This window comes from Arthrobacter sp. ISL-85, assembly GCF_018613675.1.
In the GTDB taxonomy this organism is placed as follows: domain Bacteria; phylum Actinomycetota; class Actinomycetes; order Actinomycetales; family Micrococcaceae; genus Arthrobacter.
This window is the reverse complement of record NZ_JAGGPQ010000019.1, coordinates 1-56,759: the sequence shown is the minus strand read 5'-3', so window position 1 is coordinate 56,759 and position 56,759 is coordinate 1. Positions and strand designations below refer to the sequence as shown.

50 protein-coding genes and 1 tRNA gene (1 of these 51 running past the window's edge) are annotated in these 56,759 nt (G+C 65.7%); 28 read left to right on the top strand and 23 right to left on the bottom strand.

The features are described from left to right. A protein-coding gene (locus tag J7I84_RS14960) for a phosphoribosylaminoimidazolesuccinocarboxamide synthase (RefSeq protein ID WP_214945339.1) crosses the window boundary here: on the top strand, positions 1 to 209 show its final stretch. 730 nt of this gene lie to the left of the window's left edge; 209 of the gene's 939 nt are visible here — the last part of the coding sequence; its start codon lies off the left edge, out of view; the stop codon is at positions 207 to 209. A 54-nt stretch (positions 210 to 263) separates the two neighbouring features. On the opposite strand, the gene J7I84_RS14955 is transcribed toward J7I84_RS14960, so the two are convergent. Further along, positions 264 to 1,529 carry a helix-turn-helix transcriptional regulator gene (locus J7I84_RS14955; RefSeq protein ID WP_214945338.1) on the bottom strand — a complete coding sequence of 422 codons (1,266 nt, stop codon included), beginning with the start codon at positions 1,527 to 1,529 and terminating at the stop codon, positions 264 to 266. Positions 1,530 to 1,659: 130 nt separating this feature from the next. Here J7I84_RS14955 and J7I84_RS14950 point away from each other — a divergent pair, with 130 nt between their 5' ends. Beyond that, a complete protein-coding gene (locus J7I84_RS14950; RefSeq protein ID WP_214945337.1) occupies positions 1,660 to 1,887 on the top strand; it encodes a hypothetical protein in 228 nt (75 codons plus the stop codon). 141 nt (positions 1,888 to 2,028) lie between these two features. Here the strand turns inward: J7I84_RS14950 and J7I84_RS14945 are convergent. The 5 genes from J7I84_RS14945 to J7I84_RS14925 all read right to left on the bottom strand — a co-directional run bounded on the left by J7I84_RS14945 (position 2,029) and on the right by J7I84_RS14925 (position 9,231). Next, positions 2,029 to 2,105: transfer RNA gene (locus J7I84_RS14945), tRNA-Pro, on the bottom strand. 80 nt (positions 2,106 to 2,185) lie between these two features. Beyond that, complete coding sequence (locus J7I84_RS14940) at positions 2,186 to 4,012, bottom strand: ABC transporter ATP-binding protein (protein WP_214945336.1); 1,827 nt, start codon at positions 4,010 to 4,012, stop codon at positions 2,186 to 2,188. After that, complete coding sequence (locus tag J7I84_RS14935; protein ID WP_214945335.1) at positions 4,009 to 5,817, bottom strand: ABC transporter ATP-binding protein; 1,809 nt, start codon at positions 5,815 to 5,817, stop codon at positions 4,009 to 4,011. Before J7I84_RS14935 ends, J7I84_RS14940 begins: the two co-directional genes overlap by 4 nt. A 132-nt stretch (positions 5,818 to 5,949) precedes the next feature. Continuing rightward, entirely contained in the window at positions 5,950 to 6,894 is a 945-nt protein-coding gene (locus tag J7I84_RS14930) for a metallophosphoesterase (RefSeq protein ID WP_214945334.1), read from the bottom strand. Between the two features lie 6 nt (positions 6,895 to 6,900). Next, the gene (locus J7I84_RS14925) at positions 6,901 to 9,231 is read right to left on the bottom strand and encodes a transglycosylase domain-containing protein (RefSeq protein WP_214945333.1); all 2,331 of its coding nucleotides are present in this window, start codon (positions 9,229 to 9,231) and stop codon (positions 6,901 to 6,903) included. A gap of 37 nt (positions 9,232 to 9,268) precedes the next feature. On the opposite strand from J7I84_RS14925, the gene J7I84_RS14920 reads away from it, so the two are divergent. From J7I84_RS14920 to J7I84_RS14885, 8 genes are all read left to right on the top strand, one after another. Continuing rightward, a complete protein-coding gene (locus tag J7I84_RS14920; RefSeq protein WP_009359196.1) occupies positions 9,269 to 9,424 on the top strand; it encodes a DUF4177 domain-containing protein in 156 nt (51 codons plus the stop codon). Between the two features lies 1 nt (position 9,425). After that, positions 9,426 to 9,959, top strand: a complete 534-nt coding sequence (locus tag J7I84_RS14915) for a RidA family protein (RefSeq protein ID WP_214945332.1) — start codon at positions 9,426 to 9,428, stop codon at positions 9,957 to 9,959. 15 nt (positions 9,960 to 9,974) lie between these two features. Continuing rightward, positions 9,975 to 10,886, top strand: a complete 912-nt coding sequence (locus tag J7I84_RS14910; protein ID WP_214945331.1) for an NUDIX hydrolase — start codon at positions 9,975 to 9,977, stop codon at positions 10,884 to 10,886. 61 nt (positions 10,887 to 10,947) lie between these two features. Then, on the top strand, positions 10,948 to 11,949 hold the full coding sequence (locus J7I84_RS14905) for a LacI family DNA-binding transcriptional regulator (protein WP_214945330.1): 1,002 nt from the start codon (positions 10,948 to 10,950) through the stop codon (positions 11,947 to 11,949). Positions 11,950 to 12,166: 217 nt separating this feature from the next. Then, positions 12,167 to 13,501 carry an extracellular solute-binding protein gene (locus J7I84_RS14900; RefSeq protein ID WP_214945329.1) on the top strand — a complete coding sequence of 445 codons (1,335 nt, stop codon included), beginning with the start codon at positions 12,167 to 12,169 and terminating at the stop codon, positions 13,499 to 13,501. Between the two features lie 27 nt (positions 13,502 to 13,528). Then, positions 13,529 to 14,470 (top strand): carbohydrate ABC transporter permease, encoded by a 942-nt coding sequence (locus J7I84_RS14895; protein ID WP_214945328.1) that lies wholly within the window; start codon positions 13,529 to 13,531, stop codon positions 14,468 to 14,470. 2 nt (positions 14,471 to 14,472) lie between these two features. Further along, entirely contained in the window at positions 14,473 to 15,369 is an 897-nt protein-coding gene (locus J7I84_RS14890; protein ID WP_214945327.1) for a carbohydrate ABC transporter permease, read from the top strand. Positions 15,370 to 15,436: 67 nt separating this feature from the next. Then, positions 15,437 to 16,975, top strand: a complete 1,539-nt coding sequence (locus tag J7I84_RS14885; protein ID WP_214945326.1) for an alpha-N-arabinofuranosidase — start codon at positions 15,437 to 15,439, stop codon at positions 16,973 to 16,975. A gap of 69 nt (positions 16,976 to 17,044) precedes the next feature. On the opposite strand, the gene J7I84_RS14880 is transcribed toward J7I84_RS14885, so the two are convergent. Beyond that, positions 17,045 to 17,722, bottom strand: a complete 678-nt coding sequence (locus tag J7I84_RS14880) for a Crp/Fnr family transcriptional regulator (protein WP_011775987.1) — start codon at positions 17,720 to 17,722, stop codon at positions 17,045 to 17,047. 195 nt (positions 17,723 to 17,917) lie between these two features. Here J7I84_RS14880 and J7I84_RS14875 point away from each other — a divergent pair, with 195 nt between their 5' ends. Beyond that, a complete protein-coding gene (locus J7I84_RS14875) occupies positions 17,918 to 19,102 on the top strand; it encodes a MarP family serine protease (protein WP_214945325.1) in 1,185 nt (394 codons plus the stop codon). Positions 19,103 to 19,112: 10 nt separating this feature from the next. Here J7I84_RS14875 and aroQ read toward each other — a convergent pair whose 3' ends face one another. From aroQ to J7I84_RS14850, 5 genes are all read right to left on the bottom strand, one after another. Continuing rightward, on the bottom strand, positions 19,113 to 19,577 hold the full coding sequence (gene aroQ / locus J7I84_RS14870) for a type II 3-dehydroquinate dehydratase (RefSeq protein WP_214945324.1): 465 nt from the start codon (positions 19,575 to 19,577) through the stop codon (positions 19,113 to 19,115). Between the two features lie 117 nt (positions 19,578 to 19,694). Then, complete coding sequence (locus tag J7I84_RS14865; protein WP_214945323.1) at positions 19,695 to 21,905, bottom strand: alpha-galactosidase; 2,211 nt, start codon at positions 21,903 to 21,905, stop codon at positions 19,695 to 19,697. A gap of 172 nt (positions 21,906 to 22,077) precedes the next feature. Further along, entirely contained in the window at positions 22,078 to 23,421 is a 1,344-nt protein-coding gene (locus tag J7I84_RS14860; RefSeq protein ID WP_214945322.1) for a sugar ABC transporter substrate-binding protein, read from the bottom strand. An 80-nt stretch (positions 23,422 to 23,501) separates the two neighbouring features. Further along, positions 23,502 to 24,425 (bottom strand): carbohydrate ABC transporter permease, encoded by a 924-nt coding sequence (locus J7I84_RS14855; protein WP_214945321.1) that lies wholly within the window; start codon positions 24,423 to 24,425, stop codon positions 23,502 to 23,504. Positions 24,426 to 24,435: 10 nt separating this feature from the next. After that, positions 24,436 to 25,368 carry a carbohydrate ABC transporter permease gene (locus J7I84_RS14850; RefSeq protein WP_214945320.1) on the bottom strand — a complete coding sequence of 311 codons (933 nt, stop codon included), beginning with the start codon at positions 25,366 to 25,368 and terminating at the stop codon, positions 24,436 to 24,438. A gap of 180 nt (positions 25,369 to 25,548) precedes the next feature. On the opposite strand from J7I84_RS14850, the gene J7I84_RS14845 reads away from it, so the two are divergent. Then, on the top strand, positions 25,549 to 26,751 hold the full coding sequence (locus J7I84_RS14845; protein ID WP_214945319.1) for a Gfo/Idh/MocA family protein: 1,203 nt from the start codon (positions 25,549 to 25,551) through the stop codon (positions 26,749 to 26,751). A 5-nt stretch (positions 26,752 to 26,756) separates the two neighbouring features. Continuing rightward, complete coding sequence (locus J7I84_RS14840) at positions 26,757 to 27,785, top strand: LacI family DNA-binding transcriptional regulator (protein ID WP_396020073.1); 1,029 nt, start codon at positions 26,757 to 26,759, stop codon at positions 27,783 to 27,785. Positions 27,786 to 27,810: 25 nt separating this feature from the next. On the opposite strand, the gene J7I84_RS14835 is transcribed toward J7I84_RS14840, so the two are convergent. The 5 genes from J7I84_RS14835 to acs form a co-directional block, all read right to left on the bottom strand. Next, positions 27,811 to 28,602: a DeoR/GlpR family DNA-binding transcription regulator gene (locus J7I84_RS14835; RefSeq protein WP_214945317.1), complete on the bottom strand. Its 792-nt coding sequence runs from the start codon at positions 28,600 to 28,602 to the stop codon at positions 27,811 to 27,813. A 58-nt stretch (positions 28,603 to 28,660) separates the two neighbouring features. Beyond that, positions 28,661 to 29,575, bottom strand: coding sequence for a carbohydrate ABC transporter permease (locus J7I84_RS14830; protein ID WP_214945316.1), 915 nt, complete (start codon positions 29,573 to 29,575; stop codon positions 28,661 to 28,663). After that, the gene (locus tag J7I84_RS14825; RefSeq protein ID WP_214945315.1) at positions 29,572 to 30,537 is read right to left on the bottom strand and encodes a carbohydrate ABC transporter permease; all 966 of its coding nucleotides are present in this window, start codon (positions 30,535 to 30,537) and stop codon (positions 29,572 to 29,574) included. The genes J7I84_RS14830 and J7I84_RS14825 overlap by 4 nt, the downstream gene beginning before the upstream one ends. Positions 30,538 to 30,659: 122 nt before the next feature. After that, complete coding sequence (locus J7I84_RS14820; RefSeq protein ID WP_214945314.1) at positions 30,660 to 31,970, bottom strand: ABC transporter substrate-binding protein; 1,311 nt, start codon at positions 31,968 to 31,970, stop codon at positions 30,660 to 30,662. Between the two features lie 201 nt (positions 31,971 to 32,171). Beyond that, the gene (gene acs, locus J7I84_RS14815) at positions 32,172 to 34,193 is read right to left on the bottom strand and encodes an acetate--CoA ligase (RefSeq protein WP_214945313.1); all 2,022 of its coding nucleotides are present in this window, start codon (positions 34,191 to 34,193) and stop codon (positions 32,172 to 32,174) included. A 408-nt stretch (positions 34,194 to 34,601) separates the two neighbouring features. Here acs and J7I84_RS14810 point away from each other — a divergent pair, with 408 nt between their 5' ends. Genes J7I84_RS14810 through J7I84_RS14800 form a run of 3 tightly spaced genes read left to right on the top strand, consistent with a single transcriptional unit; the run spans position 34,602 to position 37,503 of the window. Beyond that, positions 34,602 to 35,990 (top strand): hypothetical protein, encoded by a 1,389-nt coding sequence (locus J7I84_RS14810; RefSeq protein ID WP_214945312.1) that lies wholly within the window; start codon positions 34,602 to 34,604, stop codon positions 35,988 to 35,990. 44 nt (positions 35,991 to 36,034) lie between these two features. Then, on the top strand, positions 36,035 to 36,829 hold the full coding sequence (gene nth, locus J7I84_RS14805; RefSeq protein WP_214945454.1) for an endonuclease III: 795 nt from the start codon (positions 36,035 to 36,037) through the stop codon (positions 36,827 to 36,829). Continuing rightward, the gene (locus tag J7I84_RS14800; protein WP_214945311.1) at positions 36,826 to 37,503 is read left to right on the top strand and encodes a CoA pyrophosphatase; all 678 of its coding nucleotides are present in this window, start codon (positions 36,826 to 36,828) and stop codon (positions 37,501 to 37,503) included. The genes nth and J7I84_RS14800 overlap by 4 nt, the downstream gene beginning before the upstream one ends. Before the next feature lie 3 nt (positions 37,504 to 37,506). On the opposite strand, the gene J7I84_RS14795 is transcribed toward J7I84_RS14800, so the two are convergent. Beyond that, positions 37,507 to 37,695: a DUF1508 domain-containing protein gene (locus J7I84_RS14795; RefSeq protein WP_214945310.1), complete on the bottom strand. Its 189-nt coding sequence runs from the start codon at positions 37,693 to 37,695 to the stop codon at positions 37,507 to 37,509. Positions 37,696 to 37,855: 160 nt separating this feature from the next. Beyond that, complete coding sequence (locus J7I84_RS14790; protein WP_214945309.1) at positions 37,856 to 39,592, bottom strand: bifunctional 3'-5' exonuclease/DNA polymerase; 1,737 nt, start codon at positions 39,590 to 39,592, stop codon at positions 37,856 to 37,858. 96 nt (positions 39,593 to 39,688) lie between these two features. Between J7I84_RS14790 and ssd the strand changes: the two genes are divergently transcribed. From ssd to J7I84_RS14755, 7 genes are all read left to right on the top strand, one after another. Further along, the gene (gene ssd, locus J7I84_RS14785) at positions 39,689 to 40,942 is read left to right on the top strand and encodes a septum site-determining protein Ssd (protein WP_251046665.1); all 1,254 of its coding nucleotides are present in this window, start codon (positions 39,689 to 39,691) and stop codon (positions 40,940 to 40,942) included. Between the two features lie 65 nt (positions 40,943 to 41,007). Further along, the gene (locus J7I84_RS14780; RefSeq protein ID WP_251046664.1) at positions 41,008 to 42,243 is read left to right on the top strand and encodes a TadA family conjugal transfer-associated ATPase; all 1,236 of its coding nucleotides are present in this window, start codon (positions 41,008 to 41,010) and stop codon (positions 42,241 to 42,243) included. Continuing rightward, a complete protein-coding gene (locus J7I84_RS14775) occupies positions 42,240 to 43,040 on the top strand; it encodes a type II secretion system F family protein (protein WP_214945307.1) in 801 nt (266 codons plus the stop codon). The genes J7I84_RS14780 and J7I84_RS14775 overlap by 4 nt, the downstream gene beginning before the upstream one ends. Continuing rightward, the gene (locus J7I84_RS14770) at positions 43,037 to 43,645 is read left to right on the top strand and encodes a type II secretion system F family protein (protein ID WP_214945306.1); all 609 of its coding nucleotides are present in this window, start codon (positions 43,037 to 43,039) and stop codon (positions 43,643 to 43,645) included. Before J7I84_RS14775 ends, J7I84_RS14770 begins: the two co-directional genes overlap by 4 nt. Positions 43,646 to 43,805: 160 nt before the next feature. Next, entirely contained in the window at positions 43,806 to 44,312 is a 507-nt protein-coding gene (locus J7I84_RS22065; RefSeq protein WP_251046663.1) for a DUF4244 domain-containing protein, read from the top strand. An 86-nt stretch (positions 44,313 to 44,398) separates the two neighbouring features. After that, positions 44,399 to 44,803 carry a TadE family type IV pilus minor pilin gene (locus J7I84_RS14760; RefSeq protein WP_311381149.1) on the top strand — a complete coding sequence of 135 codons (405 nt, stop codon included), beginning with the start codon at positions 44,399 to 44,401 and terminating at the stop codon, positions 44,801 to 44,803. Next, a complete protein-coding gene (locus J7I84_RS14755; protein WP_214945305.1) occupies positions 44,803 to 45,174 on the top strand; it encodes an Rv3654c family TadE-like protein in 372 nt (123 codons plus the stop codon). The genes J7I84_RS14760 and J7I84_RS14755 overlap by 1 nt, the downstream gene beginning before the upstream one ends. Before the next feature lie 31 nt (positions 45,175 to 45,205). On the opposite strand, the gene J7I84_RS14750 is transcribed toward J7I84_RS14755, so the two are convergent. Both J7I84_RS14750 and J7I84_RS14745 read right to left on the bottom strand, forming a co-directional pair. Next, entirely contained in the window at positions 45,206 to 47,581 is a 2,376-nt protein-coding gene (locus J7I84_RS14750; RefSeq protein WP_214945304.1) for a DEAD/DEAH box helicase, read from the bottom strand. 86 nt (positions 47,582 to 47,667) lie between these two features. Further along, entirely contained in the window at positions 47,668 to 48,360 is a 693-nt protein-coding gene (locus tag J7I84_RS14745; RefSeq protein ID WP_214945303.1) for a GNAT family N-acetyltransferase, read from the bottom strand. A 149-nt stretch (positions 48,361 to 48,509) separates the two neighbouring features. Here J7I84_RS14745 and J7I84_RS14740 point away from each other — a divergent pair, with 149 nt between their 5' ends. After that, positions 48,510 to 49,406, top strand: coding sequence for a rhodanese-related sulfurtransferase (locus J7I84_RS14740; protein ID WP_214945302.1), 897 nt, complete (start codon positions 48,510 to 48,512; stop codon positions 49,404 to 49,406). Between the two features lie 19 nt (positions 49,407 to 49,425). Here J7I84_RS14740 and J7I84_RS14735 read toward each other — a convergent pair whose 3' ends face one another. Together J7I84_RS14735 and J7I84_RS14730 are read right to left on the bottom strand one after the other, a co-directional pair. Then, positions 49,426 to 49,977, bottom strand: coding sequence for a hypothetical protein (locus tag J7I84_RS14735; RefSeq protein ID WP_251046662.1), 552 nt, complete (start codon positions 49,975 to 49,977; stop codon positions 49,426 to 49,428). A gap of 51 nt (positions 49,978 to 50,028) precedes the next feature. After that, positions 50,029 to 50,505, bottom strand: a complete 477-nt coding sequence (locus J7I84_RS14730; protein ID WP_214945301.1) for a hypothetical protein — start codon at positions 50,503 to 50,505, stop codon at positions 50,029 to 50,031. A gap of 43 nt (positions 50,506 to 50,548) precedes the next feature. On the opposite strand from J7I84_RS14730, the gene J7I84_RS14725 reads away from it, so the two are divergent. The 4 genes from J7I84_RS14725 (at position 50,549) to J7I84_RS14710 (ending at position 56,517) form a co-directional block, all read left to right on the top strand. Further along, entirely contained in the window at positions 50,549 to 52,198 is a 1,650-nt protein-coding gene (locus tag J7I84_RS14725; protein ID WP_214945300.1) for a class I SAM-dependent methyltransferase, read from the top strand. Positions 52,199 to 52,321: 123 nt separating this feature from the next. Beyond that, a complete protein-coding gene (gene topA / locus J7I84_RS14720; protein WP_214945299.1) occupies positions 52,322 to 55,048 on the top strand; it encodes a type I DNA topoisomerase in 2,727 nt (908 codons plus the stop codon). 52 nt (positions 55,049 to 55,100) lie between these two features. Further along, complete coding sequence (locus tag J7I84_RS14715; protein ID WP_214945298.1) at positions 55,101 to 55,520, top strand: SseB family protein; 420 nt, start codon at positions 55,101 to 55,103, stop codon at positions 55,518 to 55,520. 7 nt (positions 55,521 to 55,527) lie between these two features. After that, on the top strand, positions 55,528 to 56,517 hold the full coding sequence (locus J7I84_RS14710; protein ID WP_214945297.1) for a Ppx/GppA phosphatase family protein: 990 nt from the start codon (positions 55,528 to 55,530) through the stop codon (positions 56,515 to 56,517). The last annotated feature ends 242 nt before the right edge of the window (positions 56,518 to 56,759 follow it).

Genomic DNA, 56,759 nt, shown 5'->3' with positions numbered 1-56,759 from the left:
GCTTCTGGGATGCCGCCACTTACAAACCGGGCCAGGCCCAGCCGTCCTACGACAAGCAGTACGTGCGTGACTGGCTGACCTCGGCCGAATCCGGCTGGGACAGGTCCTCCGACACCCCGCCGCCGGCCCTTCCCACAGACGTGGTGGAGCGTACCCGCAGCCGCTACGTCGAGGCGTACGAGAAGATCACGGGAAAGACCTTCTCCTAGGATCTGACCAAAGCCAGGTAAGCCCGCCATCCGCGGGCTTGCCTGGCTTTTGGGTCAGCTGGCCTTGGCTGCCGCAGCGGCGCGCTTCTGCGCCAGCCTGATTTCCAGGATCGCGTCCAGTGCCTGCTGGACTCTGTCCTGGGCGCCGGCAGTAGCGAAGGACTTCTGGGCTTCCTCAAGGTGAACCAGCGCTTCGTCGAGTTCTCCAGAGGCTTTGAGTGACTTGCCCAGGAGGAGGGACACTTCTCCTGCAGTGTGCTTGGCGAGCTCTGCACGTTCAGCGTGGATTTCACGGAGCTTTTGGACGGCGGCGACAATGTCCCCGGTCAAGTACAGCCATCGTGCGCGGATGAACGCAACTTCGAGCTCGTCGCTCTTGGTTCCGCTGACGATGGAGAACGCCAGTTCGGCGCGCTCGATCGCGGACAGCGTCTCGGGCTCAACGATGCCTGACGAAAGCCTGACGGCGGCGGATGCCTTGTTGAAACGTGCCCACAACTCGATGTCGTTCGCGGGGGAGAGCAGCCGCGCTGCCCTCTCGTGGTGCTTGACGCCTTCGGTGTAGTCGTGCCGCATGAACGCCACGTTGCCGACAACCCAGGCGACCTCGCCGGCCAGCTGGGACATGGAGTGTTCGTCGACTTGGGCCACGAGGGTCTGACAGTAAGACCAAGCTTGGTCAAGCCTCCCGCTTTCCGCCAGAGCGCCGATGAGGACCCGGAGGGCACCGGTGATAATTGTCGAACTCTTCGGCAGTTGCTCTGAGAGCTTCATGGCTTCCATCGCATGGTCCACAGCAGCAGAGAGCTGGCCTTGGCGTTGGTACACGGTCGCCAGCATTTGCCTGGCCCGAACTCCCAGTCCCACGGACTCCCTGGCCATCGGGTGTTCGATCAGGCGTTCGATTATCTGTTGGCACTCTTTCAAGTCCCCGTGCTTCAGGAGGCACTCCGCCTGCATGTAGGTCATGTTCCACCAGGCGCTGGTGTTCTTGGCATCCAACGCAATCTGTGCTGCTGATGCCGCATGGCTGGCTGCCAAGGGGTAGTCCCTGAGATCCCAGGCCTGCCGGGCGTAGAGGCCCGCCAGCACATACTCCGCGTCGCCAATGGATATTGGCTGGCTCCAGGCCTCCAACGCTTTAGGCGCGAGCTCCAGACGGCGGGCGAGCTCCTCGATGACCTCTGCCGTCGGTTCCCTGCGTCCTGTTTCAAGCAAGGAGATGTAGCTGGGAGAGTACAGGTCTTTTCCGAGTTCAGCCTGCGTCATCCCGCGTTCGAGACGTTCCGCGCGGAGCTTCTCTCCGAATCCGTTTCCCATTGGACCCTCCCTTCTTGGGCTGTCTTGCGCCAAACGCTTGACAGCCCCTGTGGAAAATATTTTACAATGTGTGTCAACAAGGACAGTGCTGGCTTTGTAACGAATCCGACTCGTATTGAGGAACCTAAATATGTTGAAGAAGATCGCAACTGCGGCCGCCCTAGCAGGCGCGCTGGCATTTTCTGCGGCTGCTCCGGCCGTCCTTTCTGCCGGTTCCCTCGCGGACTCAACTGGTTCATCGGTCGCAACCGGCAACTGGCCGGACCCGATGTCCAAGCCGGTTAAGGGCAAGAAGGCCACGTCCACAACGGACACCACGTACACCACGTACACGGGGAACTGGCCGGACCCGATGTAATAGCTTCCTCATAACAGGAGGCGAAGGAATAGCCCCGGAGCAACCGCTCCGGGGCTATTCCTTTTGGACCCTGGGACGGATCGCCGTGACCACATCGAGATGCAAAAAGAGGGCCTCCGCAAGGAGACCCTCTTTCCGTTATGGTCGGGATGACAGGATTTGAACCTGCGACCTCGTCGTCCCGAACGACGCGCGCTACCAAGCTGCGCCACATCCCGATCCGCTGCAAAAGCAACTTTACAAGGATAGCCGATCCCGGGTCCCGATGCGAAATCGTGAATACAGGCCCCGGCGAAGCTCAGACCAGCGAATCCTTCCACGCCCCATGCAGGTCAGCGAACCGGCCACCGCCGCCAATCAGTTCTTCCGGCGTGCCGTCCTCCACGATCCGCCCGTCGTGGACCACCAGGACGCGGTCCGCCGTCTCCACCGTGGAGAGCCGGTGCGCGATGATCAGCGCCGTCCTCCGCGCCGCTTCCGTCCCAGCCAGCAGCCTGGCCTGCCCGGCCTGCACCAGGCGCTCGGAGGGGATGTCCAGGGACGAGGTGGCCTCATCCAGGATCAGGACGGCCGGCCGCGCCAGGAACGCCCTGGCAAAGCTGATCAGCTGGCGCTGGCCGGAGGAAACCCTGCCGCCGCGCTTGTTGACGTCGGTATCGTAGCCCTCGGGGAGATCAGTGATGAACGCGTGTGCTCCGACAGCTTTGGCAGCTTCTTCGATTTCGGCTCGTGACGCCTCCGGCCGGCCCAGCGCGATATTGTCCGCCACCGAGCCGCTGAATAGGAAGGCTTCCTGGGTGACCATGACGATGTTCCGGCGGAGGTCGGATGTGGCCAGGTCCCGGAGATCAACACCGTCCAGGGTGAGCGTGCCGGAGGTAACGTCATAGAACCGGGCGATGAGTTTGGCCAGGGTTGATTTCCCTGCACCTGTCTGGCCCACCAGAGCCACGGTCTGTCCGGCGGGGATGTGCAAGTCCAGGGTGGGGACTACCACGGGACCGTCGCCGTAGCGGAATTCGACCTCGTTGAAGTCGATACGCCCCGTGGCGCTGGGCAGTGGAACGGGGTTCTTTGGCGGCCGGACCGTGGGCACCTCTTCGAGGAGCCCGGAGACCTTCTCCAGGGCTGCCTGTGCGCTCTGGAACGAGTTGTAGAACATGGCCATCTGGTCCACCGGCTGGAAGAACCGTTTGGTGGAGAGGATGAGGGCCAGGAGCACGCCCACTGCAAGGCTGCCGTCCAGCACGCGGAAACCTCCGAAGAGCAGGACGACGGCCACGCAGACGTTGCCGATCAGCACCAGGCCCGGCTGGAAGATGCCGTTGAGGTTGATGGAGCGGACGGTGACCAGCCGGTAGTCCTCTGCCAGTTGCCCGTAGCGCTCTGAGTTCTCCTTCTCCTTGCGGAAGGCCTTCACGGCGCGGATGCCGGTCATGGTCTCCACGAAATGCACGATCAGCCTCGCAGAGACAACCCGGGATTCGCGGAAGGCGATCTGCGAGTGCTTCTGGTACCAGCGGGACAGGAAGAACATGGGCACGCCGGCGGCCAGCACCAGCAGGCCGCTCCGCCAGTCCAAGGCAAAGATGGTGGCGGCCGTGAAGGCCATGAACAGCATTCCGGAAGCCAGTGAGCTGACCCCCGAGTCCAGGAGTTCCCGCAGCGCCTCAAGGTCCGAGGTCTGCCGCGCGATGATCCGGCCGGACGTGTACTTCTCGTGGAACTCAAGGCTGAGCCGTTGTGTGTGCCGGAACACCCGGACCCGAAGATCCAGCAACATGGCCTGGCTGAGCCGCGCAGTGGAGGTCACGTACAGGGCGGTGAGTCCCGCCGTCGCGATGGCGGCCAGCAGGTAGGCGACCCCGGTGAACACCAGCGGGCGGTTGTCGCCGGCCTGGAGGGCGGGGAGTGCGTGGTCGATGCCGAACGCAATCAGGGCCGGGCCCGCCACGCGCGCAGCCTGGGACAGCACCACCATGGCGATGGTGAGCCAGAACCGCACCCGCACCGGACGGATCAGCGACCCCAGCAAGGCGAGCGACCGCCGTCGTACTGCCCTGCTGTCACTCTTGCTGAGGTGGGCGTTGTCTTCGTTGGCGGTGCCGAAGGTTGCGGTGCTCATCGGATCACTTCCTCAGCCTGGTCCTCAAGCGCCGAGAGTTCGGAGTCCAGGTCGCGCGGCTCCCGGTCCAGGCTGGCGATGACGTAGCGGTAGTGCTGGTTGCCGGCCAGTAGTTCAGTGTGCGTTCCGACCGCGGCAATCCGGCCGTCCTCCAGCAGCGCGACCCGGTCTGCGAGGGCCACGGTTGACGGCCGGTGGGCCACGATCAGCGTGGTGGTGTCCCTCAGGACCTCCCGGAGGCGTGCCTCCACCAGTTCCTCGGTGTGGACGTCCAGGGCGGACAGCGGATCATCCAAGACCAGGACGCGCGGGCGGGCGGCAATGGCGCGTGCCAGGGCAATGCGCTGCCGCTGGCCGCCGGACAGGCTCAGGCCTTCCTCTCCGATCAGCGTGTCCACGCCTTGGGGCAGGGAATACGCGAAGTGGGCCTGCGCCACGTCGAGGGCTTCGTCCAGGACCTCCTCGGTGCGCACAGGGGCCCCGAGCAGGACGTTGTCCCGCACCGAGTTGGAGAAGAGCGTGGTGTCCTCGAAGGCAACCCCCACGGTCCTTCGCAGCTCCTCCACGTCGAACTCCCGGATGTCGACACCGTCGATGCTGATGGCGCCGCTGGTCACGTCGTACAGGCGGGGCACCAGCTGGATCAGCGCACTCTTGCCGCTTCCGGTGATGCCCACCAAGGCCATGGTTTCCCCTGGACGAACGTCAAGGCTGATGTCCTTGAGGATCGGCTTTTCCGGGGCGTCCTCAAAGGCGAAGGTCGCGTTGTTGAAGTGGAGGGCACCGGCCAGTTCACCCGGGCGCCGGGGCTCCGCCGGGCTGGTGATGGTGTTCCGCGTATCCATCACTTCGTAATGGCGGTCGACAGCGGTCTTGGCAGTGAGTGCCATGGCCAGCAGCATGCCGGAGAACTCCACAGGGGAGGCGATGACCGCCGCGGTGGCGAAGAACGCCACCAGCGAGCCGATGCTCAGTTGACCGCTGGCGCACAGCATGACGCCCACCACCAGGCCGGCTCCCAGCGCGAGTTCGGGAAGCAGGGTGACCACCATGGTGAACGTTGCCTGGTGGCGCGCCTTTTCGATCTCCGTCTGGCGCAGTTCCTCTGCCTGCTCGTTGAAGTTTTCCAGCGCTTCGCGGCTGCGGCCGAACGCCTTGAGTACGCGAATGCCGTGGACGGATTCCTCCACTGTGGTTGCAAGGTCGCCGGCCTGGTCCTGGCTCCGGCGCGCCACCTTGCTGAACCGGGTGCGGAACCGGAAGCTGTTGATGGTGATGGGAACGGCAGCGGCAAGGAAGATCAGGGCCAGCTGCCAGCTCATGGCGAACATGGCCACGATGCCAATGATCACCGTAAGGGTGGTTACCACAAGCATGATGGCGCCGAAGGCCATCCACCGCCGCAGGAAGTTCAGGTCCGTCATGGCCCGGGAAAGCAGCTGCCCGGAGCCCCAGCGGTCGTGGAATGAGACTGTCAGTTCCTGGAGGTGGTCATAGAGTGATACCCGCATCCGGGTTTCCACGGTGGTGGCCGGGTTGATAACGAACTGCCGCCGCAGTGCCACCAGACCCGCCTCAGCGATGCCCAGCACCAGGATGACGCCGGCAGCAGTCCAGACTGCTTCCGCTGTACCACCGGGCTGCAGTGCGGTGTTGACCAGGACCCGCAGCACCTGGGGGATGGTTAATGCCACGATGCTGGCCATGAGGGCGCACAGCAGGCCCAGCACGAGCCTTGGGATTATGGGCCGCACATGCGGATAAAGGCGGCTGATGGATCGGAAAAAGGGAGTCTGCTTGGCCATGCCCGCTTCTCAAGCTCTAAAACGAATGTAGTTTCCTCTGGCAACAACCCTATGCCATGTGGTGAGACGATTCACAGGGATGCTGGCGGCCGCTTACAGCTTGCCCAGTTATTGCAGGGTGTAATGCGCGAGTCAGCTGCGGGACGTCAGGGTCAGCAGGACGGCCTCCGGCTTGCAGGCGATCCTTACCGGGGCAAAGCGCGAGGTGCCGATGCCGCCGGAGACGTTGACCGGCGTCGTGCTTCCGTTGCTCGACCAGTCGTTAAGGCCCTTGGCGCGCCACGTGGGGATGTCACAGTTGGCAATGATGGCGCCATACCCGGGGATGCACAGCTGTCCGCCGTGCGTGTGGCCCGCCAACAGGAGGTCCGCCCCGCTCTCCGTAAAGTGGTCCAGCACCCGCTGGTACGGCGCATGGATGACTGCGACCCTCAGGTGGTCGTTCGCATCCTGGCTGACCGTTCCGCGGGGCCAGCCGGCGTACCGTTCCCGTTTCAGGTGCGGGTCATCGACACCGGAGAAGTCGAAGCGCATGCGGTTGAGCACCAGTGACTGGTTACGGTTGGTCAGGTCCACCCAGCCGCTCATGCCGAACCCCGAACGCAGCCGCGGCCAGTCCAAGGCAACCGGCTTGGGCTTCACCTTGGACGGTCCCAGCAGGTAAGACGCGGGATTCTTCGGGCTGGGCGCGAAGTAGTCGTTGGAGCCTGGGACAAAGACGCCGGGGAACTGCAGCAGCGGCTTCAAGGCAGCCAGCAGCGGGTCCACTGCCTTGACGTGGCTGAGGTTGTCTCCAGTGTTGACCACCAGGTCCGGCCGAAGGTCTGCCAGCGACTCAAGCCAATCAGCCTTCTTCTTCTGCCCGGGCACGAAGTGGATATCGCTCAGGTGCAGGATGCGGAACGGTTCCCGGCCGGGAGGAAGGATGGCCAGGGCCTCTTCGCGGAGGACGAACTGGTTCTTCTCCCACAGGCCATACCCGAAAGCCGCCATTCCGGCAGCGGCCCCGGCGCCTGCAGTGACGGCAAAGCCGCGCCCGATCGATCGGGCGCGGCTTGCCAGGCTATCGATGCTCATGCGCGCTTAGCCGTTTCCCTTTCCATTGTTCCCATTTCCATTGCTGCTTGGAGCCGGGGCCGGAGCTGGAGCCGGGGCCGGCGCCTGGGTGGCGGGTGCCTGGGGTGCCGGCGCGAGAGGAGCCCGGGTGGCCTGCGGAGCGGTCTGTGCCGGCGCGGAGCCCGTGGTGCCGTTGATCATGTTGCTCGGCGGCGCGGGGAACGGGTTCGTTCCGTAGGCGGGGGCCACCTGCAGCATGTACTTCGAGAAAATGGGGCCTGCAATCTGGTAACCGTCGATTGATGAGTAGAACTTCCCATTGATGGTCACGTTCTGGCCGGCCCGGTCCTGCGCGCCCAACGGATCGCCGTACCAGGCAGCTGTTGCCAGGCCCGTCGTGTGGCCCACCACCCAGGTGGAGCCGTTGTTGTTGGACGTACCGGTCTTGCCGCCAATGGGGAAGGTGGTTTTGGTGGAAAGGCGTGGCACGATCAGGGCGCCGGATCCCCGGTTCATGACTTCCTGCAGCGCATAGTTCACGCCGCGGGCAACTTCCGGTTTTAGGGCGTCCCGGCAACTGGTGGATTGCGCCGGCAGTTGCTTGCCGCTTGCATCGGTGACCGACGTAATGGCGATGGGTTCGCAGTACTTTCCGTCATTGGCGAACGTGGCGAAGGCGGTGGCCATCGTGAGGGGAGCAGTCTGCGTGGATCCGAGCAGGTTGCCCAAGGTCATCATGTCGATCGGCGGGTTCGGCGTACCGTCCGCGGCGGGCAGGCCGCTGTGCAGCCCCACAGCATCCACGATCTTCTGGATGCCGCAGAAGTCGAGCTGGGCGGCCGAAGCGAACGTCGCCGTATTGATCGACTGATACAGGCCTTCCAGTACGGGCATTGGCCTGTACCACTGGGGCTCGGCGTTCTGCAGGTCGTCAGCCGCGCCCAGCGACTTCTGGGCCGTGTTGTACGCGCCGTTGACCTTGCCGCACGAGTCCCGCCACGGGAAGTTCAGCGGGTAGACGCGCTGGGCGGCATTCACCACGGTGTTCATGCTCTTGCCCTCATTCAGCCATTCAGCGAAGGTGAAGGGCTTCATGGTGGAACCCGGCTGTGCGCCGCCCATGCCGTTGAGGTCGTTCCCGTCCTTGTCCAGCTTGTCCACGTTGAAGTTGACCTGTGAATCGAAACCTCCCGGACCCGGCAGGAACGAGGTGTTCTGGGCCATGGAGACGATCTTGCCCGTGCCTGGCTGAACGGAGACCAACGCGGCGCCCCATTTATCGGGGTTGGCTCCGGCAGCCGCGTTCACCTGCTCCTGCGCTACTGCCTCCGCCTTCGGGTCCAGCGTGGTGGTGATGGTCAGGCCCCCGCCGTAAATCAGGCGCTGGCGGTCCTTGACCTCCGCTCCGTATGCGGGGTTGTTCTCCAGCAGGTGCAGCACGTAGTCACAGAAATACGGGGCAGAGGCGGCATAGGCGCAGCCCTGCTTTGGCTGGGTCACCTTGGGCTCCACGGGGGTGGCTACAGCGGCCTCATAGTCCGCCGCGGTGATCTTGCCCTGGTCCTTCATCAGGCCCAGTACCAGGTCACGGCGCTGCTTGGACTTCTCCGGGTTCGTGATGGGGTCGAAAGCGGAGGGGCTGTTCACCAAGCCCGCAAGGAGGGCTGCCTGAGGCAGGGTCAGATCCTTGGCTGTGGTGCTGAAGAAGTAGTGGGACGCTGCCTCAATGCCATAGGCGTCGCGGTTGAAGAAAACGATATTCAGGTAGCCCTCAAGGATCTGGTCCTTGGTGAAGTCCTTCTCCAGCGCGATGGAGAGCTTCATTTCGCGGAGTTTGTCGCCCACGCCCTTGTTGACGCCATTGAGCTTGATCTGGTCCTCTTCGCCGGCAGCGGCCAAATTCGCGTTGAGCACGTTGTTGACGTACTGCTGCGTGATGGTGGACGCACCCTGCTTGTTGCCGCGGGCCGTGGCGACCAGCGCGCGGAGGATGCCGGTGGTGTCCACACCGCCGTGCTCGTAGAACCTGCTGTCCTCCACCGCGATGATGGCGTTCTTCATGTTCGGTGAGATCTGGTCCAGCGGAACCTTGGTGCGGTTCTCCTTATACACGCTGGCGATCTCGCTGCCGTCCGCAGCCAAAATCCTGGTGGTCTGGCTCGGCGGATCAACCTTCAGTTCCGCTGGAAGGGAATCGAAGAAATCGATCGAACCGCTTGCGGCACTGCCGGAGACGGCTGCGGCAGGGACCAGCAGGCCCGCCACGAGGACGCCGCAAATCGCGCTCACACCAAGGAAAAGAAGGACCTTACCCAGCGTGGTGGCAGTGTCGAATAAGGGGTTGTTGCGAGGGGCCATGTTTTCCACTTTACCGGCAAGGGCTACGCTTTCTCTCATGACCAAATGGGAGTACGCGACGATTCCGCTCATCATCCACGCCACAAAGCAGATCCTGGACCAGTGGGGAGAGGACGGCTGGGAGCTCGTCCAGGTAGTCCCCGGACCGGACGGCAACGGCCTTGTCGCCTACCTTAAAAGGGAGAAGCAGTAGCATGAGCACGCCCGCAGAAGCCCAGTCCAGCGCCGCAACGGCGCCGGTATCCGCCGTCGAGCAGCGCCTCGCGGAACTTGGACTCACCCTCCCGGAGGTTGCCGCCCCGGTAGCCTCCTACGTTCCCGCCGTCGTCTCCGGCAGCCATGTCTACACCTCGGGCCAGCTGCCGTTTATTAACGGCAAACTCGAAGCTACGGGCAAGGTGTCCGCCGGCACGGAAGGGTTCGCCGACGAGCCCACCGTTTCCCCCGAGGACGCCCAGCGCTACGCGGCCGTCTGCGCTGTCAACGCCCTGGCCGCCGTCAAGAGCGTCATCGGGGACCTGGACCGGATCACCCGCATCGTCAAGGTTGTGGGATTCGTTTCCTCAGACCCCTCGTTCACGGGCCAGCCCGCTGTGGTCAATGGCGCCTCGGAACTGCTGGGCCGCGTCCTTGGCGAGGCCGGGCAGCACGCCCGTTCCGCCGTCGGCGTTGCCGTTCTTCCGCTCGACTCTCCCGTAGAGGTCGAGCTGATCGCCGAATTCAGCTAAGACCGGACACTTCCCTTGCCGCACCTCGCACGACGCCTTTTTGCACTGCCCCAGGATCTTGAAGGGGCAGCTCAAAGCTGGCTCGAACACGGCGAGCGGACCCCCAGGGCCGCACGCTATGCATCATCCGTAGTCCTCCTGCGGGATTCCCCGACCGGCCTGGAGACGTGGGTGGGTTACCGCCCCGGCTCCTCGCCGCTGGGGGTCCTCGCCTTCCCGGGCGGCTCCCTTGACCCGTCCGACGACGAGGCCATGGGCTGGCTGGGCCCGTCGCCGCAGCATTGGGCTGAGCAGATGGGAACGAATGACGTCGGGCTGGCGCGGCGCCACGTGGTGGGTGCCGTCCGGGAACTCTTCGAGGAAACAGGCATCCTGCTGGCTGGTCCGGACATGTCCAATACGGTCGAAGCAACCTCCACTTCCGAATGGATGCGCGCACGTGTAGCCGTCGCGGACCAGGAGAAGACGCTTGCCCAGGTCCTGGGCAAGCGCGGGCTTTCCCTGCGCACCGACCTGCTCAAGCCCCTCGTCAACTGGCGCAGCCCTGACTTTGCGCACCGCCGGTTCGACACCCGCTACTTTGCGGCCACCCAGCCGCTTGGCCAGGAACCTTCGCTGCTTGAGGGCAAGGGCGTGTGGGGCAGGTGGGTCAACGCCGCGCAGGTGGTAAAGGAACGCAACACCACCGCGCTCGGTGACGAGGCAGGCCAGGAGAACACCGTGGGCCGTCCCCTGGGCGAACTGCTTGTCCCCGGCTCCGAAATCATGCTCGAGAAGATGGCCACCGCCAACGGCTGCATCGCCTACCTGAGCTACAAGCGGAAGCCCCACGTGTACCAGCCAACCCTGGTCGAAGAGGACGGCAGGCTCATGCTTGAGGTCGAGGCCGCCAAGACCGTGGCGGGGGACCACCAGCGCGAACGCTGACCCTCCCGGAGCCGGAGTATAAACTCGTTAGCAAAGCCACACCGGGAGCAAGGGGGCGCGCTTGCGCGCAACGGTCAAGGACGTCGCGCGCCTCGCGGGAGTTTCGCCGAAGACGGTCTCGAACGTCATGAACGGAATTGTCCCCGTCAGCGGCCCCACCAAGCTCAAGGTGGAGCAGGCCATGGCGGAACTGGATTACGTTCCCAACCTCTCAGCCCGGGGACTGCGCAACGGCAGGTCGGGCGTCATCGCCCTGGCGTTGCCGGACCTGGGCACACCCTATTCAGCCGAAATTGCCCACAGCGTGGTGGAAGTAGCCCACGAACAGGGCTGGAGCGTGCAAATCGAGGAGACGGGTTCCGACCCCGCCCGCGAGTACGAATTGATGTCACGCGCACGGTCCAACCTGATAGACGGGCTCATCCTGAACCCGGTGGTACTGGACGAGAGCGCTGTCAAAGTTGGCGTCACCCTGCCTCCAGTGGTCCTGCTTGGGGAGGTGTCCCAGAAACTGGCGGACCGTGTATGGGTGGACAGCGTCGCCGCCGCCCGCGACATGACACTGGCGCTCGGCAGGACAGGCAGGCGCCGCATTGCGATCCTGGGAGCTGCCGGGGGACGTGGTTCTGCGGCGGCCATCCTTCGCACCCGTGGGTACCAGGCCGCGCTTGAGGAACTCGGCATTGCGTGGGATGAGTCGTTGATCATCCCGTGCGAAAAGTGGAGCCCGGATGCGGCAGCCCGTGCACTGACCGCTTATCTTGAGGTGCGCCCGGTGCCTGAGGCACTTTTCTGTTTCACCGATTCCATGGCCATCGGTGCCCTTAGCGTGTTGTGGAAGCGGGGCCTGCGGGTTCCCGACGACGTTGCTGTCGCCGGCTTCGACGACATTGCCGACGCGAGGTACGCGGTGCCATCCCTGACAACCGTTTCCTTTGACAAGCGCCGGGTGGCCAGTGAGGCCCTGCGCCTGCTCACGGAACGGATGCAGGACCGTGAGGGCCCGCAGCGGGTGGTGGCCATCGATTACGAAGTCGTGGAGCGGGAGAGCACTTCATCCTAGGTCCTGCAGGCGGCGCCGGCTTCTGGATGGACTGCTAAGCGAGACCCCGAGCTCACTTTGCGAACGCTAACAATTATCCATTGCATGAGCCATTACATCGATGTAATGTGAGGCGTGCGTCACACCGGGAGCTGTTGGGCCGCGATGGGGGACATCCGGTCAGCAACGGTTGTGGCAACGGAATGACTTTCAGCGGACCCATCCAAAGGAGTGACGGGTGAAGCAGTTTGATTTTTTCGAAGCCAGGCAGCTGTCAAGGCGCCGGCTACTGTCCGGAACCGCAGCATTGGGAAGCGTGCTCGCTGCGGCCACCTTGTCCGGGTGCGGCGGAAATGCATCCGCCGCGGCTCCCCGGGATATCCAGTTCTGGCATCTCCTGTCCGGCGGTGACGGCATCAAGATGCAGGCCATGATCGACGCCGCCAACAAGGCCAACCCCGACTTCAAGGTGCATCCGACAGTGCTTGCCTGGGGCCCGCCCTACTACACGAAACTCGCCATGGCCTCGGCAGGCGGACGTCCGCCGGAGATGGCGATCATGCATGCCAGCCGGGTTCCGGGCTACGCTCCAGGCGGCCTGATCGACCCCTGGGACCTCTCGCTGCTGGCGGAGCACGGCGTCACCGCTGCTGACTTCGCCCCGCGAATCTGGCAGAAGAGCCAGCAGAACGGCAAAGTGTTCTCCATCGCCCTGGATTCCCATCCGTTCATCATGTTCTACAACACGGACGTGGCCCGCAAAGCCGGTGTCGTGGCCGGCAACGGACAACTGCAGGAAGTGAAGTCCCCGCAGGAGTTCATGGCGATGGCCAAGGAAATGCAGAAGGTTACCCAAGCCCATGGGTTGTCCTTTGGGTACCTGGGCAGTGGATCCCAGATGTGGCGGCTCTTCTACACGCTCTACAAACAGCACGGTGCGGATATGGAACTGACCCCCGGCCAGCCGATGAAGGTCGATCGGGACGCCGCCGTGGAGTCGCTGGAATTCATGGCATCGCTGTTCGATGACACCATCGCCGCCAAGAGCGGCGACATCAGCACCGGCATCGCGGAATTCGCCCGTGGCAGCTCCGGCATGCTGTTCAGCGGGGTCTGGGAACTGCCGACGATGAAGAAGGCAGGCCTCCCGGTGGACGCCGCAACCATCCCCACGCTCTACGGCACACCGGCTGCCTACGCGGACTCCCATTCGTTCGTCCTGCCACGGCAGCTGAACGTGGACGAAGCGAAGCGCCGGGATGTCTACAAGTTCGTCAGCGACATCCTCAAGGGATCACTCTCCTGGGCGGAGGCCGGACACATTCCTGCCTACCAGCCGGTGGTCCAGTCACAGGCCTACAAGGCCCTCATCCCCCAGGCACACTACTCCAATGCCGCGGACGTCATTGCCTATGACCCCGAGGCGTGGTTCAGCGGCTCGGGTTCGGACTGGCAGACCTACTTTGCGGACAACGTACAGAACGTCCTCCTTGGACGCGACAAGGCAGCGGACGGCTGGGCCGCCTTCGAGAAGCGCACCAACACCCTGCTTTCCCGGCCCAACCCGGTCTAACCCCACCGAGCGACAAAGGAGTCCTTCATGAGTTCTTCACTAACTGCCCGGCGGAGCTCCGGGAGCCAGAGTTCTTCACCGGCAACCCGGCGCAGGCCCGGGAGCCTCACCAGGAGCAACATCAGCGGTTGGGGGTTTGCCACGCCCTTCCTGGTCTTCTTCCTCGTGTTCCTTGTGTGGCCCGTTCTCTACGGCGTCTACATGAGCCTCACCGGCAAGTCCCTTACCGGAGCCAATGACAGCATGATCGGCTTCGCGAACTACGCCGAAGCCTTCGCCGACGCCGACATGTGGCGCTCACTCGGCAACACCCTCTACTTCACGGTCATCAGCACGGTCCCGCTGGTGCTCGTCGCCCTGGCGATGGCGGCACTGCTCAACGTCGGACTGCCGGCGCAGTGGCTGTGGCGGCTCTCCTACTTCGCCCCGTACCTACTCGCATCCACCGTGGTTTCCCTGTTCTTCACCTGGATGTACAACCCGCAGCTTGGCCTCATCAACGATTCCCTGTCCAAGATCGGCATCCCCAAGGTCGCCTGGCTCAACGACCCCAACGTGGCCATGTGGGCAATCGTCATTGCCACCCTGTGGTGGACGGTGGGCTTCAACTTCCTGCTTTACCTGGCCGCCATGCAGAACATCCCGCACCAGCACTATGAGGCGGCATCCCTCGACGGCGCCGGGGCCTGGCGCCAGCTCTTCTCCATCACCTTGCCGCAACTGGGCCCCACCACCGTGATGATCGTGCTCCTCCAGGTCCTCGCCTCGCTCAAGATCTTCGATCAGGTGTACCAGATGACCGCCGGCGGCCCCGGAGGATCAACCCGTCCCGTGGTGCAGTACATCTTTGAAACCGGGTTTACCGGCTACCGGCTGGGCTATTCCGCAGCCATCTCCTACATCTTCTTCGGACTGATCGTGCTCGTCTCGGTCATGCAGTTCGTCATCACCCGCCGCAGGAGCGTATAACCATGGCAACCCAGACCCTCAACCGTGCCACGTCGGGCACAGGCACCAGCCCGGCAATCCGCCAACCCCGAAAGAAGATGACCGCCGGCAGGATCGCTGCCGTGGTGGTCGCCGCGGCTATCGCAGCCCTGTGGCTGGTCCCCTTCGCCTGGGCCACCGTCACTGCCTTTAAGACCGAGACGGATGCCGCAGCTCCCAAGGTCAGCTGGATACCGCCGTCGGGCTTTACCGCCGATGCTTTCGCCAAGGTTTTCCAGGACGGCAACATTCCGCTCTGGACCTGGAATTCGCTGTACACCTCGGCAGCCATCACGGCGGTCACGCTGGTGATCTCGTCGCTCGTGGCGTACGCCTTGTCCCGGATCGACTTCAAGGGAAAGAAGGTGCTGATGACGGTGATCATCGCCTCCATCATCGTCCCTCCGCCGGTCCTGATCATTCCGCTCTTCTACCAGATGCTCGCCCTGCACATGATCGATACCTCCTGGGCGATCATCCTTCCCCAGGTCATCCACCCGGCCATGGTGTTCGTGCTCAAGAAGTTCTTTGACCAGATTCCCCGCGAACTTGAAGAAGCCGCGGTGGTGGACGGCGCCAGCCGGATGAGGATCTTCACCCAAATCATCCTGCCGTTGTCCCGGCCCATCCTGGCCGCCGTCGCCATCTTCGTGTTCATTGGTGCCTGGAACAACTTCCTCTGGCCCTTCATCGCCACCAACGACGCATCCCTCCTCACCCTCCCGGTGGGACTGCAGACCATCAAGAGCGCCTACGGCATCCAGTACGCCCAGAACATGGCGTCTGCCTTGCTCGCAGCCCTGCCGCTCATCCTCGTGTTCCTGTTCTTCCAGCGCCAGATCATCAAGGGCGTTGCGACGACCGGCCTCGCCGGAACCTGAACCGGTACATGGCGCCCACCTTCACTTTCAACCACACGCCTGTTGCACAACCAAGGAGATAGTTCTTATGTCCCGCGCCAGAATCACCCTCGACCGCGACTTCACCATCGGCGAAGTACCCCGCCGGCTCTTTGGCTCTTTCGTGGAGCACATGGGCCGCTGCGTCTACACCGGCATTTACGAACCAGGCCACCCGGAGGCCGACGAAAACGGCTTTCGCCAGGACGTCCTCAAGCTCGTCAAGGAACTCGGCGCCACCGTAATCCGCTATCCCGGTGGAAACTTTGTCTCCGGGTATGACTGGGAAGACGGAATCGGCGCCCGCGAAGACCGGCCCCGCCGGCTCGACGGCGCCTGGCACACCGTGGAAACCAACGCTTTCGGCCTCCACGAATTCGTCGATTGGTCCCGCCAGGCCGGCACGGAAATCATGGAAGCCATTAACCTGGGCACCAGGGGAGTGGATGCCGCCCGGGCCATCGTGGAGTATGCCAACCATCCCGGCGGGACGCGACTTTCCGACCTGCGGGCAAGAAACGGCCACAAGGACCCCTTCAACATCAAGCTGTGGTGCCTGGGCAACGAGATGGACGGTCCCTGGCAGATCGGCCACAAGACGGCGGAAGAATACGGCCGGTTGGCCCAGGAGGCGGCCAAGGCGATGCGGCTGGTCGACCCGGACATCGAACTGGTGGCGTGCGGAAGCTCCAACTCCGGAATGCCCACCTTCGGGGCGTGGGAGCAGACCGTCCTGTCCCAGGCGTACGACCAGGTGGACTACGTCTCGCTGCATGCCTACTACCAGGAGCGTGACGGCGATGTGGGCAGCTTCCTTGCCAGCGCCGTCGACACCGATTACTTCATCGAATCGGTCATTGCCACAGCCGACGCCGTCCGCGCCAAGGGCAAGCACAAGAAGCACATCAACCTGTCCTTCGACGAATGGAACGTCTGGTACCAGCGCGGACGGGACACGGAGGACCAGCCGCACAACGTCTCCAAGGCCGGCTGGCGCGAGCACCCAAGGGTCATCGAGGACAAATACAACGTGACGGACGCCGTCGTCGTCGGAACCCTGCTCAACTCGCTGCTCCGCCACGGCGACCGGGTCAAGATCGCCAACCAGGCGCAGCTGGTCAACGTCATCGCCCCGATCTTCAGCGAGGAGAACGGCCCGGCCTGGCGGCAAACCATCTTCCACCCGTTTTCCCGGATGGCAGAACTGGCTAAGGGCCAGATCCTGCGGTTGTCCGTTGACTCGGACAAGTACGAGAATGCGCGCTTCGGGGACTCCGACCTGGTGGATGTCAGTGCCACCTGGAATGAGGAGACGGGGCGGGTGGCCCTGTTCCTTGCCAACCGCGGGCTTGAAGAGGCGGCGGACGTGGAGGTAAGCCTCCGTGGCTTCGACGCGCAGCGGGTGCTCAGGGCGGAAGTCCTGGAAATTCCGGATGGCGGGGACCGCTTCACCATCAACAACCAGGAGAATCCGGACCGGGTGGGCCTCAAACCGCTGGAGGGGGCGAAGGCAACCGGCTCCGAGCTGCGCCTGAGCCTTCCCGCCCTGTCGTGGGCCGTCGTCGAACTGGACGTGGCAAAGAGCTGATTCGAGATCAACCAATGAAAAAGGCCGCCCCTCGGGGCGGCCTTTTTCTGGGTCGAAGCCTTGTTGGCCTTAGCGGGAGCGCTGGCGGAGGCGCTGCATGTCCAGGATGACCACGGCGCGGGCTTCCAGCCTGAGCCAGCCACGCTGGACGAACTCGGCCAGGGCCTTGTTGACGGTTTCGCGGGAGGCGCCCACCAGCTGCGCCAGTTCTTCCTGCGTGAGCTCGTGCGCCACCAGGACGCCGTCGGTGGCAGGCCGGCCGAAGCGGTCTGCGAGGTCCAGCAGGGCCTTGGCCACACGGCCCGGAACGTCAGAGAAGACGAGGTCGGAGAGGGAGTCGTTGGTGCGGCGCAGACGGCGGGCCAGGGCCTGAAGCAGCTGGGCCGATACCTCGGGGCGCGTGCGCAGCAGGGCGTTCAGGCTCTCGTTCTTGAGCCCGGCCAGCCTGGTTTCGGACACCGCGGTGGCGGTGGCGGTGCGGGGGCTGGGATCAAACAGGGCCATCTCGCCAAAGAGCTCGCCCGGGCCGAGGATGGCCAGGAGCGACTCGCGGCCGTCCGGGGACGTGCGGCCCAGCTTCACCTTGCCGGAGACGATGAAGTACAGCTGGTCACCCTGGTCACCTTCGCGGAAGACAGATGCACCGCGGGAAAGGTCCACCTCGGTGAGCTCGTCCGTCAGCAGCCGGAATGCGTCGTCGTCGAGCGTGGCGAAAAGGGGTGCTCGGCGCAGTACCTCGATGTCCATGAAATCTCCTGAGTAAAAGTATCGGCTGTGGCGCTTGTGCCATTGTTTCAGAATTTTCAAGGTTCTGTGACGAACTTGGCAGCCGAAACGCCTGCGGGCAGGCGGGCACCGGTCTTCTGTGGGGTCCCGCACCCCACAGAAGATTGTCAGCGTCCGCCACTAGAATGGGGGTTCAACTGTAAATAAGGAGCCTTTGTGGTCGGCCTGACTGTCCTGGACATAGTCCTGATCCTGGCGTTGCTGTCGTATCTGGTTTACGGCCTGCGGAATGGGTTCCTGGTTACTGTCGGCGGTCTCGCAGGCTTTGCCGCAGGCGCCGTCGCCGCTTTTTTTGCCGTCCCCCTCGTCAGCACCTTCGTTGAGGACTCCGGGTGGCGGCTTACCGCCATCATCGCTGCCGCCGTCGTGCTGATGGCACTCGGGCATGGCCTTGGCACCATGCTGGGGCGCCAGCTCCGCGGCGTGGTGCGGATCCGGCCCCTGCGGGCCGTGGACCGGCTGGTGGGCGGGGCGCTGAACCTTGTGGTCTCCGCCCTGGTGATGTCCATGCTGGCTTTCAGCGTCGGGTCCCTCGGCGTGCCCGTGGTGTCCCAGCAGCTGGCCGAATCCAAGGTGATCCGCTTCATCGATGGACTCACCCCCACACCCGTCAAGGCCACCATGGCGCAGCTGCGTTCCACGGTGATCGGCAACGGCATCCCAACCCTGCTGGAAGGGCTGGACCAGGGCCAGGCCGTCCAAGTACCCAGCACCAGCACCAATACGCCGGCGCTTAACAGGGCCGCGCAGTCGGTTTTGAGGATTGCGGGCACTGCCTACGAATGCGGCCAGAACCAGACCGGCAGCGGCTTCGTGGTTTCCGAGGACCGCGTGGTGACCAACGCGCATGTGGTTGCCGGCGTGTCGCAGCCGGTGGTGGAGATGCCCGACGGCGGTGCGATGCCAGGGCGGGTGGTCTACTTCGACACCCGGCGTGACCTCGCGGTCCTGGCCGTGGACAACCTGCCATCCCAGCCGCTGCAACTGAGCCGGGACCTGCCCGGCGGCAGCCCGGCTGCGTTCGCCGGGTACCCGCACGGCGGACCGTTCCAGTCCAAGCCTGCCACCGTCCAGGACATCGCCACCGTCCTGGTCCCGGATATCTATGGCAACAACCCCTCGCCGGAGGACATCTACCGCCTGGCCGGGGACGTCCAGCCGGGCAACTCCGGTGGCCCGCTGCTGACCACCGACGGCCAGGTGGCCGGGGTGGTTTTCGCCAAGGCAACTTCGGACGCCGAGGTGGGGTTCGCCATCACCATGAATGACCTGGACCCGGTCGCTGGGCAGGCGCCGTCGCTGTCCTCGCCCGTTTCCTCAGGCAAGTGCATCCAGAAGTAGCACCTGCCCGCTACAGGACCTCTGCCAGGTAGTCGATGGCGAGCTTGTAGCCGTACACCCCCGCACCCACGATCACTGCCGCGCAGACCGGGGACAGGTACGAGTGGTGCCGGAATTCCTCGCGCTGGTGCACGTTGGTGATGTGAACCTCGACGGCGGGCAGCTGCACGGCCGCGAGGGCGTCACGAAGTGCCACGGAGGTGTGCGTGAAGGCTCCGGCGTTCAGGACGATTCCGACTGCGGCGCCGCGGGCTGCGTGGATGGCGTCCAGCAGGACCCCTTCGTGGTTGGACTGGACGCACTCAACGGCGAATCCGTGGTCCTTCCCCGCGGCCGCAGCCAGCTGTTCCACATCGGCGAGGGTGGCGGTGCCGTACTTTTCGGGCTCCCGCGTGCCCAGCAGGTTGAGGTTGGGGCCGTTGATCACGAGGATGGTGCCGCGGCCGGCTTCGACAGTGGAGGAGGCTTCAGTCATGCCTGCAAATCTAGCTGGTAGCCCTGCCCGCCGCGCATTCTTACGTTGGCACACCCCATCGATTGCTGAGTACTTGTCGTTGTGAAGCTCGAAAACGACAAGTACTCAGCAATGGATTTAGAGGGCTGTGACCTTCAGCAGCAGTGCGTGCTCGGGGTTGAGGATGGGCATCGGCAGCCCCACCTCCGCCAGGAACCTCCCGCTGGCCGTGGCGCCGCCGGCAAGCCACGCCGGCGGCTGGACCTGTGTGAAGGTGTGGCCGTAGTCGGCGTCGTCCGTGGTGGGGAAGACGGCTTCCACGCGGTAGCTGCGCTCGGCATTGAGTCCCGGGATGCCGATCCTGCCCGGGGCCTCGGCTGCCGAGGTGCGCGTGCTGACCATGGCGAACAGCGCCGCCGTCGTGCCTGCTTGAAGTTCAGCGCCTTCCGCGACTGACCCGCCGGCCACCACTCCGTGCAGCAGCAATGCGTCGTCCGCGAGGTCGGCGTGGACCCGGCGGCCGCTGTGGATCAGGTTCCGGTGCTCCTTGTACAGCCCCACGATGCGTCGGAGCTCCTCGCGGTCCTTGCCCTGGACACTCCGGATGTCCCATTCCATGCCGAAATGTCCGAACAGCGCAGTGATGCCCCGGAAGGACAGGTCGTGGGTGCGGGCCGTGGTGTGCGAGGTGGTGGGGCCGATGTGGCTGCCCACCAGTTCGGGCGGAACAACCGCACCGGTCCAGCGCTGGATGGTCTGCCGCTCCAGCGCGTCGTTGCAGTCCGAGGCCCAGACACGGTCCGTCCGCTCCAGGATGCCAAGGTCAACACGGGCGCCCCCGGAGGAGCAGCTTTCTATTTCAACGCCGGGGTGGGCCCTGCGGAGCTCATCGAACAACCGGTACGCGGCCAGGGTCTGCTCGTGGACGGAGGGCCGCCCGGCGTGGCCGTGTTCCGAGAGGTCCCGGTTCTGGTCCCATTTGAGGTAGCTGATGTTGTTGCCGGCCAGGAGTGCCGAGACCCTGTCGAAGACGTATTGCCAGGCCTCCGGATTGACCAGGTCGATGACGTGCTGGTTGCGCCACTCAAGGGGCAGCCGGCCGCCGTCCTTGTGCGCTGCCGCGGAGGGACCCACGATCCAGTCCGGGTGTGCCCGTGCAACGTCCGAATCCAGGTTGACCATTTCCGGCTCCACCCACAGCCCGAACTCCATACCGCGCGAGGTGACGGCATCGATCAGCGGGGTCAGGCCGTTCGGCCACACGTTCCCGTCGACATACCAGTCGCCCAGGCCTGCGTGGTCGTCGCGGCGGCCGCGAAACCAGCCGTCGTCGAGCACGAAGCGCTCCACGCCGAGGTCGGCAGCTGATTCCGCCAGTTCAATCAGCGTGTCCAGGTTGTGGTCAAAATACACGGCTTCCCACGTGTTCAGCACTACCGGACGCGGTTTTCCGGCGGGCAGGCGGGTGGACGCGGCGGGCAGCACATGGTGCGGACGGGAGCGGAACCAGCTGTAGAAGGCCTGGGTGATACCGTCCAGGCCGTGGTCCGAGTAGGCAGCAAAGAGGGCCGGCGTGGTGTAACTGCCGCCCGGTGCGAGGATGACCTCCGCCGGGCCCAGCAGCTCCGAGCCGCCGATCAGGGTCCGGCCGTCACCGATGGTGTCCGCGAATTGTTCGTGGTTGCCGCTCCAGGCGAGGTGGGTTGCCCAGACCTTGCCATGGCGGTTGCCGAAGCCCTGGGTGCCGGCGGCGAACAGCAGCGAGGAATCGTGGCCGGTGCGGCCGTGCCGGCCGGTCCGGACCCAGGTGCCCTGCTGGATGCTGTGGCGCTGGGGGTGGCGTTCACGGCACCAGCGTCCGGTCAGGTCCAGGAGTTCGACGGCGTCCGGTGCCACCGGGAGGACGGTGGCCAGTTCGTCCACCTGGAAAGGCGTGCTGCCGTCATTGGTGACGGTGTGGCGGAGTTCCAGCAGGCCGCCGTCGTGGAAGGCCAGGTGTGACGAGACACTGACGCCCGTATCGCCGTCGGCCTGGACGATGGTGGCGCTGGAGCCCTCCGCGCGTACGGACGTAACGCAAAGGTGGGAGGAGAAGTCGAAGCCGGCGCCGTCGTCGGTAATCCTGTGCCCGCGCAGGGCGGGACGTCCGCGCCATGCGGAAGAGGCCTGGGGCAGTAGGCCTGCAGGGACGCGGGCGTCGATGGAGGAGGGCCCCACGGGGGCGGCCAGGATCGCGAGGTCCGGCAAGACGCCGCCCAAGTCGGCGCCCCAGTGGATGACCTCAGCCTCCCCGCTGTCGAAGCTGATCACCAGGCTGGTGCCGGCGGAACGGAGGTACAGGGGATCCATGGGTGCGGTCTCTTTCGTTGCGATGGGTGCGCCCGGAGGCACAGGAAAAATCCCTCAATGAGCTGAGGATAGCCGGATACCGCCGCCGCGAGGAGGGGCGGCGGTATCCGATTTTGTGGCTGCGACCACATACGCAGCCACGGCTTGGAGGGCTCTTACGTGATCAGCGCCTCTACTTGAAGAGGGCGTTGACCTGGTCGTTGGCCTGGGTCAGGGAGCTGGCAGGGGCCTTGCCGGAAACCACCGCGTCCATGGCGGGCTTCATGATGCCGTCAACCTTGGCTGCCTTGTCCGCAATGGGGAAGAGGAAGGTGGTGCCGTCCTTGACCTGCTGGCTGAACGGGGTCACGTCCACGCCCTTGGCCTTGAAGGCGTCCACTGCCTTGTCGGCGGAGGACTTGATGGCCGGGAAGACGACGGCCTTGGAGGCCACGACGTCCTGGCAGGCGGCGGAGCCCAGGTATTCGACCCATTTGACGGCGGCCTCGGGCTTCTTGGTGCCGGCGTAGATGGAGTCCGCCAGCCCGTTGTACATGCTGGAGCGCTTGCCGTTCACGCCCGTTGGCGTGGGGGCGATGCCGACCTGGATGTCCTTGTAGCCGGTGTACTGGCCGATCATCCACGAGCCGTGCGCGTTGATCACGGACTTGCCGGCAGCGAAGGTGTCCGCCATGCTGGCGCCCACAGTGGTTTCCAGCTTGGGCATGTAGCCCTTCTGCGCCAGACCGGCGAACCAGTCAATGCTCTGCTGGAATTTGGGGTCGTCGTAGTTGAAGTGCGTGCCCCAGGGGTTCTTGTCGGTGTGCGTCCACCCGGTGGTGCCGGTGAGGTAGCTCCATTCGGTCTGGCCCTGGCCGGAGCCGGAGCCGTTCAGGCCGAGGCCGTACACGGCGACGTTGTCCTTGTCGAAGCCGGGCTCATCGCCGCGCTTGCCGTTTTTGTCCACCGTCAGGTGGGCAATCGTCTTTTCGTACGTGCCGCCATCCTGGGGATTCCAGGTGAGGGAGGCCATCTGCTCCGGGGTGACGCCGGCGTCTGCGGCCAGCTTCTTGTTGTAGAACAGGGCGATGGTGTCCCAGTCCTTGGGGAGCCCGTAGCGCTTGCCGTCCTGGCCCACCCAGAGGTCCGCCAGCCCGGAGTTGTAGGCTCCGGTGTCGATGTTGTCCTTCTTGACGGCGTCGTCAAGGGCCAGTATCTGCTTGTTCTTGACGAACTCGGGGTACTTGGCCAGGTGGTCTGTGAAGACGTCGGGCGCGGTGCCTGCCACGAACCCGTTGGTGAGGGTGCCCCAGTAGTCGTCCCAGCCGCGCTGGGTGACCTTGACGGTGATGTCGGGGTTGGCCTTGTGGAAGTCGTCGGCGCACTGCTTGTAGGCGGGGAGCTGATTGGCATCCCAGAGCCAGTAGTTGATTTCGCCCTTGCCGGCCTCGGCGGATCCGCCGTTTCCGCAGGCGGACAGTGCCAGGACTGCGGCCGCGGCTGCGGCCAGGGATCCGAGTGCTTTCTTCTTGTTCATGGGGGTCCTTTCAGGGGTGCTTCCGGGCGCGCCGCCATGGCGCGTGCGGGGATAGGGCGTTGGGGAGTTGCGGGCGAGGGTTACTTGATGCCGGAGAATCCGATGGAGTTGACGATTTTCTTTCCGAAGGCGGCGAACAGGATCAGGACCGGAAGTGCCGAGACCAGGGTGGCCGCCATCAGGCCGGACCAGTCCGGGGCACCCTGGGGCGACTGGGACTTGAAGACGCCCAGGCCCACGGTGAGGACGCGGACGGATTCGTCCTGGCCCACCAGCAGGGGCCAGAAGTATTCATTCCACTGGCCAATGAAGGTGAGCAGGGCCAGCGTGGCGAGCGGGGCTGCGGCGTTGGGCAGGATGATCTGGAAGAAGATCCTGAGGTGCTTGGCGCCGTCGAGCATTGCCGCCTCCTCAACTTCGCGGGACATGTTCAGGAAGAACTGGCGGAGGAAGAAGATGGCGAACGGTGTCATGAAAATGTAGGGGAGGACCAGGCCGGCCATCGTGTTCAGCAGGCCGAGGTTCTTGATCAGCAGGAAGTTTGGCAGCGCCGTGAAGATCGGCGGCACCATCATGGTGGCCAGGAAGAGGCTGAACACCGCGTTGCGTCCCCGCCAGCGAAGCCGGGCGAAGGCGTAGGCCGCCATCGCACTGAAGAACACTGCCCCGGTGGTGGTGATGGAGGCGAAGAGTACGGAGTTGCGGAGGTAGACCCAGAAGTCGATCTGGGCGCCGGAACCGCCCTGGGCCACGGCTTCTTCCGGCGACTGCAGGCCGAAGACGCGCTGGAAGGCGCCCAGGCTGAAATCCGCCGGGAGCAGGTTGGTGGCGTTGGAGGCCAATGCCCCGTTGGTGGACAGTGCGGTCCGGAGCACCCAGTAGAACGGGAGGACGGACACGGCCACGGCGACGGCGACGAGGACCCAGGCGCCGGCGCGGCGCGAGTTTAACGGACGACGCCGGGTGGCCGGCAGGGCGGGAGCGGAGACTCTTGCGGTGGTCATGGGGGCGTCCTTAGTCCAGGTCCGATTCATTGCCCTTGAGGAACTTCATCTGGATGAAGGCCACCAGGGCGAGGATGACGAAGAGGATGACGGCCAGGGCGGATCCGTAGCCGAAGTCCGATTCCGTGAAGGCCTTTTGGTAGATGTAGAACTGCAGCACGCGGCTGGCGTTGACCGGACCACCCTGGGTGGTGACGGCGACAGTGTCGAAGACCTGGAAGGAACCGATGATGGTGACGATCAGGACCAGTGCCAGGACAGGGCGCAGCAGCGGCATGGTGATCTTCCGGAAGGTCTGCCACGGTGAGGCCCCGTCCAGGTTGGCAACCTCGTAGACGTGGCCCGGAATGGCCTGGAGGCCGGCGAAAATCAGGAGTGCCGTGTAGCCCATGTGCCGCCATGTGTTGATCAGGGCCTGGGTGGGGATGGCCCATTCCTCGCTCCCGAAGAAGGCGACCTTGGGCATGCCCAGGGCATCGATGAAGTAGTTCACGATGCCGATCTGATAGTCCAGCAGCCAGAACCACAGCAGTGCGGCGATTACGTTGGCCATCAGGTAGGGGAGGAGCAGGGTCCCCCGGATGAGTGTTGACTTGGCCACCCGGTGCATCAGGAGGGCCAGGCCCAAGGCCAGCGCGGTCTGCAGGACGATGTTGATCAGGACATACTGCGTGGTGACCGCCAGGGCGTTCCAGAAGAGCGGGTCCTTGCCGATGGCTTCATAGTTGGCCGTTCCGATCCAGGTTGGATCGCCCAGGATGCTGTACTCGGTGAAGCTGAGGTAGATGCCGCGGAGCGTGGGCACCAGGTAGAAAACGATAAATCCGATCATGGCCGGGGCAATGAAGAACAGTGCCACCTTCATGTCGCTCTGCCCGCGCCGCCGGACTGGGCGGCCAAGAGTCCGCTCGGCAGCCGTGGCGTTCCTGGTAAGGGTGGTCATCGTCGACCCTTCCTGAGTGTGTGATGTGGATTACAACCTGACGAGTAATCTACACGAGTAGATACGGAGCTGGCAAGAGCTTTTTTAGAGCTGCTGTTTGGCGTTATTTGTCTACCGCTTTGATATTGACTCGAGTAGATTGCGGTGAAACACTCAGCTAACCCTAATGAATGGCAGACAATGACGTTTTCAATCGGCATCGTGGGTGCAGGCCAGTTCGGCACCCAGTTCGCCCACCTGTTCAACCTGCACCCGGGCGTCAACGGCGTCTTTGTGGTGGATGAAATACCGGAGCGGGCGGCAGAGGCTGTTGACCGGTATCAACTCGCCGGTGTGCACCCGGACTTCGATGCACTCCTGGCCTCGGACGTCGACGCTGTTGCCATCTTCACCCAGCGCTGGACCCACGGGCCGCTGGTGGAACGGGCGCTGCGGGCGGGCAAGCACGTCTATTCGGCAGTCCCCATGGCGGTTTCGGAGGAGGAAATCGAGCGCATCATCGAGGCCGTCCGCGACACCGGGAACGTGTACATGATGGGAGAGACCAGCTACTACAACCCCGCCACCGTCTACGCGCGCAAACAGCACGCGGCGGGCAAGTTTGGGCGCATCTTCTACACCGAGGGTGATTATGTGCACGACATGGACCTGGGTTTCTACGATGCCTACCAGTACAGCGGCGGCGAGCGGTGGAAGGAGACGGCCAGCTACCCGCCCATGCTCTACCCCACGCATGCCATCGGCGGGGTGCTGGGGGCAATCCCGGCGCATGCTGTGAGCGTCAGCTGCGTCGGGGTCAGGGACCAGCGCAATGACGGTGTCTTTGACCGGGACGTCAGCATGTTCGGCAACGATTTTTCCAACGCCACGGCGCTCTTCGAACTGAATGACGGCGGCGTCATGCGCACCAACGAAATGCGCCGGGTCGGCTATCCCTCCCACATCCGCGAATCCCGCTTCCGGTTCTTCGGCACCGAGGCGAGCTTCGAGCAGCTGGCCAAGGTCACCGTGTGGCAGGACAAGCAGAACGTCCACGACATCTCCGAACAGATGGAAACCCGGCCCAGCATGGCCCTGGATGATCCGTCCCTGGCCAACGTCGCCCCTGAACTGCGGGACGCTTTCGTCTCGGGACTCTCCCCAGTGCACGACGCAGAACGGCTGCCCGAGGCGTTCCAGGGCGCACCCAACGGTCATGAAGGCAGTCACCACTTCCTGGTGGACGACTTCGTCACGTCAGTGAACAACCGGTCCCTTCCCCCGATCAACGCCTGGGTGGCCGCACGCTTCACCCTCCCTGGAATCGTGGCCCATGAATCTGCCCGGCAGAAAGGGGCACGGCTTCCCATCCGCGACTTTGGCGACGCCCCCGCCCGCTCGTAGCTAGCATGTACTCCATGACCACTTCGGCTATGCCGGCGCCGCGCGGGCCCATCACGCGAAAGGACGTGGCGCGCTACGCCGGCGTCAGCACCGCCGTCGTCAGCTATGTGGTGAACGGCGGGCCGAAGAAGGTGGCTCCGGCCACCGAAGCCAAAGTGCAGGACGCCATCCGCCGGCTGGGCTACCGCCCCAATGCGGCGGCCCGGGCGCTGAAACTGGGCTCAAGTGAGACTTTGGGGCTTATCATCCCGGACAACACCAACCCCTTCTTTTCGCTTTTTGCCCACGCCGTGGAGGATGCAGCTGAGGACCTGGGCTACGCCCTGGTCCTCAGCAACTCGGACGGCAACCTGGCGACGGAGCGCCGCAACATTAAAAACCTTGCCGCACGGCAGGTGGACGGGGTCTTGCTGGCCAGCGTGCTCTTCGAACCGGACCTGGAGGCCCTTGAAACGGCCGATATCCCTTCGGTCCTGCTCAACCAGGACCGGGATGCGCCCGGTTTCAACAGCATCGGCGTCGACCTCGCTGCGGGAGCCAAAATGGCGGTGCAACACCTGATCAGCCACGGACACACCAATATCGGACTGGCGATGGGTACCAACGTCTCCGGCACGCTCGACGGCCGCGAGGTGGGCTGGCGGGAGGCACTGCGGGACGCCGGCCTGCCGGAGGGGCCCATCATCTACAGCGAATTCACCAGGCCCGGCGGCTACGCTGCGGGGCAGCGGCTGCTGGCCTCCGTCAATCGGCCCACGGCCATCTTCGCCAGCTCCGACATGCAGGGAATCGGACTGCTGCGGGCCTTCCACGAAGCCGGTGTGGCCGTCCCGGGCGGGATGGCCATTGCATCCTTTGACGGCTCCGTCGAGGCCGAATATTCGTGGCCGCCCCTCACCACAGTGGAGCAGCCGGTGGCGGCAATGGCCGAGGCAGCAGTAGCGGCGTTGGTGGGGGCAGGCCGCGGGGAAAAGCCCCGGCACCGGATCTTTCCCACGACATTGCACATCCGGCAGTCCTGCGGCTGCCCCTAACGCCACCGGAACGCCCCTTGACGCTCTAGGACGAACTGGCGATCCGCAACCGGCTGACACTCTCGCCAAGGGCGCGCCGCGCGTCTGCGCTGAGCCCGGCGTCGCTGATCACCTCGTCCGCTTCCTCAAGCGCGGCGATTGTGCTCATGCCCTGGGTGCCCCACTTGGTGTGGTCGGCGACCACCACCAGCTTCCGGGACGCCGCCACGAAGGCCCGGTCTGTTTCCGCCTCCAGCAGGTTTGGTGTCGTGAAGCCCGCGTCCGGGTCCATGCCGTGCACTCCCAGGAACAGCAGGTCAAGATGCAGCTGCTTCAGCGCCGCCGTCGCGATCGGTCCCACCAGGGCGTCCGACGGCGTGCGTTCGCCGCCGATGAGTATCACTGTTGAACCGTGCGGCACCCCGGACGACGACGCGCCGTGGTGGAACAGGTCGGCGATGCGCACGGAGTTGGTCACCACGGTGATTCGCGGGCCCTTCACCAGCTCCTGGGCAAGCGCCCAGGTGGTAGTTCCGGCACTGAGCCCCACCGCCATGCCTTCATGGACCATCCCCGCGGCCTCAACGGCGATGGCCCGCTTCTCCGCCGGAAACTGGGTGGACTTCAGCTCAAATCCGGGCTCATGGGTGGTGGCCCCGCCGGGAAGCTTGGCGCCGCCGTGGATCCGCTCCACCTGGCCGCCCTCTTCAAGGAGCTCGATGTCACGGCGGACGGTCATGAGCGAGACGCCCAACTGTTGGGCGAGGTCTGACACGCGGACCACCCGTTCCCGCTGGACTGTGTCCACGATGGTTTGGTGTCGTGCGGCGGGGAGCATGGAATTCCTTTCAGGGGGCGGCTGGGGAAGCGGTGTCCCCGTCTCGGTCCATCTTTACCTACCCCTTGCTGGAACCCAGAGTCAGCCCTGCCACAAACTGGCGCTGCAGCAGCAGGTAGATGACCAGCGTGGGGATCACGGTGATGACTGCCCCCGCGGCCAGGAGGTTGTAGTTGCTTAGGAACTGTCCCTGAAGGTTGTTGATGGCGGTGGTGATGGGGAGCCGGTTGCCGCTCTGGATGAACAGGAGGGGCCAGAAGTAGTCGTTGTAGATGAAGATGACCTCAAGGGTGCCCAGCGCGGCGAATGCCGGCCGGCACAGCGGCATGATGATTTCCCGGTACTGGCGCCAGATGCCCGCGCCGTCCACCAGGGCCGCCTCCGTGAGGTCCGCCGAGAGCGCCTTCATGTAGTTGGAGAGCACGAACGTGCAGAACCCCATCTGGAACGCAACGTGGATTGCAATGACCACAATGTACGTGTTCAACAGGTTGCCCGAATCGCTGAACGAATACGGCACCTCCAGGTGTTTGGCCATCTCGAACAGGGGCGCGGCCAGGACCTGCGGGGGCAGCAGGTTGCCGGCGGTGAACATGATCAGCAGCGCGATGTTGAATTTCCAGTTCACCCGGCTAACGGCAAAGGCCATCAGGGAGGCAAGGAACAGGGTCAGCAGGACGGCCGGGACGGTGATGATCACGGAGTTCCAAAAGTAGGTGGCGAACCCGCCCTGTGTCCATGCCTGGATGAAGTTGTCGAAGTTGAAGTCGCCGGCCACGCTGAAGTAGCCGTGCTCGTTGGTGGAAGCCACCGGCCGCAGCGCGGTGAACAGGGACCAGCCCAAGGGGACCAGCCACATGACGGCCATGACCACCAGGAAGATGTGTGTTCCGTAATGGCGCTTGGGCCGGCTGCCGGCCCTGGCATGGGTGGAGGCGTCATGCCTGGCGGGGCGGGTGGCGGCGATGCTCATGCTTGGTTCTCCTTGCCGAAGGTGCGGCTGAGGTAGAAGACGATGGGGACAAGCGAGATGACCAGCAGCACCACTGCAAGGGCCGAACCGACGCCGATCACCTGGCCTTCGCCCACCAGGTTCTGGATCACCAGGGCGCTGAGCATTTCCAGGCCGTTGGTGCCGCGGTTGATGACGTACACGACGTCGAAGGCGCGGAGGGATTCGATGATGGTGATCACCACGATGACGATGTTGATGGGGCGCATTGCCGGGAACACAACGCGGAAGAAGGTCTGGGCTGCGTTGGCACCGTCAATGGCCGCGGCCTCCTTCAGGCTCGGGTCGACGCCCTTCAGGCCGGCCAAATAAAGCAGCATGACGTAGCCGGCGTGCCGCCAGGTGGCGGCGACCAGGGCGGCCCAGATGTTGACGGACGAGTCCCCGAACCAGTCCACGGCCTGCGGCGTTCCCGCCGTGCCCAGAAGGAAGTTAAGAAGCCCATTGTCGCGCTGGTAGAAGAGCTGCCAGATGATGCCGATGAGGGCGAGCGACAGCATGACGGGTGCGAAGAAGATGCTTTGGTAGATCTTGCTGCCGCGGATGTTCTGGTCCAGCAGCACCGCCAGCAGCAGGCCCAGCGGTGTGGCGATCAGGGCCAGGAACAACAGCCAGAGCATGTTGTGCTGGACCGCCGGCCAGAACGGAGGGTAGTCCTGGGCAATGAACTGGTAATTATCGGCTCCGGCGGAGCGGATGTCCGCCAGGTCCAGTCCGTTCCAGCGGGTGAAGCTGAGCCCAACCGACATCAGCGTGGGCAGCCAGACCAGGGCCAGCTCGATCAGGGTGGGTATGCCGACCATCAGGGCGAGGACCACCTTGTCCCTTCCGGAGAGGCGGCGGACCCGCCCGCTTTTGGTGGGGCGGGCCCTGGCAGGCTCCCGCGCTTCCGGGGGGATCAGTTCTTGTGCGGTGCTGCTCATGTAAATCTTCCCTTGCTGGGTCTGGTGCAGGAGGGGATCGACGACGGCGGGACCCCACTGCCGCCGTCGTCGTTCCTTCGGTGCAACGACTGCGCTGCGTTCAATTACGGCGCAGCGTTCAATTACTGCGCTGCGTAGAGGTTCTTCGCCTGCGCTTCGAGGTTTTTGACGTCAACGGTTCCGTCCTTGATGAAGCTTTGCAGGGCGGGGATCATCACGTTGTTGGCCATCGCCGGAAGAGCGTCCCGGTCAAAGAACTGGCTGATGTTCTTCGCGCCGGCGATGGTGTCCGCGCATTTCTTGTTCAGGGGCGTGAATTTCGAGGTGTCCGCGCCCTTGGCGGTGGCGATGTTCGAGTTGTCCACCTTGGCGTAGGCGTCCTGGGCCTCGGGGGTCCCAAGGAACGCCAGGAAGTCCCGTGCAGCCTTGTTGTCCCCGCCCTTCTTGGACAGCAGCAGCCCGTCGATGGGGGCTTCTACGGAGTCCTTGCCTTCCATCGCGATCTCCGGAAAAGCAAAGAAGTCGATGTCGTTCAGGACCGCGGGGTCGGTGAACTGCTGGGTGACGAAGGACCCAAGCAGGTACATGCCGGTCTTCTTTGCCTCCAGCGCCTTGGCGGCATCCTGCCAGGTCTGGCCGAGCGCCGCCGGGTCCTGGAACGGCAGGAGAGCCTTCCAGGTATCAAAGACGGCAGTGACTTTCTGCTGGTCCCATGATTCCTTGTGGGCGCAGAGGTCCACATGGAACTGGTAGCCGTTGAGCCGCATATTGATGTAGTCGAACGTGCCCATGGCCGGCCAGCCATCCTTGTCGGCGAAGCCGATGGGGATGATGCCGTCGGCCTTCATTTTCGTGGCCAGTGCCTTCAGCGCATCGAAGGTCTCGGGGACCTGGTAGCCCTTTTCAGCCCACAGGCTCTTCCGGTAGAAGAATCCCCACGGATAGTTGTAGTTGGGAACGAAGTACATCTTGCCGTCGGGGCCAGTGGAAGCCTTCTTCAGGGCGTCCGAGTAATTGCCGCCGATGGTCTGCCAGACGTCGTCTATGGGTGCGAGCAGCCCCTTGCCGGCGTAGTACTGCATCCGGTAGCCGGCAAACCAGGTGAACGCGTCGTCCGGCGAGCCCTGCAGGTAGGAATTGATCTTGTTCTGGAAATCATTGTGGGGAACGACGTTGGTGGTGACGGTCTTGCCGGTCTTGGCAGTGAAGGCATCCGTGAGTGCCTGGTAGGCCCGCTTGGGGACGTCGTCCGAGGAGCCGGAACCGAAGGTGAGGCCCGATGATGCGGAGCCGGCTGCCGACGGGCCGCTGCCGCCCGTACAGGCTGCCAGGAACGGCATGCCGGCCAGGCTAATTGCGCCCACACCGACGGTCTTTAGGATGGTCCGCCTGCTTGGAAATGCGCTGGCGGACGCATCGAACTTTGAAGCCATGTTCTCTCCCTTGAAAAATAGCCGTGTGAGCCACCTCACATACGCCGACTATAACCCAACAAAAGAGAACATGGAAGAACGGCAAATAACATTCCCGCTACGGGAAAGATTGAATCGTCACAAACAAGAATGGCCCCGCTTTCCCGCGGATACTGGGAAAGCGGGGCCAATGGTGCTCCGGCGGTGAATACTAAGCCGATGTTACTTTCTGAGCGACTGGGCGATCTGTTGCATGATCGTGGGGTCCGAAAGGGTGGTGGCGTCACCGGGGTCGCGGCCTTCCGCGACGTCCTTGAGGAGGCGGCGCATGATCTTGCCGGACCGGGTCTTGGGCAGTTCCGGCACCACCAGGATGTTCTTGGGCTTGGCGATGGGGCCGATTTCCTTGCCCACGTGGTTGCGCAGTTCCTGGACGGTGGCGTCGCCGTTGTTCTCGGCGTCGCCGCGGAGGATGACGAACGCGACAACCGCCTGCCCGGTGGTTTCGTCCGTGGCGCCCACCACGGCGGCCTCCGCCACGGCGGGGTGGCTCACCAGGGCGGACTCGATCTCCGTGGTGGAGAGCCGGTGCCCGGAGACGTTCATGACGTCATCCACGCGGCCCAGGAGCCAGATGTCACCGTCTTCGTCCTTCTTGGCACCGTCCCCGGCGAAGTACATGTTCTCGAACCGGGACCAGTAGGTGTCCTTGAAGCGCTCCGGGTCCCCCCAGATGCCGCGCAGCATGGACGGCCATGGCTCGCGGATCACCAGGAACCCGCCGTGTCCGTTCGGAACGGATTCGCCCATCTCGTCCACCACGTCCACGGCAATGCCGGGAAGTGGCACCTGGGCCGAGCCAGGCTTGGTGGCCGTGACTCCGGGGAGCGGGGCGATCATCTGCGCGCCCGTTTCGGTCTGCCACCAGGTGTCCACAATGGGTGCCTTGTCCCCGCCGATGACCTTGCGGTACCACATCCAGGCTTCAGGGTTGATCGGCTCACCCACCGAGCCGAGCACGCGGAGCGAGGAGAGATCGTACTTCGCCGGGATCTCCGAACCCCACTTCATGAACGTGCGGATGGCGGTGGGTGCGGTGTACAGGATGGAGACCTTGTACTTCTCCACGATCTCCCACCAGCGGCCCTGGTGCGGGGAGTCCGGGGTGCCTTCGTACATGATCTGGGTGGCGCCGTTGATGAGCGGCGCGTAAGCGACGTAGGAGTGTCCGGTGACCCAGCCGACGTCGGCCGTGCACCAGTACACGTCCGTTTCCGGATGCAGGTCAAAGACCGCCCTGTGGGTGTAGGCGGTCTGGGTAAGGTAACCGCCCGTGGTGTGCAGGATGCCTTTGGGCTTCCCCGTGGTGCCCGAGGTGTAGAGGATGTACAGCGGGTGCTCCGAATCGTGGCCCACGGCGGTGTGCTCGGTAGACGCCGACTCCACGGTGTCAGCCCACCAGTGGTCCCGGCCCTCCGTCCAGTCCACGTCCTGGCCGTTGCGCTTGACCACTACAACGTTCTGCACCGTGTGGCCGTCCTGCGCCAGGGCGTCGTCGACCGCCGCCTTCAGCGGGCTCGGCTTGCCGCGGCGGTAGGTTCCGTCGGCGGTGACCACGAGCTTTGCCTCGGCGTCGTCGATCCGCGAACGGAGGGCTTCGGCGGAGAATCCGCCGAACACTACGGAGTGGACCGCCCCGATCCGGGCGCAGGCCAGCAGGGTGATGACGGCCTCCGGGATCATGGGCAGGTACACGGCCACGCGGTCACCCTTGACCACGCCCAGGGACTCGAAGGCGTTGGCCGCCTTCTTCACTTCCTCAGTCAGCTGCGCGTACGTGTAGGTCCGGGTGTCGCCGGGTTCGCCCTCAAAGTAGATGGCAACACGGTCCCCGTTGCCGGCCTCGACGTGCCGGTCCAGGGCGTTGTAGGCGGCATTTACTTCGCCGCCCACGAACCACTTGGCGAACGGCGGATTGGACCAGTCCAGGGTTTGCGTAAAGTCCTTGCTCCACGTCAGCAATTCCCGCGCCTTCTTGGCCCAGAACGCCGGCCGGTCCGCATCCGCTTCCCCGTACTCGGCGGCGGTGACAACGGCGTCGGCCGCGAACTCGGGGGAGGGCGGAAAGGCCCGGGTCTCATGCAGCAGGTTCGCAAAGGCATCGCCCTGGTGGCCTTGCTGACCTGCCGGCTGGGCGGAAGCGGAGGGAACGGTGGCCGTGGAGCTGGGAGTGTCCTGGGACATGTGAACCTCATCATTCATCGATCTTTGCCGCGCGGAACGCCGCCGCCGCAAGGCCCGCCGTTCGTACGGCATTGGGCACCAGCCGGGGCGGACATACCGCAAAGAGCTGTTCCGCAACCTAGCCTAATGCTTGCCGCGCATCCTCTGTGCCCGCCGTCACATAAGCACCCGCGAGCGGCATTTTTTAAGCGGTGAATGGTGCCTTCATGACCTGTCCGGGGGCCCTGGGGGCCTGCTCCAGCTAGTGATCAGGCAGGCTGTTGACTAGGCTGAGATGGAATTGTGACTTCACTTCGGACCGCTCCGGCCAGGCGCAAACAGTGCCGTGCCAGGCCCGGACCGCATGTCAAGACGGCACAGTTTTCGGGTCCGGACCGGGCCCGGTGCCGCCACGCTAAGGAGAGCAGAATGAACCAGCAGAGCTTCGGCCAGCGAACGGGCCCGGACACCGGGGCGGGGACCGGAAGCTCCGGATCCACCGCAGGGGGACCAGGGCACCCAACCCCCGCCGGCAACGCAGCCAAGGGACAGGGCGCAGGGCAAAAGGCTGCCGGCGCAAAGATCGACCCCAACGCCAACCAGGCGGTTCTCGGTCCGTTCACCGTGCGGGACCTTGCCGTCTTCGCCGGCACCCTGATCCTGTTTGTCGCGTCCCTGCTGCCCCTTTTCGGCGCCCGGTACAACCTGTGGAACCTGAACAACCTGTTCTTCCTGGGACTGGGCATCATCCTGCCGCTGATTGCCAGTGCCCTGTTCGCTGCACGCCGCCTGGCCCCTGCCACCAGGATCCGCGTGGGGTCGTTCTCGGCCGACCAGTTCGCCTCCGTGGTGGCTTCCTTTGCTGTCGCTTTTTTCTTCCTGTCAGTGGCTTCCGGCTACGGGACCACTCTTTTGGTGGGCCTGATCGGCTCGCTGGTCCTGTTCGCCGCCACGGTGCTGGGCCGCTTCGTGCCCTATCTGTCCGGCGACTTCAAGGACCGGCCAGAGGTGCCGGCGCATGTGGTCGCACGCGAAGCCGCGGTCCCAACGCGGAAGCCGCGGTCCCCCAAAGTGCCCAAACCGGAGTCTGGCGCCAACCAGTCAAAGGGCGGCTTCAAGGGCACTGGAATCTTCGGCGGTGCCGGTGCCGGCTCCTCCGCCGTCCAGCAGGGGCCTGCCAGTCCCGCCCCCTCAAGTCCTGAGCCTGTCCGTTCCGCCGCCCAGGCCCCCGCCACCGCTGCTGTTCCCGTGGCCCCTGCAGGGGCCACGAAGTCGGCAGACGCCGTCGGCGCTGCTCCTGCAGTTGCCGTCGCCGGCGGTGCCGCAGGTCCCGCTGCGGCCGGCCCGGCGGCGTCCGCGCCCGTGTCAACCGCCCCCGAAGCTTCGGACCGCACCCCCGCGGTGGATGCGGGCCCGCCCACCCAGGCAGCCGACGTCGTCCGCCCTTCCGCTGCGCCCGCCGCAGAGGAGACCCAGCTTGGGGATGTTCCCGCAGCCAACGCTCCCCAGGCGGCCTGGGAGCCGCCCGCTGCCACCGCCGTTCACCAGCAGGTCCGTGCCGAGCAGCCCATTGGGGCGACGGTGGACCCGGCCAGCCGCCACGATGAGATGGACGGGCAGCCCATCCACGAGGCCTTTTGGTTTGCCGTTGCCCAGCACCGCACCGCCTTCGACCCCCGTACCGGTGCACCTGCCTTCGTGATCGAACCGGGCGGCTGGGTGCTGGCACTCGAGGACCGCGGCCACGAATTCCTGGTCCAGCACACAGACGGACGGCTGGGCGTGCTGCGCGACCTCACCAACATCGAGCGCGGCTGACGCCGGTGGCCGGGACCCGCACCCAAACCGGCCAGGCCGCGGGGATGCCCGTGGTCTCGGCCGAGTCCGTCCTGGCACTGAAGCGGAGGGCACGGCGCATCCACAAGGCCCTCGCCGAAAAATACCCGTACGCCCATGCGGAACTGGACTTCCGCAACCCGTTCGAACTGCTCGTGGCCACCGTCCTCTCCGCCCAGACCACCGACGTCACGGTCAACCAGGTCAGCAAAGTACTGTTCGCGCGTTGGCCCGATGCGCGGTCCCTGGCCGAGGCGGACCCCACGGAGCTCGAAACCATCCTCAAGCCCACCGGATTCTTCCGCGCCAAGTCGAGGAACGTCCTGGCACTGTGCACCCGCCTGGTGGACGACTTTGACGGCGAGGTTCCCGGACGGATGGAGGAACTGGTCACGTTGCCCGGCGTGGGGCGAAAGACTGCCAATGTGGTGCTCGCGAACGCCTTCGGGGTCCCGGGTATTTCCGTGGATACCCATTTCGCCCGCCTGGCGAAGCGGTTTGGGTGGACCCAGTCAGAAGATCCCGTGCAGATTGAAAAGGACGTCGCGGAGCTGTTCGAACGCAGGGACTGGACCATGCTGTCCCACCGGGTGATTTTCCACGGCCGCCGCGTCTGCCACGCCCGGAAGCCGGCCTGCGGCGCCTGTCCCGTGGCCAACTGGTGCCCCAGCTACGGGCTGGGGGAGACCGACGCCGCTAAGGCAGCAAAGCTCCTCAAATATGAGCTTGCCCCGGGCAGCGAGGCACTCCTGGAGCAGTACCTCGCAGAACAGCACCGGGCCGCAGAGATCCGGATGGCTTCCCAGCAGAGGACACCGTGAGCGCGCGCGAAGACCTTGCCGAGCTGGTCCGGCGGGCTGAGACCGGAACGGCCGGGCCTCCTGATCCCCGCTGGGCCGCCCTGACCGTCGATGCCTCACGCGCGCGGAGGGCGGCAGTCCTGATGCTCTTCGGCATCCTCGACGACGTCCCCGCGGCCTCCGGCAAGCCACTTGCGCCGGCAGACCTCGACGTCCTGCTCCTGGAACGCGCCCACACCCTGGGGTCCCACCCCGGGCAGGTGGCGTTTCCCGGCGGCGGCATCGACAGGGGCGAAACGCCCGTGGCCGCTGCGCTCCGGGAAGCCGAGGAGGAAACCGGCCTGAACGCAGGCGGGGTGGAAGTACTGGGGACGCTGCAGGAGCTGGGCCTGGCACACAGCAACTTCCTGGTGACGCCGGTGCTCGGATGGTGGCAGGCGCCCTCGCCGGTCCGGGTAGTGGACTACGGCGAATCCGCCCAGGTGTTCCGCGTCCCGGTCCGGGACCTGCTGGACCCGGACAACAGGGTAATGGCCACCGTCCACCGGGCAGGCCGCACCTTCGACAGCCCCGCATTCACCGTGAACGGCGTGGTGGTGTGGGGATTCACCGGCATTGTGCTGAGTGGCCTCTTCGACCAGCTCGGCTGGTCGGTTCCCTGGGACCGGAACCGGCTCCATCCCATGGGGGTCTAGGCTTCAGGCCTGCTTGCGCAAATCCACCACGACGCCGGTGGCGGCATTCTCGCGCATGGCCTTGATGCCGTCCCGGAGCATTGTCAGGGACCCGAAGGTTGGCGAAACCGCAACGATGTTGCCCTCGGAATCGGTGAGCCGCAGCCGGTACGACTCGTCGCCTGCGCGGTGTATTTCGAATCTTCCCGCCATGGACGGGGACCTCCCTGGTATGCGTCGTTGCATCAGCGTGTGGACCGGCCTGTTTCAGCCACCGCTCCGACTGTAACCTTCAGGGGCGTACCCGTCGAGCTACTGCCGGGTAGGTTACTTTGAATCTCAAGGCAGGTATCCGACGCGCCCTCCAGGAGCGCTATTTGGCGAGGTTGTAGGAGTCGACGACGGCGAGGCTCACCGGGAACTCCACCGGGACGGGCCCGAACAACAGCTCCTTCGCTGCCGCGGCCGATTCCTCGATAGCCGCAATGCAGGCGTCCACCCCGTCAGAGGGCGCATGCACCATCACCTCGTCGTGCAGGAAGAAAACCAGCTCCGCCCGGACAGCCCCGCCGCCGCCCCCGGTGCCCGCTGTCCGAAGGGTGCGCAGCCGCCGTCGTAATTCCGCCAGCCAGCAGGCCGCCCAGTCCGCCGCCGAACCCTGGACCACGAAGTTCCGGGTGAAACGGCCCCGGGACCTGGCGATGGACTCTGCCCGGCGCTGCTCTTCGGCCGTGGTGGAGCGCTGGCTCAGGAACCATCGCTCGGACGGCGGAGGGCTGCTGCGTCCCAGCCGGGTGGTCACCGTCCCGCCGGCTTCGCCCGCCCGCGCCGCCTGCTCCACAAAGTCGACGGCGCGCGGATAGGTGCGGGCCAGCTGCGGCATCAGGCGGCCTGCCTCACCGGACGTGGCCCCGTACATGGCGCCCAGCAGGGCCATCTTCGCTTTGGCGCGGTCCCCGCCGAAGCCCTTGGCGGCGATGCCGGCATAAAGGTCCTGGTCCCGTGCGGCCTCAGCCATGGAGGAGTCCTGCGCAAGGGCCACGAGGACTCGCGGTTCCAGCTGTGAGGCATCAGCGACGATCAACTTGTGGCCCGGGTCGGCGTGCACCGCGCCCCGGACGTGGCGCGGGATCTGCAGTGCGCCGCCGCCGCGGGACGCCCAGCGCCCCGAAACAACGCCGCCCACCACGTACTCGGGGCGGAACCTGCCGCCGTCCACCCAGGCGTCCAGCCAGGACCAGCCGTTGGCCGTATGGAGGCGGGAAAGCTTCTTGTATTCCAGCAGCGGCTCGATGACAGGATGGCTGGACTCCCGAAGCTCCCATTTCCGGGTGCTCTTGACCTCGATTCCGTTGCGGTGCAGGGCCCGCATCAGGTCCTGCGGTGAATCCGGGTTGAGCCCTGGGGAGTTGAGCAGGGTGCGCAGCTCCGCGGCCAAAGCCTCCAGTCTTTGCGGACGCTGTCCGGCGGGCGGCCGGGGACCCAGATGGTCAACCAGGATCTGCTCGTGCAGGTCCTCCCGCCACGGGACGCCGGTGTGCTGCATTTCCGCAGCCACCATGGCGGCCGCAGACTCCGCCGCCAGCAGCAGCTGCAGGCGGTTCCGGCGGTTTCCTTCCGTCCCCACGGCAGCCAGGGCGCCCTGCTGGGCCGCGTACTCGGCGCGGAGTTCATCAAGGCCCCATCCCGGCGCCGGCCCGGCGCCCGGATCGTCGAACAGCGCGCCCTGGTCTGCTGGGGGACGCGGCGGCTGCAGCGCTTTCGGCGGAAGTAAGGGATCCTCCACCGGGACCCTGTCGGTGTTCCTGGCGTACTCCGTATGGGCGCTGAACTGTGAAAAGGCCAGGATGTTGCCGCAGAGAGTGACGTCATAGCAGCGCTCCACCTCCACGCCTGATGCGAGCAGTGCGGGGTACCAGTCCTGCGTCCGGTGCCAGATCCAGCGGGGTGGCTGGCCGCCGGCGCGCCGGGCTTCCAGCTCACGGACGACGGCGGCAAGCTCGCCCGGTGCCACCACCCGGGGCTCCGCGTTGGCTGGCTGGGCGGGGCCGGACTGGGTCAGCTCCTGCAGGGCCGCACCGCGGGGGTGGGCGGCGAGCAGCAGGTACATGCTCCCATTGTGCCCTGTCGGGAGCGGTGGCTCTGTTTGTCCACATAGGGGGTGTGCTCCCTTAACTGCGGCTTGCGGCCACGGCAGAGTGGCTCCATGAGCAGGCACCAGCTGAACGCACCGCATTCCGGACCGGGGCAGGCCGCAGTTTCCTCCCGGCGGCCACCGGACCCGGCCCCACCATCCCTCGTTTCCCTGCCGGCGCCGGCGGAGGCCGCCTCCTGGTTGCCGGACGGTTCCCTGCCGGGACGTTCAGCACCGGGTGGCTCGGGGCCGGAGGGTTTGGGCCCGGACGGTTCGGGTGAGGTGCTTCTCGTTACCTCCTCCGGAGTCCTCCGGGCCGAAGTGGAGCGCATAGTGGCAGCCGCCGGCGCCCGGCTGCGCGTTGTTCCGGATGCCGTGGAGGCCGGACGCTACTGGGACGCTGCGTCGGCCGTCCTGGTGGGCAGCGATGTGCGGGAGCTGCCACCGCGGCGGCGCACGCCCGCGGTCATGGTGGGCCTTGACGGTGAGGGAGACAGCCTCTGGCATCTGGCCGCCGCCTTGGGTGCCGAACGTGTTGCCGTGCTGCCCGATGCCGCTGCCTGGCTGGCGGACCATCTCAGCCGGTCGCGCTCGCCGGGGCCCGGCGGGCTGGTCCTGGGCATCACGGGCGGTTGCGGCGGGGCCGGTGCAACCACCGCCGCCATTTGGATAGCCCAGGCCGCGGCAGGGCTGGGGGTACGCGTCCTGCTCGTTGACGGCGACCCCTGGGGTGGAGGCTTGGAGTTGGCGCTCGCCGCCGAGGACAACCCCGGGCTGCGTTGGCCGGACCTCGCGGAGGCGCGGGGCAGCATCGACCCCCTGCAGCTCTCAGATTCCCTGCCCGTGGCAGGAGGCTTTTCGTTCCTGTCCTGGCCCGCAACCCGGGAGCAGCCGGCCCCCGTCGCTGCTGCTGCCACGGCGGGCGTGCTTGACGCTGCCCGCCGTGGTTATGAGCTGGTGGTTGTCGATGTGGGCCGGGGTGCGGAACCGCTCCATACGGTGGCCTGGGACTGCGACCGGATCATGGTGGTGGTTCCGGCGCAGCTGAAGGCAGCGGTGGCGGCGGTACGCCTGCTGCAGGAACTTCCGCCGGTGGAGGCTGCCCTGCTGGTGCGGGCGCGGCCCGGTTCGGCGCTGGACGGTTCCCTGATCGCTGACGCCGTAGGGCTGCCTGTCCAGGGCCGGATACCCGAACTGCGGGCCGTCCCGGGAGCCATGGAATCGGGCCGCCTGCTGGACTTCGGGAAGCGGCGGACCATCCGGCATTTCGGCGGCACGGTACTCGATTGGCTTGGAGAGGACCTGAAGGCGGGTGATATCGCATGAGACGGCTGCCCACCACGCTTTCAGTTCCTGCCGGCGAAACGGGCAGCACAGCTGGGTCAGGAGGCTTGGGCGCACGGCGCAGTGCCCGGATCCTCGAGGCGAACCAGGCGGGCCGCCCCGCGCGGAGCAGTGCGGCAGCCGGTACTGGCCGCACCGTTGATTCGGGGCTGCTGGAATCGGTACGTGAGTCGATGATGGCGGAGGCCGGAGCAGTAACACCCTCGCGGGTTGCCGCAGCCGTACAGGCCACCGGCAAGATGTTGGGCACCGCCGGAGCGCTTGCCGCGGTGGAAAGGATCAGCGCTGAGCTCAGTGGACTGGGCCCGCTGCAGCAGCTCACCCGGGATCCTGCCGTAACGGACATTTTCGTCAATGCCCCGGATTCCGTGTGGGTGGACCGCGGCCGGGGTATCGAGCGTGTACCTGTCTTGTTCGATGGCGAGGCACAGCTGCGTGCCCTGGCCTGCCGGCTTGTGGCCGCCGGCGGTCGCCGCCTGGATGACGGTTCCCCATGTGTCGATGTCAGGCTTGCCGGCGGCTACCGTGTCCACGCCGTGTTGCCGCCGGTTTCCACGTCCGGGACGCTGCTGAGCGTCCGGATCCGCAGGGAGCGGGTCTTCAGCATGGCGGAGCTGCGCGCGGGCGGCATGTTTGGCCAGCGGGTGCAGACGGTGCTGGAGAGGATTGTGGACAGGAAGTTGAGCTTCCTGGTCAGCGGGGCGACTGGGTCCGGAAAGACCACACTGCTGTCTACCCTGCTGGGCCTGTGTTCCGGCGAGGAACGGCTGGTCCTGATCGAGGACGCGTCCGAACTCAACCCCGTCCATCCCCATGTAGTGGCCCTCGAGTCACGTCACGGAAACCTTGAAGGCGGCGGCGCCGTGGACTTGGGGGAGCTGGTCCGCCAGGCGTTGCGCATGCGCCCGGACAGGTTGGTGGTGGGGGAATGCCGGGGCGCTGAAGTCCGCGAGCTTCTGACCGCGATGAATACCGGGCACAGCGGCGGCGGAGGAACCATCCATGCGAACACGGCAGCCGCAGTCCCGGCCAGGCTCAACGCCCTCGGGGCACTCGCCGGGCTCGGGCCGGAGGCTGTGCGGCTTCAGGCCGCCAGCGCGCTTGATGTTGTCATCCATGTGGGCAGGACTCCGAAGGGCAGGGAAATTCTGTGCATTGGGCTCATCGCCGATGGCCCGCAAGGACTGACCGTGATGCCCGCCGTTGAGGAATCCGGGGTCCCGGGTCCCGCATGGCCGGCGCTGGCAGCCCGGTTGGATATCGGTCCCGGGGCCATCCTGTGACGCTTCTTCTCACCATGCTCCTGTGCAGCGCGGTGCTGCTGCTCCTCAAGCCTCCCTTGGATGCTGCTTCCAGGTTGCGCGCACTAACCGGCAACAGGACGAAAGCGCCCGGTGCCGGAAACGGCCGGGTATTGCCGTGGGTCAGGGCGGCCGGAGGGTTCGCGGCAACGACGCAGGGACCGGGCCTGACTCTGGTGGTGCAGCAGTTGGCGGCATTGCTCAGGGGTGGACGGACTCCCGGGCGGCTGTGGGACGAGCTGTGGGCGGTTTACGGCAAGGGTGAAAACGGGCAGCGGCTTCAAGGGGACGCGCCGCTGTCCGGGGCAGTGCTGCCAGAGCATTCAGCTGCAGTCCTGGCAGCCGCGCGTGCCGCAGCCGCCACCGGAGCTCCAGTTTCCGAAACCATCCGCCGGGCGGTCTCCTCTGCGTTCCCGCCACGGGACAGGGAGGCCAGGACCTGGTTGGAGCTGGCTGCCTGTTTTGACATCGCCGAGGCCAGCGGGTGTCCGCTCGCCGACGTACTGACCCGGTTCGCGGCCCAGTTGGAAGCGGAAGATGACGCAGATGCGGCACGGCAGACGGCTCTCGCCGGGCCCAAAGCCACCGTCCGGCTCCTGACCTGGCTGCCCTTGATGGGTCTTGGGCTCGGGGCTGCCTTGGGCGTGGATCCGCTGGCCACCCTGCTGGGAACGCCCCTTGGACTGGCCGCGCTGGTGGGCGGGGTGGTCCTCACCGCGGCGGGAAGGGCCTGGTCTGCCCGGCTGGTTTCGGCGGCTGCAGGAGCAGGAACGCCATGACCCCCGTTTGGGCCCCCGGCTTGGCCTTGTTCCTGCTGCTCGCGGCCGGCGCCTGGCTTGCCTGTTCCAGCCGCGACAGGCCGCGCCAACGGCTGCGCCGCCTGTTTCCTGCCGCTGCAAGGCTGCAGCAGGCTGCAGCGACCAAGTCGTCGGCAGAAAGTTGCGGTGGCGGCCTGAAGGATACGGCCATGATGCTTGAGCTTGTGGCGGCGATGCTGGATGCCGGAGCCGGAATTGGCCGCTCCCTCGACCTGGTGGCTGGGTCGGCTGCGCCACAGTACCGGGACTCCCTGCGGCCGGTGGTCTCGGCGCTGGCTATTGGCGCTGACTGGGAAACAGCCTGGCGGAGCTCCGCCGTCCGGTTGCCCGAAATCCTGGAGCTCCGGGACGCCCTCGGTTTCGCTGCAGTTACGGGCGCGCCGTCATCCGCGATCCTGTACGCCCAGGCTGCAAGGCTTCGCCGCGAACGGTTTCGGGCGGCGGAGAAGCGGGCCGCGTCGCTTGGCGTGAAGCTGGTGGTTCCCCTGGGCCTGTGCTCGCTCCCGGCGTTCATCTGTCTTGGGGTTGTCCCTGTGCTGCTGGCACTGGTGCCCTCCGGCTCCTAGCCGTCCCGGTCGCTCCCGGCCCCGCCGCCCGTCCCTTCCTCCACAGGGCTGGAGCAGGACAGCTTTTCCACTTAGCGCACTCCCTCCCTTACCGGCAACAACTCCGCCGGGAAGAGTCAAGAAAGCCGGGAAGCCACCGGCAACAACGGAAGGAAACCAGATGTCCATCAACTACTACCGCCGCAATTACTCCACCGGAATGTCGTCGTCCGCCGCCTCCAGGCCGATACCTGCCGCCCCCAGGCGGATTCCCGGGGGACCAACCGACAACCCTTGCAACACCGGCAGCACGGCGTACACTTTTGCCCCTGTCCCTCTCCGGACAACTGTCCCTGCCCCCGTCCGGGCAACTGTCCCTGCCCTCGGCCGGAACGGGACGGTTCCCCGCGCACTCTTCCCGAAAGCATCCTTTGGTGCACCCGTCCCGAGGGCATCGTTCCCGCCGTGCAGCAACATGGTGGAGCCGAACCCCGGTGCGGGCTTTACCCGTAAGACCCGGCGCGGCGTCAGGCTGCTGGGTTCGGAAGCCGGGATGGCTACGGCCGAATACGCTATTGCTACCCTGGCTGCGGTGGGATTTGCCGGGCTGCTCGTGTTCATCCTCCGCAGCGACGAAGTGCGCGGTTTCCTCCTGAACCTCATCCGCACCGCCCTGGCGCTGCCGTGACGCGTTGGGCGGGAGTGCTTCCGTCATGGAAGCCCCTGGAAGCAGCGACGCGCAGTGTGGGCTGCCACAACAGGGGCCCGGAAGCAGTGGATGAAACGGCGAACGCCCGGGGCACCGTGACAGCCGAGTTCGCCGTGGCGCTGCCGGCCGTGCTGGCGTTGCTGGCCATGCTGCTTGCGGGAGCCGCAGCGGGCATGACGCAGCTGCGCATCGAAGAGGGAGCCCGGGCCGGTGCCAGGGCCATGGCCCGGGGTGACGACCCGGCTGCGGTGGAACGGACCGTCAGGACGCTCGTCGGCGGCTCCGCAACCGCGTCAGTTGCCGCCGACGGCGGATGGTTCAACGTCACCGTCACCGACCGGGTGTCCGGACTCCTGGGTTCCTCCATTCCGTGGACCCTCACCGCACGCGCTTCCACGCTCAGCGAGACGGCGGGAACCGGCGGCACCAGCGGCAGCGCTGGTTTGCCGGCCAGCAAGGGCCGTGGGTGATGGCAGAGGCGGGGCAGCAGGGCGCCCCCGATGGCCGTGAGCGCGGTTCGGGGACAGTCCTTGCTGCCGTGCTGGCACTGGTGGTTATGACGGCCATGGCCGTCATGTTGCTGCTGGCCCAGTCCGCCGTGCTCGCAAGCAGGGCGGCAGCGGCCGCGGACCTGGCGGCTCTTGCCGGGGCCGACGCCCTCCGCGGCATCACGGTAGGGGAGCCTTGCACTGTCGCCGCCGAGGTGGCAGGCCGCCACGCTGCCACGGTCCTTAGTTGCTCTGAGGGTGCGGGCCAGACAATCGAGGTGCGCACTGAGCTCGGCGGGCATCCGCTGCTGGGCGCCGCGACCGGACGTGCCCGGGCAGGTCCTCCGCCATAGGGATGACCCTGGGGATGACCGTGGCCCGGCGTCAGCTGCTGGCTCCCAGGTCAGCCGGCAAGGCCTCCGTGGCGTCCTTGAGGAGCACCTCCAGCAGGGTGACGGCGGCGGCCTTGTCCAGCGGATTGTTCTTGTTTCCGCATTTGGGGGACTGGACGCAGGACGGACAGCCGGAGTCGCACTCACAGGCCTTGATGGCGTCGCGGGTTGCTGCCAGCCACACCATGGCTTTATCGAATCCCCGCTCAGCAAAACCGGCTCCGCCGGGGTGCCCGTCATACACGAAGATGGTGGGCACCCCGGTGTCGGCATGCAAGGCAGTGGAGACCCCGCCGATGTCCCACCGGTCGCTGGATGCCACCAAGGGCAAGAGTCCTATCGCGGCGTGCTCCGCGGCATGCAGGGCTCCCGGGAACTGCGCTTCGATGAGGCCGGCGCCGGTCAGCGAGCGGTTGTCCACCACGAACCAGACCGCTTTGGTGAAGAGTTCACGTGCACCGAGTTCCAGCGGCTCCTCGCCGAGGACCTCATTGGAAATCAGGGCCTTGCGCTGGAAGGAAACAACCTGGGTGGTCACCTTCACGTCGCCGAAGTGCACGGTAACGTCGCCCCACTGCATCGTCCGAAGGGTGTCCAGGACCTCGATCTGGGTGATATCGCGCGCTGTCGTGTAGTAGTCGGGGTTGGCCCGGCGGACCATGACGCAATGGTCGTCTTCGTTCAGGTCCTCCACCACATAGGTATCGCCCTGGTGTACATACACCGCCCCGGTGTGTGCCTGGTAGTGGGTCTGCGGCGAGTCCATGGTTCCCAGCAGGGAACCGGTCCCGGCGTCGACGATGCTGACCGGGCCGCCACCGTCTGACCGGAGGTTGACCATTGCCGCCGCGCTTTGCGAATGGGTCCAGAACCAGCCCGCGGGGCGGCGGCGGAGGTAGCCCTGCGTCACCAGCCGGTCCAGGAGCATTTCGGCGGTTGGCCCGAAGAGGTCCAGCTCGGCCGGCCCCAACGGAAGTTCAGCTGCCGCCGCGCATAGGTGCGGTCCCAGCACGTAGGGGTTGGAGGGGTCAAAGACCGTTGCCTCGACGGACACGTCGAAGATCGCTTCAGGGTGGTTTACAAGGAAGGTGTCCAGCGGATCATCACTGGCCACAAATGCGGCAATGGCATCCTGGCCCGCCCGGCCGGCCCTGCCGATCTGCTGGAACAGGGATGCCCGCGTGCCGGGCCAGCCGGCCACCAGCACTGCATCCAGCCCAGAGATATCGATGCCCAGTTCCAGGGCAGAAGTGCTGGAAACGCCCAGCAGCTGGCCGGAGCGCAGGGATTTCTCCACCGCCCGGCGTTCCTCCGGCAGGTATCCAGAGCGGTAGGCGGCCACCCGCTGCGGGAGGCTCGGGTCCACCTCGTCAAGGAGGCGCTTGGTGATTGCGGAGATGGTCTCCGCGCCGCGGCGGGATTTGATGAAGGCGATGGTACGGACCCGTGCGGATACCAGGTTGGCCAACAGGTCGGAGGTCTCGGCCACGGCCGTCCGCCGCTCCTTGGCTCCGTTTTCGCCCCGGATGTCGGTCAGGGCCGGCTCCCACAGTGCAACAGTTGTGGCCCCATGCGGCGAGCAGTCGCGGGACACCGCCCTCACGGGGGCGCCGATAAGGCGGGAGAAGGAAACGTCGGGGTCGGACGCGGTGGCGGAGGCAGCAATGAACACGGGCTCGGGGAACGCGGTTCCTGCCCCGTAATAGGAGCAAATCCGGCGGAGCCGCCGCATCAGGTTGGCCACGTGTGATCCGAACACACCCCGGTAGCTGTGCGCTTCGTCCACGATGACGTAGCGCAGCCGGCGGAAGAAACCGGCCCACCACGCATGGTTGGGAAGGATGCCGAAGTGCAGCATGTCCGGGTTGGCCAGGATGAAGTTGGCGTGGTCCCGGATCCATCTGCGGGCGGAGGGATCGGTGTCGCCGTCGTAGGTTTCCGCCCGCACCGTGGGCAGCTTCAACGCGCGGATGGCGTTCAGCTGGTCCGCCGCCAGCGCCTTAGTGGGGGAGAGGTAAAGGGTGACGGCGCCGTCGTCGTGGATCTTTCCCGGGTCCGCGAGCACACGCAGCTCGGACCGGTGGATCGCATCCAGCGCCGGCAACTGGTACGCCAGCGACTTCCCGGACGCAGTTCCGGTAGCCACCACAACATGCTCCCCTGAGTGAGCTGCATTGGCCGCGTCCACCTGGTGCCGGTATGGCTCGCGGATTCCCAGCGCCCCGTATGCCTCAGTAACGTCAGGATGAACCCATTCCGGCCAGGGCGCGTGGACTGCCTCCCGCGCCGGGATGGTGCGGACATGACGGAGCTGTTCCGGTTCCGGGCCGCGGCCCAGCAAAGGAATCAGGGAGTCATGGGGGTTCACCCCACCATTCTTTCATCCGGGGCCGGACCGCAAGCCCACGGTTCGCCCACGGGAAAACCGCAGGGCGGCACTCCGGATGAGTTGGCTCAGCTCAGCGAAAGGTCCGCTCCGTCATGGGACGCCGACAGCATCAGGACCCGGGCCACCGTGGTCCAGCCAAGATGCGAGTAGAGCTTCTGCCCGTCCAGGGACGCCAGCAGCAGGCCGGTGCGGACATCGTGCCCGAAGGCCTGGGCCGCGAGCGCACGCATGATGAAACTGCCCAGGCCCCTGCGCTGGAACGCCGGCTCGGTGATGATCTTGTCGAACACAGCGGTATCACCCACCACGAACACCCTGCCGCTGGCCGCGAGGGTGTCCCCGGAGCGGACCTCCGCGTAGTGGACGCCATCCTGCTCGAACGTGGACAGGCTCAGGTCGTCGTCGGAAAGCCAAGGGTCCTCCGCGTCCTGCGTCTCCATGTCCACAATCATCATCTTCTGTGAATCGGAGGTGACATTCAGCCCCTGCCGGGCTGCCAGGGCGGCGTACCGGGAGGGGTCGTTGGTGAGGATGGTCAATACCCGGGCGGGGGACCCGGCCGTCCCGGCGGCGAGGGCGGCAAACTCGTCATCCGTCGGTTCGGACGCGAACACTTCCCACTCGCCACTGGTGTCAGCGCGCAGCGCGGCGGGAAAACGGCCCTCCGTGGAGGTCCGGTAGCCGCGACATCCGGCCCAGCCGGCAACCCACACTTCGAGCAGGCCAGTGATGTCTTCAACCAGGGTTTCCGGGCTCATGGCTAGAACACTATTCCAGCCGGATCGCAAGCAACAGGGGGTGCGCCAGTGCTTATGCAATTGTGATACGGCCCCGCACGCCGGTGCCTCAAGCCAGGATCTGCACGGGCCAGGACCGGGCCGGCAGCGCAGCCGGTACCCTTAAATACGTGGCTTTGAACAAGATCGTGCTCTTTTACGGCTTTACCCCCCTTGCCGACCCGGACGCCGTCCGCCTCTGGCAGCGTGCCCTGTGCGAAAAGCTCGGCCTGACCGGGCGCATCATCATTTCCAGGGACGGGATCAATGCCACAGTGGGCGGGGAAATCGGCGCCGTCAAACAGTACGTTAAGACCACACGCGAGTACGCGGGGTTCCGCGGCATTGACGTTAAATGGTCCGACGGCGGCGCGGAGGATTTCCCGCGGCTCAGCGTGAAAGTGCGGGACGAGATTGTCTCCTTCGGCGCGCCCGGAGAACTCAAGGTTGACGCCGGCGGCGTGGTGGGCGGCGGAAAGCACCTCAAGCCGGAGCAACTCCACGAACTCGTGGACGCCCGGAAGCGGGCCGGCGAGGACGTGGTCTTTTTCGACGGCCGCAACGCGTTCGAAGCGCAGATTGGCCGGTTCAAGGACGCGGTGGTGCCCGATGTCGCCACCACCCACGACTTCATCAAGGAGCTGGAGTCCGGCAAGTACGACGCCCTGAAGGACAAGCCCGTGGTGACCTACTGCACCGGAGGAATCCGTTGCGAGGTGCTCTCCAGCCTGATGGTAAACCGCGGCTTCAAGGAGGTGTACCAGCTGGACGGTGGCATCGTCCGGTACGGGGAAACGTTCAAGGACCAGGGGCTCTGGGAAGGCTCGCTGTACGTCTTTGACAAGCGCATGCATTTGGAGTTCAGCGAGGACGCCAAGACCATTGGCGAGTGCACCCGCTGCTCGGCGCCCACCAGCAAATTCGAGAACTGCTCCAATCCCAGCTGCCGCACCTTGACCCTGTACTGCGCCGAGTGTGCCGCGAGCCCGGAAACACTCCGCTGCCCGGAAGGCTGCGCGGCGGCCTGAGTCCGGAGACCAGGGAGCATCAGAGCCGGTGCACGCGGAACGCGTAGTTCGCCGCGGTCCTGGCCTCCACCCTGACCGTGAGGACGCTGTCCGTTGACAGATAAATGACGTTCTCGCGGTTGATGCCGCAGCGAAGGCCCAGGTCCACCAAGGTGAGGGTCTCGGTACGGACTGTGAATGTGACCCGGCGCTGGCTGCGGCAGGCGATGGCCAGAACGTAGGTCCCGCTTGCCAGCACCGGCGACGAGGCTGTCCGGTCCTGCCCGGCAGCCAGCAGCCCGGCGTCGGCCTGGACCACCGGGCCGGTGGTGGCCGGAAGTGCGCGGGATACCCAGTCACCCAGCTCCGCCTCGCTCACCGGATCCTGTTGCAGCGGGTCGCGGGTGAAGTCCGGCGCCGGGGCGACTGTCGCGCTGCCGGCCCGGCCGTCGTCGTACGTATATTCACAGCCCGCCAGCGCACCTGCCGCAAGCACAAGTCCAAGGGCGACGGCGGCCGCCGGCTTCGGTGCCTGCGGCGCCCGTGCTGTCCCCTTGGGAAGAGGCGCGGAGGTTCCCCGCACGCTGGGCATAGTCCGACTTTAAGCCCGCAGCGGGCGGCGGGCCAGAGCCGGAACGGGGCGTTATTGCGCCGGTGCCAGCTGGTAGGCGTAGAGCAGCGGAGCGTCCACGCTGGAGCTGCTGATTTCGACCCGTCCAGCGGTGGGCAGGCTGATTTTGGTGGTTTCCGGCCGTCCGTTGCAGGCTGCCCCGGCTTCCGTCACGGCCTTGCCGTCCAGCGACACGGCGAAGAACGCCTTGCCGGTGCCGTCGCAGACCGCCGTGAGCGTATAGCTGCCGGCGGGCACCCTGGCAGCCTCCTGCACAATGCGGTCCCGGTTGAGGATCTTTCCTGAATCCTGGAGCACAACACCCGCAGGAGCAGACGGCAGTGCGGTGGCCCGCCACTTGGGAACATCTGCGTTCTCCACGGAGGTCACGGGTGAACACCCCGCCACGGCAAGGCAGAGGGCCGCGGCCGCTACTGTCCCCGGCAGCGAACGGCGGACCGCAACAGCTGCCGGCCGGGCGCGCGGAAGGAGGGAAGGGCGGAACGGCATGGGACCACCGTACCCCGCAGGCACGCCGGACTAAACTTGGGCGGTGCCTAGATCCCCACACGAGTTCACCGCCGGCAACACCCCCGACGCTCCCCGCAGCGACCTCCCCGCGCTGCTGTCCGCCCTTGCCGCGGACCTGCGCGGGGTGGACTACACGCTGGACGGCGTGGCACGGCTGGTGGGCCCGACGGCCTCGGCCGCGCTGAACCGGGACCAGATCATCCCCGCGCTGCTCGCTGTTGAACAGGCAGTGCGGGCGGACAACCGGGACGCGCCGCTTGCCGCCGTCGTCCGCCTGTGGCTCCTCGCCGAGCCGCAGGAACGCCGAACGCTCGACGCCGCACTGCCGGGCACCGGCGCCGACGGCCTCCTTGACCTGGGGCTGGTCCAGTCCGTCCCCGGCTCGGGGCTGCTCACGGCGAAGGCCGACCTGCGCCCATACGGCTGGGATAAGAATGACGACGGCAGCGGCGGCGCGGAACTATGGGTGGCCAGCGACCTGGCAGCCCACCAGCAGGCGGGGGTGCTCCGGCACGACCATGTCCTGGGCATCGGGCAGGCATCCACCACCCTGGTGCAGACCACAATCCGCCGCCACACCGAGCGCGCCCTTGACCTGGGAACAGGGTGCGGCGTCCAGGCCTTCCACCTGCTGCACCACTGCCAGCACGTGACCGCCACCGACATCTCCGTTCGTGCGCTGGCCTACGCGCGGTTCAACATCCTGCTCAATGCAGAGGCGCTTTCCGTCGACCCTGACCGCCTCGAAGACAGGGTCAGCCTGCGCCAAGGTTCACTCCTGGAACCGGTGGCCGGCGAGGAATTCGGCCTGGTGGTTTCCAACCCGCCGTTCGTCATCACCCCGCGCAGTACCGGCGAGGACGCGTCGGACCAGTTCACCTACCGCGACGGCGGACTGCCGGGCGATGAAATCGTGGCCTCCCTGGTGGCGGACCTGCCCGGTGTCCTGGCGCCCGGCGGTTGGGCCCAGATGCTCGGTAACTGGGAAGTCGCCGCCGGCAGCAGCTGGGATGAACGGCCAAAGTCATGGCTCAGGCCGGGCACGGACGCCTGGTTCATCCAGCGAGAACAGGTCAGCCCAGAACAATACGCCGAAACCTGGCTGCAGGATGCCTCGGAGTCCCGGGACCGGCAGCACTACCGGGAAGCGTACGCCGCCTACCTTGCCGACTTCGGGTCCCGGAACGTGGCCGGAATCGGCTTCGGCATGGTGTGGCTGCGGCGCCCCGCAGACGATGCGCCGGCCGCCATCAGCCGTTTCGAGGAAATCACCTACCCCATTGAGCAGCCCATCGGCCCGCACCTGGGCGCCGCCGTCGAACGCAGCGACTGGCTCGCTGCCCATGACCTTGCCGGCACGCACCTGCTCGTGGCGGACGACGTCACCGAGGAACGCCACCAGCGCCCGGGCGCCGAGCACCCCGGCGTCATCCTGCTCCGGCAGGGTGCCGGGCTGCGGCGCACCAACCTGATGGGCACCGAGCTGGCCGGCTTTGTGTCAGCGTGCGACGGCGACCTTACCGCCGGGCAGATCGCCGGGGCTTTGGAGGCCCTCCTGGGCGGCGGGGAGGGGTTCGACGCCGGGACTTTCCAAGGTGCGCTGCTCGCCGATGTGGCCAACCTGGTCCGTGACGGCTTCCTCGTTCCAGCCGGAATTGAAGCCCAGCCGTAGGCCCCCTCAAGCCCTCAACAGAGCCCCGTCATTTCCACATGAATGCGCACGATTCCCCAAAATATGGTGAACTAGGCGGACATGGGCTCATCTGCCCCAGCAACCTTTTTCTGTAGGAGCACCGTGCCAAGCAAGGCCAAAACCGGCAAGAAACTCGTGATTGTGGAGTCTCCGGCCAAGAGCAAGACCATCGCCAAGTACCTCGGCGAGGGCTTCATCGTAGAGGCCTCCATCGGTCACATCCGCGACCTGCCGCAGCCGTCCGAACTGCCTGCCGAGCTGAAGAAAACCTCTGTCGGCAAGTTCGCCGTCGACATTGACCACGACTTCAAGCCCTACTACGTGGTGTCCCCGGACAAGAAGAAGAAGGTCACTGAGCTCAAGGCCGCGCTCAAGGACGCCGACGAACTTTATCTCGCAACAGATGGGGACCGCGAGGGCGAGGCCATCGCGTGGCACCTGCTGGAAGTGCTCAAGCCCAAGGTCCCGGTGTACCGGATGACGTTCGGCGAAATCACCAAGGAAGCCATCCAGCGCGCGATGGGCAACCTGCGCGACGTGGACCAGGACCTGGTGGACGCCCAGGAGACCCGCCGCGTCCTGGACCGCCTCTATGGCTACGAGATCTCACCGGTGCTGTGGCGCAAGGTGGCCCGCGGCCTGTCGGCCGGACGTGTGCAGTCGGTGGTCACCCGCATGGTGGTGGACCGCGAACGCGAGCGCATGGCCTTCAAGGCTGCCTCCTACTGGGACCTGACGGGCCAGTTCGGCGCTGAGTCCGGCTCATTCAAGGCCAAGCTCGCCGCTGTCGACGGCGCCAAGGTTGCCACGGGCCGTGACTTCAACGACGACGGCGAGCTCACCTCCCGGAACGTGGCCCACCTCAATGAGGAACTGGCAACGTCACTGGCGGCCGGGCTGCAGAGCGCTGACTTCCGCGTCCGCTCGGTGGACACCAAGCCGTACACGCGCCGCCCGGCCGCGCCGTTCACCACCTCCACGCTGCAGCAGGAGGCCGGCCGCAAGCTGCGCTTCTCCTCGAAGAGCACCATGCAGGTGGCCCAGCGGCTGTATGAAAACGGCTACATCACCTATATGCGTACGGACTCGTCGGCCCTGAGTGACGAAGCCGTCACGGCGGCCCGCCGCCAGGCCGCCGAGCTGTACGGCCCCGAATATGTTCCGCAGTCGCCCCGCGTGTACTCCAACAAGGCCGCAAACGCGCAGGAAGCGCACGAGGCCATCCGCCCCGCGGGTGACTCCTTCCGCACGCCCGCCCAGGTTGCCAAGCAGCTCTCCGGGGATGAGTTCCGCCTCTACGAGCTCATCTGGAAGCGTACTGTCGCGTCCCAAATGGGCGACGCCAAGGGCTCGACGGCCACCATCCGCCTCGGTGCAGTGTCCACCGACGGGCGGGACGCCGAGTTCTCCGCCTCGGGGACCGTCATCACCTTCCCCGGCTTCCTCGCCGCATACGAGGAAGGCAAGGACGAGACCCGCGGCGACGACGACTCGGACGAAGCACGCCGGCTGCCCAACGTAGCCAAGGACGATTCCCTCACGGCCTCGGACATCCAGGCCGTAGGCCACGAAACCTCCCCGCCGCCGCGCTTCACGGAAGCATCCCTCACCGCGGAACTGGAGAAAAAGGGCATCGGCCGCCCGTCCACCTACGCCTCCACCATCTCCACCATCCAGGACCGCGGCTACGTCCGGAAGCAGGGCTCGGCCCTTGTGCCCAGCTGGATCGCTTTCTCCGTCATCCGGCTCCTGGAGCAGCATTTCTCCGATTACGTGGATTACGAGTTCACCGCGGACATGGAAGGCGACCTGGACAAGATCGCCAACGGCCAGGAAGCCGGCGCCTCCTGGCTGCGGCACTTCTACTTTGGCGAGGATTCCGATCCCGGCCTGTTGAGCATCGTCAACAACCTGGGCGAGATCGACGCCCGGGAAATCAATTCGATCCCCATCACCGACGACATCACCCTCAGGGTGGGCAAGTTCGGCCCCTACCTCGAAAGCTCCGCCGCCGTGGTGGACCCGAAGACGGGCGAGATCGTGGAATCGGCGCGCGCCAACGTGCCCGAGGACCTGGCCCCGGACGAGCTGACCGCCGCCAAGGCCATCGAACTGATGGAGACGGCGGCGCCGGAGGAGCGCGTCCTCGGCACCGATCCGCATACGGGACACACCGTGGTGGCCAAGAACGGCCGCTACGGCGCCTACGTCACCGAGGTCATTCCCGAAATGACCGACGAACAGATCGCCGCCCAGCCGGTGGAGTACTACAAGAACGGCAAGCCCAAGCCGCCCAAGAAGCCGGTCAAGGCAAAGCCGCGCACGGGGTCGCTCTTCAAGGCCATGACCGTTGAGTCCGTCACCCTGGACGAGGCGCTTCAACTCATGAGCCTGCCCCGGGCACTGGGGGAGGACGCTGAAGGCAACCTCATCACGGTGCAGAACGGCCGGTTCGGGCCCTACCTGAAGAAGGGGACCGACTCCCGCTCCATCGGCTCCGAAGAGGAAATCTTCACCATCACCCTGGAACAGGCCCTGGAGATCTATTCGCAGCCCAAGCAGCGCGGCGCCCGCGCCGCGGTGCCGCCGCTGGCAGAGTTCGGCCCGGACCCGGTGTCCGAGAAGAACATCGTGGTGAAGGAAGGCCGGTTTGGGCCCTACATCACCGACGGCATCACCAATATTACGGTTCCCCGTGCCACCTCCCTTGAGGAACTTACGCGGGAACAGGCCGTCGAGTTGCTGGCCGAGAAGCGCGCCAAAGGCCCGGTCAAGCGGACCGCCACACGGAAGGCGCCGGCAAAGAAGAAGGCAACGGCCAAGAAGTAGCGTTGTGGCCGGCGCGTTTGCGCCGGCCACCGGATCGTGATCGGCTAGGGGAATGACTGAACAGCCCGCGCACACGGACCTCCAGCCGCTCAACGACCTTGAAGAGAAGCTCGCTTCCGGCGGACAGCCGGAAGCGAACCCGGTGGACGTGATCCTGTCGTTCCTCAACAGCGAGGTCTACATCATTAGTTCGGACACGGTGGAGGGTGTGGACTCCCAGGTGGAGCCACTGGTTCTTGCCAACGCCGACGGCGACCCTGTCCTCGCCGTTTTCTCGCACCCCAGCAGGGTGGACCAGCAGTATCTGGAAGCCGCTCCCAACGTGCTGGGCACGCAGGGTGCTGCCATCATCGCCAACCTTGGCGATGAACTGGGAATGGTGATCAACCCCGGAGCAGCGTACGGTTTCGAGATCAATCCCGAAGGCGTTGCCAATATCAGGCGCGACTTCAAGCGGGCTGACGAGCAATAATGTCCCCATGCGTCTAGGCGTCCTCGATATCGGTTCCAATACCGTCCACCTGCTCCTGGTGGATGCCCACCCGGGCGCGCAGCCGGTGCCGTTCGCGTCCCACAAGCGGCCGCTGTCCCTGGTGCAGTACCTTGAACCGGACGGCAGCATCAGCGACGAGGGCCAGCACGAGTTGACCGAGTTCGTGCTGGAGGCCTGGGAGTTCGCCGCGCGGCACAAGGCCGAGGACCTGCTGGCCTTCTGTACCTCGGCCATCCGCGAGGCCACCAACGGCCCCGCGGTGCTGGCCAGGGTCAAGCACGAGACCACGGTGACCCTCCAGGAACTCACGGGAAGCGAAGAGGCGTCCATGACGTTCTTCGCGGTCCGGCGCTGGCACGGCTGGGGCGCGGGCCCCATCCTGAATCTGGATATCGGTGGCGGCTCCTTTGAAATGGCTTTCGGCCAGGACGAGTTGCCGGAGGTGGCCACCTCCGTGCCGCTTGGGGCCAGCAGGCTCACCAGGGACTGGCTTCCGGAGGATCCGCCGACCGCCAAGAGTGTCAAGGAACTCCGGCGCTACATCAGGGCCACGCTCAAACCCGCGGTCCGCGAATTCGACGGCCTGGGCCGGGCGAACGTGGTGGCCGGTACCTCCAAAACCTTCCGTTCGCTGGCCCGGATCGCCGGCGCTGCCCCCAGCGCCGAAGGGCCGTACGTCAAGAGGGAACTGCACGCCTCGGACCTGGGTATCTGGACCCAGCGGATCTCGGCCATGAGCTCGGAAGACAGGCTGCACCTGCCCGGTGTCTCCGAGGCACGAGCCCACCAGCTCCTTGCCGGTGCTTTGGTGGCCGAGGCCGCGTTGGAGTTGTTCAAGTTCAAGAAGCTCCGCATTTGCCCATGGGCGCTGCGTGAAGGGCTCATCCTGCGGCGCCTGGACCAGCTGGTGTTTTCCGGGCCCCTGCAGCCCGCGCCCCACGTAGCAGGCGCACCACCGGTGGCAGCAACGGTCTAGACGATATGAGGTGGGGGGCGCGGGGCTTTGGCCGCGTCCGGGATCGGTCCATTATCGCCGGGCGGTCCCGCAGCGCCGGCTTTGGTGTAGTCCGTGGCTGTTTGGATTGTGGGCGGCGCGGCGGGATCTGATCCCGGCGGTGATGTCCCTGTATCCGGATGGGGCCAGGCAAGGCAAGAGGCCGGGGCCTTCTGTTTCACAGGGTCCGTGGGTTGCCATTGGGCGGCTCCCCTGGCCCTGGA

Excerpts from the sequence above, each read along its gene's own strand:
- J7I84_RS14955 (WP_214945338.1), bottom strand. The coding sequence starts at position 1,529 with ATGGGAAACGGATTCGGAGAGAAGCTCCGCGCGGAACGTCTCGAACGC.
- J7I84_RS14950 (WP_214945337.1), top strand. The coding sequence starts at position 1,660 with ATGTTGAAGAAGATCGCAACTGCGGCCGCCCTAGCAGGCGCGCTGGCA.
- J7I84_RS14940 (WP_214945336.1), bottom strand. The coding sequence starts at position 4,012 with ATGAGCACCGCAACCTTCGGCACCGCCAACGAAGACAACGCCCACCTC.
- J7I84_RS14935 (WP_214945335.1), bottom strand. The coding sequence starts at position 5,817 with ATGGCCAAGCAGACTCCCTTTTTCCGATCCATCAGCCGCCTTTATCCG.
- J7I84_RS14930 (WP_214945334.1), bottom strand. The coding sequence starts at position 6,894 with ATGAGCATCGATAGCCTGGCAAGCCGCGCCCGATCGATCGGGCGCGGC.
- J7I84_RS14925 (WP_214945333.1), bottom strand. The coding sequence starts at position 9,231 with ATGGCCCCTCGCAACAACCCCTTATTCGACACTGCCACCACGCTGGGT.
- J7I84_RS14920 (WP_009359196.1), top strand. The coding sequence starts at position 9,269 with ATGACCAAATGGGAGTACGCGACGATTCCGCTCATCATCCACGCCACA.
- J7I84_RS14915 (WP_214945332.1), top strand. The coding sequence starts at position 9,426 with ATGAGCACGCCCGCAGAAGCCCAGTCCAGCGCCGCAACGGCGCCGGTA.
- J7I84_RS14895 (WP_214945328.1), top strand. The coding sequence starts at position 13,529 with ATGAGTTCTTCACTAACTGCCCGGCGGAGCTCCGGGAGCCAGAGTTCT.
- J7I84_RS14890 (WP_214945327.1), top strand. The coding sequence starts at position 14,473 with ATGGCAACCCAGACCCTCAACCGTGCCACGTCGGGCACAGGCACCAGC.
- J7I84_RS14885 (WP_214945326.1), top strand. The coding sequence starts at position 15,437 with ATGTCCCGCGCCAGAATCACCCTCGACCGCGACTTCACCATCGGCGAA.
- J7I84_RS14880 (WP_011775987.1), bottom strand. The coding sequence starts at position 17,722 with ATGGACATCGAGGTACTGCGCCGAGCACCCCTTTTCGCCACGCTCGAC.
- aroQ (WP_214945324.1), bottom strand. The coding sequence starts at position 19,577 with ATGACTGAAGCCTCCTCCACTGTCGAAGCCGGCCGCGGCACCATCCTC.
- J7I84_RS14865 (WP_214945323.1), bottom strand. The coding sequence starts at position 21,905 with ATGGATCCCCTGTACCTCCGTTCCGCCGGCACCAGCCTGGTGATCAGC.
- J7I84_RS14860 (WP_214945322.1), bottom strand. The coding sequence starts at position 23,421 with ATGAACAAGAAGAAAGCACTCGGATCCCTGGCCGCAGCCGCGGCCGCA.
- J7I84_RS14855 (WP_214945321.1), bottom strand. The coding sequence starts at position 24,425 with ATGACCACCGCAAGAGTCTCCGCTCCCGCCCTGCCGGCCACCCGGCGT.
- J7I84_RS14850 (WP_214945320.1), bottom strand. The coding sequence starts at position 25,368 with ATGACCACCCTTACCAGGAACGCCACGGCTGCCGAGCGGACTCTTGGC.
- J7I84_RS14845 (WP_214945319.1), top strand. The coding sequence starts at position 25,549 with ATGACGTTTTCAATCGGCATCGTGGGTGCAGGCCAGTTCGGCACCCAG.
- J7I84_RS14840 (WP_396020073.1), top strand. The coding sequence starts at position 26,757 with ATGTACTCCATGACCACTTCGGCTATGCCGGCGCCGCGCGGGCCCATC.
- J7I84_RS14835 (WP_214945317.1), bottom strand. The coding sequence starts at position 28,602 with ATGCTCCCCGCCGCACGACACCAAACCATCGTGGACACAGTCCAGCGG.
- J7I84_RS14830 (WP_214945316.1), bottom strand. The coding sequence starts at position 29,575 with ATGAGCATCGCCGCCACCCGCCCCGCCAGGCATGACGCCTCCACCCAT.
- J7I84_RS14825 (WP_214945315.1), bottom strand. The coding sequence starts at position 30,537 with ATGAGCAGCACCGCACAAGAACTGATCCCCCCGGAAGCGCGGGAGCCT.
- J7I84_RS14820 (WP_214945314.1), bottom strand. The coding sequence starts at position 31,970 with ATGGCTTCAAAGTTCGATGCGTCCGCCAGCGCATTTCCAAGCAGGCGG.
- acs (WP_214945313.1), bottom strand. The coding sequence starts at position 34,193 with ATGTCCCAGGACACTCCCAGCTCCACGGCCACCGTTCCCTCCGCTTCC.
- J7I84_RS14810 (WP_214945312.1), top strand. The coding sequence starts at position 34,602 with ATGAACCAGCAGAGCTTCGGCCAGCGAACGGGCCCGGACACCGGGGCG.
- nth (WP_214945454.1), top strand. The coding sequence starts at position 36,035 with ATGCCCGTGGTCTCGGCCGAGTCCGTCCTGGCACTGAAGCGGAGGGCA.
- J7I84_RS14795 (WP_214945310.1), bottom strand. The coding sequence starts at position 37,695 with ATGGCGGGAAGATTCGAAATACACCGCGCAGGCGACGAGTCGTACCGG.
- J7I84_RS14790 (WP_214945309.1), bottom strand. The coding sequence starts at position 39,592 with ATGTACCTGCTGCTCGCCGCCCACCCCCGCGGTGCGGCCCTGCAGGAG.
- ssd (WP_251046665.1), top strand. The coding sequence starts at position 39,689 with ATGAGCAGGCACCAGCTGAACGCACCGCATTCCGGACCGGGGCAGGCC.
- J7I84_RS14770 (WP_214945306.1), top strand. The coding sequence starts at position 43,037 with ATGACCCCCGTTTGGGCCCCCGGCTTGGCCTTGTTCCTGCTGCTCGCG.
- J7I84_RS22065 (WP_251046663.1), top strand. The coding sequence starts at position 43,806 with ATGTCCATCAACTACTACCGCCGCAATTACTCCACCGGAATGTCGTCG.
- J7I84_RS14755 (WP_214945305.1), top strand. The coding sequence starts at position 44,803 with ATGGCAGAGGCGGGGCAGCAGGGCGCCCCCGATGGCCGTGAGCGCGGT.
- J7I84_RS14745 (WP_214945303.1), bottom strand. The coding sequence starts at position 48,360 with ATGAGCCCGGAAACCCTGGTTGAAGACATCACTGGCCTGCTCGAAGTG.
- J7I84_RS14735 (WP_251046662.1), bottom strand. The coding sequence starts at position 49,977 with ATGCCCAGCGTGCGGGGAACCTCCGCGCCTCTTCCCAAGGGGACAGCA.
- J7I84_RS14730 (WP_214945301.1), bottom strand. The coding sequence starts at position 50,505 with ATGCCGTTCCGCCCTTCCCTCCTTCCGCGCGCCCGGCCGGCAGCTGTT.
- J7I84_RS14715 (WP_214945298.1), top strand. The coding sequence starts at position 55,101 with ATGACTGAACAGCCCGCGCACACGGACCTCCAGCCGCTCAACGACCTT.
- J7I84_RS14710 (WP_214945297.1), top strand. The coding sequence starts at position 55,528 with ATGCGTCTAGGCGTCCTCGATATCGGTTCCAATACCGTCCACCTGCTC.